58 protein-coding genes are annotated in these 55,311 nt (G+C 61.2%); 30 read left to right on the forward strand and 28 right to left on the reverse strand.

Going from position 1 to position 55,311, the window contains the following annotated elements; genetic code table 11:
• Both ACYVOC_RS18535 and ACYVOC_RS18540 read right to left on the reverse strand, forming a co-directional pair.
• Positions 1–920 (reverse strand): DMT family transporter (locus tag ACYVOC_RS18535; RefSeq protein WP_461162739.1); only part of this gene is annotated, 920 nt, incomplete at its 3' end.
• Entirely contained in the window at positions 917–1,516 is a 600-nt protein-coding gene (locus ACYVOC_RS18540) for a LysE family translocator (RefSeq protein ID WP_461162740.1), read from the reverse strand. The genes ACYVOC_RS18535 and ACYVOC_RS18540, both read right to left, overlap by 4 nt.
• A 136-nt stretch (positions 1,517–1,652) precedes the next feature.
• Between ACYVOC_RS18540 and ACYVOC_RS18545 the strand changes: the two genes are divergently transcribed.
• Positions 1,653–3,116, forward strand: a complete 1,464-nt coding sequence (locus ACYVOC_RS18545) for an aminotransferase-like domain-containing protein (RefSeq protein ID WP_461162741.1) — start codon at positions 1,653–1,655, stop codon at positions 3,114–3,116.
• A 159-nt stretch (positions 3,117–3,275) separates the two neighbouring features.
• Here the strand turns inward: ACYVOC_RS18545 and ACYVOC_RS18550 are convergent, their stop codons facing one another.
• From ACYVOC_RS18550 to flgB, 12 genes are all read right to left on the reverse strand, one after another.
• The gene (locus ACYVOC_RS18550) at positions 3,276–4,517 is read right to left on the reverse strand and encodes an HDOD domain-containing protein (protein ID WP_461162742.1); all 1,242 of its coding nucleotides are present in this window, start codon (positions 4,515–4,517) and stop codon (positions 3,276–3,278) included.
• Positions 4,518–4,519: 2 nt separating this feature from the next.
• The gene (flgL, locus tag ACYVOC_RS18555; protein WP_461162743.1) at positions 4,520–5,773 is read right to left on the reverse strand and encodes a flagellar hook-associated protein FlgL; all 1,254 of its coding nucleotides are present in this window, start codon (positions 5,771–5,773) and stop codon (positions 4,520–4,522) included.
• A gap of 14 nt (positions 5,774–5,787) precedes the next feature.
• Positions 5,788–7,740, reverse strand: coding sequence for a flagellar hook-associated protein FlgK (gene flgK, locus ACYVOC_RS18560; protein ID WP_461162744.1), 1,953 nt, complete (start codon positions 7,738–7,740; stop codon positions 5,788–5,790).
• A gap of 16 nt (positions 7,741–7,756) precedes the next feature.
• Positions 7,757–8,647, reverse strand: coding sequence for a flagellar assembly peptidoglycan hydrolase FlgJ (gene flgJ, locus ACYVOC_RS18565; protein WP_461162745.1), 891 nt, complete (start codon positions 8,645–8,647; stop codon positions 7,757–7,759).
• Positions 8,648–8,700: 53 nt separating this feature from the next.
• A complete protein-coding gene (locus tag ACYVOC_RS18570; protein WP_116004927.1) occupies positions 8,701–9,843 on the reverse strand; it encodes a flagellar basal body P-ring protein FlgI in 1,143 nt (380 codons plus the stop codon).
• Between the two features lie 188 nt (positions 9,844–10,031).
• Complete coding sequence (locus ACYVOC_RS18575) at positions 10,032–10,736, reverse strand: flagellar basal body L-ring protein FlgH (protein ID WP_461162746.1); 705 nt, start codon at positions 10,734–10,736, stop codon at positions 10,032–10,034.
• 24 nt (positions 10,737–10,760) lie between these two features.
• Positions 10,761–11,543, reverse strand: coding sequence for a flagellar basal-body rod protein FlgG (flgG, locus tag ACYVOC_RS18580; protein ID WP_116004925.1), 783 nt, complete (start codon positions 11,541–11,543; stop codon positions 10,761–10,763).
• Positions 11,544–11,628: 85 nt separating this feature from the next.
• Positions 11,629–12,369 carry a flagellar basal-body rod protein FlgF gene (flgF, locus tag ACYVOC_RS18585; protein ID WP_116004924.1) on the reverse strand — a complete coding sequence of 247 codons (741 nt, stop codon included), beginning with the start codon at positions 12,367–12,369 and terminating at the stop codon, positions 11,629–11,631.
• 28 nt (positions 12,370–12,397) lie between these two features.
• Entirely contained in the window at positions 12,398–13,681 is a 1,284-nt protein-coding gene (gene flgE, locus ACYVOC_RS18590) for a flagellar hook protein FlgE (RefSeq protein WP_116004923.1), read from the reverse strand.
• Between the two features lie 32 nt (positions 13,682–13,713).
• Positions 13,714–14,373: a flagellar hook assembly protein FlgD gene (locus tag ACYVOC_RS18595; protein ID WP_461162747.1), complete on the reverse strand. Its 660-nt coding sequence runs from the start codon at positions 14,371–14,373 to the stop codon at positions 13,714–13,716.
• Between the two features lie 18 nt (positions 14,374–14,391).
• Positions 14,392–14,796, reverse strand: coding sequence for a flagellar basal body rod protein FlgC (gene flgC, locus ACYVOC_RS18600; protein WP_116004921.1), 405 nt, complete (start codon positions 14,794–14,796; stop codon positions 14,392–14,394).
• Between the two features lie 25 nt (positions 14,797–14,821).
• Complete coding sequence (flgB, locus tag ACYVOC_RS18605; RefSeq protein WP_461162748.1) at positions 14,822–15,253, reverse strand: flagellar basal body rod protein FlgB; 432 nt, start codon at positions 15,251–15,253, stop codon at positions 14,822–14,824.
• Positions 15,254–15,459: 206 nt separating this feature from the next.
• On the opposite strand from flgB, the gene flgA reads away from it, so the two are divergent.
• From flgA to ACYVOC_RS18620, 3 genes are all read left to right on the forward strand, one after another.
• On the forward strand, positions 15,460–16,170 hold the full coding sequence (flgA, locus tag ACYVOC_RS18610) for a flagellar basal body P-ring formation chaperone FlgA (RefSeq protein ID WP_461162749.1): 711 nt from the start codon (positions 15,460–15,462) through the stop codon (positions 16,168–16,170).
• Positions 16,171–16,262: 92 nt separating this feature from the next.
• Positions 16,263–16,589 (forward strand): flagellar biosynthesis anti-sigma factor FlgM, encoded by a 327-nt coding sequence (gene flgM, locus ACYVOC_RS18615; RefSeq protein ID WP_116004918.1) that lies wholly within the window; start codon positions 16,263–16,265, stop codon positions 16,587–16,589.
• A 71-nt stretch (positions 16,590–16,660) separates the two neighbouring features.
• A complete protein-coding gene (locus ACYVOC_RS18620) occupies positions 16,661–17,017 on the forward strand; it encodes a hypothetical protein (protein WP_116004917.1) in 357 nt (118 codons plus the stop codon).
• A gap of 40 nt (positions 17,018–17,057) precedes the next feature.
• Here ACYVOC_RS18620 and ACYVOC_RS18625 read toward each other — a convergent pair whose 3' ends face one another.
• The 9 genes from ACYVOC_RS18625 to motA all read right to left on the reverse strand — a co-directional run bounded on the left by ACYVOC_RS18625 (position 17,058) and on the right by motA (position 26,323).
• The gene (locus ACYVOC_RS18625) at positions 17,058–17,777 is read right to left on the reverse strand and encodes an RNA polymerase sigma factor FliA (protein WP_461162750.1); all 720 of its coding nucleotides are present in this window, start codon (positions 17,775–17,777) and stop codon (positions 17,058–17,060) included.
• Position 17,778: 1 nt separating this feature from the next.
• Positions 17,779–18,582, reverse strand: a complete 804-nt coding sequence (locus ACYVOC_RS18630; RefSeq protein WP_461162751.1) for a hypothetical protein — start codon at positions 18,580–18,582, stop codon at positions 17,779–17,781.
• Entirely contained in the window at positions 18,575–20,056 is a 1,482-nt protein-coding gene (gene flhF / locus ACYVOC_RS18635) for a flagellar biosynthesis protein FlhF (RefSeq protein WP_461162752.1), read from the reverse strand. The genes ACYVOC_RS18630 and flhF overlap by 8 nt, the downstream gene beginning before the upstream one ends.
• Complete coding sequence (gene flhA / locus ACYVOC_RS18640) at positions 20,053–22,134, reverse strand: flagellar biosynthesis protein FlhA (protein WP_116004914.1); 2,082 nt, start codon at positions 22,132–22,134, stop codon at positions 20,053–20,055. Before flhA ends, flhF begins: the two co-directional genes overlap by 4 nt.
• On the reverse strand, positions 22,131–23,282 hold the full coding sequence (locus ACYVOC_RS18645; protein WP_461162753.1) for an EscU/YscU/HrcU family type III secretion system export apparatus switch protein: 1,152 nt from the start codon (positions 23,280–23,282) through the stop codon (positions 22,131–22,133). The genes flhA and ACYVOC_RS18645 overlap by 4 nt, the downstream gene beginning before the upstream one ends.
• A gap of 135 nt (positions 23,283–23,417) precedes the next feature.
• The gene (locus ACYVOC_RS18650; RefSeq protein WP_461162754.1) at positions 23,418–24,053 is read right to left on the reverse strand and encodes a protein phosphatase CheZ; all 636 of its coding nucleotides are present in this window, start codon (positions 24,051–24,053) and stop codon (positions 23,418–23,420) included.
• Positions 24,054–24,058: 5 nt separating this feature from the next.
• Positions 24,059–24,445 carry a chemotaxis response regulator CheY gene (cheY, locus tag ACYVOC_RS18655; RefSeq protein ID WP_116004911.1) on the reverse strand — a complete coding sequence of 129 codons (387 nt, stop codon included), beginning with the start codon at positions 24,443–24,445 and terminating at the stop codon, positions 24,059–24,061.
• Between the two features lie 66 nt (positions 24,446–24,511).
• Positions 24,512–25,450 (reverse strand): flagellar motor protein MotB, encoded by a 939-nt coding sequence (motB, locus tag ACYVOC_RS18660; protein ID WP_116004910.1) that lies wholly within the window; start codon positions 25,448–25,450, stop codon positions 24,512–24,514.
• 12 nt (positions 25,451–25,462) lie between these two features.
• Entirely contained in the window at positions 25,463–26,323 is an 861-nt protein-coding gene (gene motA, locus ACYVOC_RS18665; protein WP_116004909.1) for a flagellar motor stator protein MotA, read from the reverse strand.
• Between the two features lie 236 nt (positions 26,324–26,559).
• Between motA and rfbF the strand changes: the two genes are divergently transcribed.
• The 8 genes from rfbF to ACYVOC_RS18705 are packed head-to-tail and all read left to right on the forward strand — an operon-like array spanning position 26,560 to position 33,031.
• Positions 26,560–27,330 carry a glucose-1-phosphate cytidylyltransferase gene (gene rfbF / locus ACYVOC_RS18670; protein ID WP_461162755.1) on the forward strand — a complete coding sequence of 257 codons (771 nt, stop codon included), beginning with the start codon at positions 26,560–26,562 and terminating at the stop codon, positions 27,328–27,330.
• A gap of 2 nt (positions 27,331–27,332) precedes the next feature.
• Complete coding sequence (gene rfbG, locus ACYVOC_RS18675) at positions 27,333–28,391, forward strand: CDP-glucose 4,6-dehydratase (RefSeq protein ID WP_461162783.1); 1,059 nt, start codon at positions 27,333–27,335, stop codon at positions 28,389–28,391.
• A complete protein-coding gene (locus tag ACYVOC_RS18680) occupies positions 28,388–28,948 on the forward strand; it encodes a dTDP-4-dehydrorhamnose 3,5-epimerase family protein (RefSeq protein ID WP_461162756.1) in 561 nt (186 codons plus the stop codon). Before rfbG ends, ACYVOC_RS18680 begins: the two co-directional genes overlap by 4 nt.
• Positions 28,945–30,186 carry a class I SAM-dependent methyltransferase gene (locus ACYVOC_RS18685; RefSeq protein ID WP_461162757.1) on the forward strand — a complete coding sequence of 414 codons (1,242 nt, stop codon included), beginning with the start codon at positions 28,945–28,947 and terminating at the stop codon, positions 30,184–30,186. The genes ACYVOC_RS18680 and ACYVOC_RS18685 overlap by 4 nt, the downstream gene beginning before the upstream one ends.
• Positions 30,187–30,675 (forward strand): acyltransferase, encoded by a 489-nt coding sequence (locus ACYVOC_RS18690; protein WP_461162758.1) that lies wholly within the window; start codon positions 30,187–30,189, stop codon positions 30,673–30,675.
• A 5-nt stretch (positions 30,676–30,680) separates the two neighbouring features.
• On the forward strand, positions 30,681–31,493 hold the full coding sequence (locus tag ACYVOC_RS18695; protein WP_461162759.1) for an NAD-dependent epimerase/dehydratase family protein: 813 nt from the start codon (positions 30,681–30,683) through the stop codon (positions 31,491–31,493).
• The gene (locus ACYVOC_RS18700; protein ID WP_461162760.1) at positions 31,490–32,236 is read left to right on the forward strand and encodes a class I SAM-dependent methyltransferase; all 747 of its coding nucleotides are present in this window, start codon (positions 31,490–31,492) and stop codon (positions 32,234–32,236) included. The genes ACYVOC_RS18695 and ACYVOC_RS18700 overlap by 4 nt, the downstream gene beginning before the upstream one ends.
• Positions 32,237–32,251: 15 nt before the next feature.
• Complete coding sequence (locus tag ACYVOC_RS18705) at positions 32,252–33,031, forward strand: cephalosporin hydroxylase family protein (RefSeq protein ID WP_461162761.1); 780 nt, start codon at positions 32,252–32,254, stop codon at positions 33,029–33,031.
• Between the two features lie 127 nt (positions 33,032–33,158).
• Here ACYVOC_RS18705 and ACYVOC_RS18710 read toward each other — a convergent pair whose 3' ends face one another.
• Both ACYVOC_RS18710 and ACYVOC_RS18715 read right to left on the reverse strand, forming a co-directional pair.
• The gene (locus tag ACYVOC_RS18710; protein WP_461162762.1) at positions 33,159–35,360 is read right to left on the reverse strand and encodes an O-linked N-acetylglucosamine transferase, SPINDLY family protein; all 2,202 of its coding nucleotides are present in this window, start codon (positions 35,358–35,360) and stop codon (positions 33,159–33,161) included.
• Positions 35,361–35,424: 64 nt separating this feature from the next.
• Positions 35,425–36,927 (reverse strand): flagellin N-terminal helical domain-containing protein, encoded by a 1,503-nt coding sequence (locus ACYVOC_RS18715; RefSeq protein WP_461162763.1) that lies wholly within the window; start codon positions 36,925–36,927, stop codon positions 35,425–35,427.
• A gap of 321 nt (positions 36,928–37,248) precedes the next feature.
• On the opposite strand from ACYVOC_RS18715, the gene ACYVOC_RS18720 reads away from it, so the two are divergent.
• The 4 genes from ACYVOC_RS18720 to ACYVOC_RS18735 all read left to right on the forward strand — a co-directional run bounded on the left by ACYVOC_RS18720 (position 37,249) and on the right by ACYVOC_RS18735 (position 41,183).
• Positions 37,249–38,760: a flagellin N-terminal helical domain-containing protein gene (locus ACYVOC_RS18720; protein ID WP_461162764.1), complete on the forward strand. Its 1,512-nt coding sequence runs from the start codon at positions 37,249–37,251 to the stop codon at positions 38,758–38,760.
• 195 nt (positions 38,761–38,955) lie between these two features.
• Positions 38,956–40,365 (forward strand): flagellar filament capping protein FliD, encoded by a 1,410-nt coding sequence (gene fliD / locus ACYVOC_RS18725; RefSeq protein ID WP_461162765.1) that lies wholly within the window; start codon positions 38,956–38,958, stop codon positions 40,363–40,365.
• 68 nt (positions 40,366–40,433) lie between these two features.
• Positions 40,434–40,883, forward strand: coding sequence for a flagellar export chaperone FliS (gene fliS, locus ACYVOC_RS18730; RefSeq protein ID WP_461162766.1), 450 nt, complete (start codon positions 40,434–40,436; stop codon positions 40,881–40,883).
• Positions 40,884–40,886: 3 nt separating this feature from the next.
• On the forward strand, positions 40,887–41,183 hold the full coding sequence (locus ACYVOC_RS18735) for a flagellar protein FliT (protein WP_461162767.1): 297 nt from the start codon (positions 40,887–40,889) through the stop codon (positions 41,181–41,183).
• A gap of 164 nt (positions 41,184–41,347) precedes the next feature.
• Here the strand turns inward: ACYVOC_RS18735 and fliE are convergent, their stop codons facing one another.
• Positions 41,348–41,659: a flagellar hook-basal body complex protein FliE gene (gene fliE, locus ACYVOC_RS18740; RefSeq protein ID WP_461162768.1), complete on the reverse strand. Its 312-nt coding sequence runs from the start codon at positions 41,657–41,659 to the stop codon at positions 41,348–41,350.
• Between the two features lie 174 nt (positions 41,660–41,833).
• Here fliE and fliF point away from each other — a divergent pair, with 174 nt between their 5' ends.
• The 13 genes from fliF (at position 41,834) to fliR (ending at position 52,932) form a co-directional block, all read left to right on the forward strand.
• The gene (gene fliF / locus ACYVOC_RS18745; protein WP_461162769.1) at positions 41,834–43,513 is read left to right on the forward strand and encodes a flagellar basal-body MS-ring/collar protein FliF; all 1,680 of its coding nucleotides are present in this window, start codon (positions 41,834–41,836) and stop codon (positions 43,511–43,513) included.
• 27 nt (positions 43,514–43,540) lie between these two features.
• Positions 43,541–44,536 carry a flagellar motor switch protein FliG gene (fliG, locus tag ACYVOC_RS18750; protein ID WP_116004896.1) on the forward strand — a complete coding sequence of 332 codons (996 nt, stop codon included), beginning with the start codon at positions 43,541–43,543 and terminating at the stop codon, positions 44,534–44,536.
• Complete coding sequence (locus ACYVOC_RS18755; protein ID WP_461162770.1) at positions 44,517–45,251, forward strand: FliH/SctL family protein; 735 nt, start codon at positions 44,517–44,519, stop codon at positions 45,249–45,251. The genes fliG and ACYVOC_RS18755 overlap by 20 nt, the downstream gene beginning before the upstream one ends.
• On the forward strand, positions 45,235–46,638 hold the full coding sequence (gene fliI / locus ACYVOC_RS18760) for a flagellar protein export ATPase FliI (RefSeq protein ID WP_461162771.1): 1,404 nt from the start codon (positions 45,235–45,237) through the stop codon (positions 46,636–46,638). The genes ACYVOC_RS18755 and fliI overlap by 17 nt, the downstream gene beginning before the upstream one ends.
• Positions 46,639–46,659: 21 nt before the next feature.
• Positions 46,660–47,109, forward strand: a complete 450-nt coding sequence (fliJ, locus tag ACYVOC_RS18765; RefSeq protein WP_461162772.1) for a flagellar export protein FliJ — start codon at positions 46,660–46,662, stop codon at positions 47,107–47,109.
• 20 nt (positions 47,110–47,129) lie between these two features.
• Positions 47,130–48,491: a flagellar hook-length control protein FliK gene (locus ACYVOC_RS18770; protein WP_461162773.1), complete on the forward strand. Its 1,362-nt coding sequence runs from the start codon at positions 47,130–47,132 to the stop codon at positions 48,489–48,491.
• Positions 48,492–48,669: 178 nt separating this feature from the next.
• Positions 48,670–49,251 carry a flagellar basal body-associated FliL family protein gene (locus ACYVOC_RS18775; protein ID WP_461162774.1) on the forward strand — a complete coding sequence of 194 codons (582 nt, stop codon included), beginning with the start codon at positions 48,670–48,672 and terminating at the stop codon, positions 49,249–49,251.
• A gap of 18 nt (positions 49,252–49,269) precedes the next feature.
• On the forward strand, positions 49,270–50,274 hold the full coding sequence (gene fliM / locus ACYVOC_RS18780; RefSeq protein WP_116004891.1) for a flagellar motor switch protein FliM: 1,005 nt from the start codon (positions 49,270–49,272) through the stop codon (positions 50,272–50,274).
• A complete protein-coding gene (gene fliN, locus ACYVOC_RS18785) occupies positions 50,264–50,716 on the forward strand; it encodes a flagellar motor switch protein FliN (RefSeq protein WP_116004890.1) in 453 nt (150 codons plus the stop codon). Before fliM ends, fliN begins: the two co-directional genes overlap by 11 nt.
• A 7-nt stretch (positions 50,717–50,723) precedes the next feature.
• The gene (locus ACYVOC_RS18790) at positions 50,724–51,083 is read left to right on the forward strand and encodes a FliO/MopB family protein (RefSeq protein WP_461162775.1); all 360 of its coding nucleotides are present in this window, start codon (positions 50,724–50,726) and stop codon (positions 51,081–51,083) included.
• Positions 51,080–51,865 (forward strand): flagellar type III secretion system pore protein FliP, encoded by a 786-nt coding sequence (gene fliP / locus ACYVOC_RS18795; protein ID WP_461162776.1) that lies wholly within the window; start codon positions 51,080–51,082, stop codon positions 51,863–51,865. Before ACYVOC_RS18790 ends, fliP begins: the two co-directional genes overlap by 4 nt.
• A gap of 10 nt (positions 51,866–51,875) precedes the next feature.
• Positions 51,876–52,145, forward strand: a complete 270-nt coding sequence (fliQ, locus tag ACYVOC_RS18800) for a flagellar biosynthesis protein FliQ (RefSeq protein ID WP_116004888.1) — start codon at positions 51,876–51,878, stop codon at positions 52,143–52,145.
• A gap of 16 nt (positions 52,146–52,161) precedes the next feature.
• Positions 52,162–52,932 carry a flagellar biosynthetic protein FliR gene (gene fliR, locus ACYVOC_RS18805; RefSeq protein WP_116004887.1) on the forward strand — a complete coding sequence of 257 codons (771 nt, stop codon included), beginning with the start codon at positions 52,162–52,164 and terminating at the stop codon, positions 52,930–52,932.
• Between the two features lie 6 nt (positions 52,933–52,938).
• Here the strand turns inward: fliR and ACYVOC_RS18810 are convergent, their stop codons facing one another.
• Together ACYVOC_RS18810 and ACYVOC_RS18815 are read right to left on the reverse strand one after the other, a co-directional pair.
• A complete protein-coding gene (locus ACYVOC_RS18810) occupies positions 52,939–53,568 on the reverse strand; it encodes a response regulator (protein WP_116004886.1) in 630 nt (209 codons plus the stop codon).
• The gene (locus ACYVOC_RS18815; RefSeq protein ID WP_461162777.1) at positions 53,565–54,683 is read right to left on the reverse strand and encodes a hybrid sensor histidine kinase/response regulator; all 1,119 of its coding nucleotides are present in this window, start codon (positions 54,681–54,683) and stop codon (positions 53,565–53,567) included. The genes ACYVOC_RS18810 and ACYVOC_RS18815 overlap by 4 nt, the downstream gene beginning before the upstream one ends.
• Positions 54,684–54,852: 169 nt before the next feature.
• Here ACYVOC_RS18815 and ACYVOC_RS18820 point away from each other — a divergent pair, with 169 nt between their 5' ends.
• Positions 54,853–55,299, forward strand: coding sequence for a hypothetical protein (locus tag ACYVOC_RS18820; protein WP_116004884.1), 447 nt, complete (start codon positions 54,853–54,855; stop codon positions 55,297–55,299).
• Positions 55,300–55,311 lie beyond the last annotated feature (12 nt).

A 55,311-nucleotide genomic window follows, 5' to 3' on the forward strand; every position in this document is an offset into this window, starting at 1 on the left:
ATGCGCCGACCTGCCAAAACGGTGACCATGACCGCCAAGCCAAAGCCCAGGCTGACGGCGTCGAGCCGCTCGCCCAACAAGGGCACGGCAAACAGCATGCCCAGAAACGGCTGCACCAGTTGTACCTGGCTGACGCGCACCGTGCCGCCCAGCGCCAGACCCCTGTACCAGGCAAAAAAACCCAGCCACATTGAAAAAACGGACACATAGCCAAATGCAGCCCAGGCCACAACCGGCACCGCCACCTGTGGCCAGGACAGCGCCGCCAGTGGCACCGTGACCGGCAGCGATAGCACCAAGGCCCAGCAGATCACGGCGTCGGCGCGCATGTGGTGCGACAGGCGTGCGCCATAGCCATAGCCCACCGCCGCACACAGCATGGCGCCCAGCAAGAGCAGATCGGCCGGGTGCAGCGCCAGGCCCGCGCTGCCCGAACGCAGCAGCGCAAACGCCACCACCAGTGCCGTGCCCAGCAGCGCGCAGGCCCAGAAGGCGGGCGACGGGCGCTGGCGGTGCAGCAACGCCCCCACGGCCGCCGTAGCCAGGGGCAGAACGCCCACGATCACACTGGCATGCACGGCGCCTACATGGCGCATGGCAATGGAGGTCAGCAGCGGAAAGCCAAACACCACACCCAGCGCCGTCAGTACCAGGGGCCACCAGTCTGCGCGCTGGGGCCAGGGCGCACGCTGCGCCCACAGCAGCATGGCCGAGAGCGCCCCTGCCACGGCCGCGCGGCCCATGGCGATGAACAGGCCCGACATCAAGGGCGCCTCGGGCGTGCCCACGGCCAGCCGTGTCATGGGCAGCGTCAGGGCAAAAATTACCACGCCCAAGAGGCCCAGTGCCAGGCCCCGGGTTTCGGCGGTATGGCGGGCCGACGTGGTTGCGTGTGGTGTGGCGGATGGGCGGGTGCTCATGCGGTGGTCATCCAGGCGGCGGTGAGCACCAGCACCAAGGCCATGCAGCGGTTGAACCACAGCAGGCGATTTCCCTGCGCCAGCCACTGGCGCAGCAGAGCGCCGGTAGCGGCATAGATGAGGTTGCTGGTGAAGGCAAAAAACACCATCACTGGCAGCACGATGGCCAGGCGCGGCAAAGCGTCTTCGCGCCCGGCGATCCACCCAGCCACGATGGTCAGGGCCAGCAGCCAGGCCTTGATGTTGACGAACTGCAGTGCCGTGCCCTGCCAGAAGCCCACGCTCAACTGCGCCGTGCTGGCTTCGGTCAGGCGGGCGCTTTGCGCCAGTTTCCAGGCCAGCCACAGCAGGTATCCAATGCCCAGGCCCTTGATGGCCAGGCGCAGCAGCGGCACTGCCACCACCATGGCGCCCAGCCCGCCGGCGCAGAGCAGCAGCAACGCCGACCAGCCCACGGGTACGGCGCAGACAAAGCGCATGGCCTGGGGAAGCCCCCGGTTGGCCGCCAGCGCGGTCGAGAGTGTGGTGTTGGGGCCGGGCGTGAAGCTCATGGCTGTGGCCAGAACCAGCAGGGCGGTGAATTCGGCAAAGGGCATGGAGAAAGGAGAGGAAAAGAGCCGTGCGATGCAGCCCACTGTAGAGAAATTACCATTACAGTGCCAGTACAGATTTTTTGACAAACAAGCAAACTGTGCTGGTGTTCGCATTGGCACAGCTGCACTGATTCCTCCCATGCTGACCCGCACTGCCCACCGCACTCTGACCGAACAACTGGCCGACCGCTTTGCCGAGCGCATCCGTTCGCGCCTGTTGCCCGCCGGGGCACGCCTGCCGTCGGTGCGCGATTGTGCGCGCCAGCAGGGCGTAAGCCCCTACACCGTGGTTGCGGCCTACGACCAATTGCTGGCGCAAGGGCTGGTAGAGGCACGGCGCCAGCGGGGTTTCTATGTGCGTGATTTAGTGCAAAATGTGCCTGTAGCGCCCATTGGTAAAGCGCAAACAGCTATTGAAAATGTAGCAAATAAAGGGCAGCTGCTGCGCGAGGCAACGGGGGCCTTGCCCTCGGGCGCGCACATCAACGCCACGGCGCTGATCCGGGGCATGTTCCACCAAGGGGCCAACCTGCCGCAGCCGGGCTCGGGGGTGTTTCCCGGTGTCTGGCTGGAAGAGGCCCGCTTCATGCTGGCAGCGGTGCGCAAGGTGACGGCGGGCAGGGCGCTGCAGGAGGGCACCTTCAGCTATGGCGAGCCCCTGGGTGACGCCGGTTTGCGCCAGGCGCTGGCACGCCGCCTGAGTGACCTGAATGTACCGGCACGCCCGGCCCAGATCATGACCACCGTGGGCGCCACGCATGCGCTGGACATCGTGAGCCGCACGCTGCTCAAGGCGGGCGACCCGGTGATGGTCGAAGAGCCGGGCTGGTCGGTGGAGTTTGCACGGCTTGCTGCCCTGGGCATGCGGGTGCTGCCGGTGCCGCGCCGGGCCGAAGGGCCCGACCTGGAAGTGATGGCGCGCTACTGCGAGGTGCACGCGCCCCGGCTGTTTGTGAGCGTGAGCGTGCTGCACAACCCCACGGGCTACAGCCTGGCGCCAGGGTGCGCGCACCAGTTGCTGCAACTGGCGCAACGGCACAACTTCCACATCGTCGAGGACGACACCTACAGCCACATTGCGCCCGACCATGCCACCCGTCTCAGTGCGCTGGACGGTCTGCGCCGCACCATCTATGTCAGCGGTTTCGCCAAGGTCCTGGCGCCCAGCTGGCGTGTGGGTTACCTGGCGGCGCCGGCGGATCTGACCGAGCGCCTGCTCGATACCAAGCTGCTGTCGACCTTGACCACGCCGTCCATCCTGGAAAAAGCGCTGGCGCTGTGCATCGAGCAAGGGCAACTGCGCCGCCATGCCGAACGCATGCGCCTGCGGCTTGCCCAGGCCCGCGCGCGCAGCGTGCAACTGGCGCTGGACGCGGGCTGCCGCTTCGTGACAGAGCCTGCGGGTCTGTTTGGCTGGGTGGATACCGGGGTGGACACCGATGCGTTGGCGCAGCGCATGCTGGACGAGGGCTACCTGCTTGCGCCCGGCTCGCTGTTCCATGCCAGCCGCCAGCCGGGCACGCTGATGCGCATCAACTTCACCACGACGCAGGAGGCGGTCTTCTGGCGGGTGTTTGAGCGCGTGCGCGCGCAGTTGAAGTGATTCATCCTTCCTCTTGTTCATCGCTGCGCGATGCGCAAGGGAGACGCCACCAGCGCCCCCTGTGCATCGAGGGATTGGCGGCCCTGGCGCAATGGTTGCTGGTTGTGGGCTGCACCAGTGTCAGAGACTTCTGGCGCATGGCAGGCCGCCTGCCTGGGTTCAGTGGCCGGGGCGGATGACTTCCAGGCCGGAGAGCACGCGCAGCAGGGCACGGTTGACCTCTTCGAGGTCCATCTCGTGGGTTTCGCACAGCTGGCGAATGGCGCTGGCATCCTCGGTTTCGAGGGCGCAGGCCATCTCCAGGCTGGCGGCGTAGGGGCCGGTGTGCATCACGATGGCATCGTAGATGCGCTCGGACAGCGGAATGCGGTGCAGGATTGTGCCCAGAGGTTCGCGCATCAGCTCATCGAGCTGCGAGAAAAGGCCGCACAGATACACCTCGCGGCGCAGGTCGTTTTGCACGCCCGATTGGAGCAGGTGCTCGGTGAGCCGTGCACGCAGCACGCTGGCCTCGCGCACCGGGCGCAGGCTGGCTTCGGTGTTGGCGTGCGGAAGTTGATCCGAAAGCCAGCGCTTGATCGAGCTGTAGCCCATCATCACCAGCCCACGGCGCAGCGAATCGATGCCGGTGCGCAGGCCCAGCGAGGCCGAGTTGGTATAGACCATGAAGCGGTAGGCCAGCAGCGGGTCTTCGTTCAGGATGTCTTCGAAGACCTCCAGCGACTGCTCGGCCTCGATGGCCTTGAGCAGTTTGAGGATGATCGCGTGCGCTGGCTGCATCTGCTGGTGGCGCAGGCTGTAGAGCACATCTTCCGTGGGCCAGCCCGCCAGTGCCATGGCTTTGCGCTCGTCCAGGCAATGCTCCATCAGTGCGCGGCTGGCGACGTTTTCGTACATCTGGCCGCCAATCACCGGGCTGGAGCCTTGTGGCACCGCGGGCGGCATGCCCGGGCGGGGGGGCGGTGGTGCGGCCTGCAGCGCGGCCACGGCATCCTCGGGGCGCAGGCTGAGCAGGCTGTTGTCAAAACAGCGGGCGATGTCAGGCTCGGGCAGGCTGCCCAGCTCGCCCCGCCACACCATGCGCAGGCCACGCTGGTGCGCCGCTTGCACGCCGGCATGGATGGCGGACTCGGCCAGCCAGGGGCCAGGCACGCTGATCCAGGGGGCGTTGCGCGGGGCATGCTCCAGCATGTCGCTCAGCAACTGGCGCGTCTGGGGGGTTATGAGCAGCGGGGGGGAGCTGGCGCTCCACATTTCCTGCAAGGAGTGCAATAGGTGGGCGGTATCGACCTGGGCCGTGCCTTCGCTGCGCACAAACAACTGGATGCCCACCAGGGCCCGCTCCCGTCCCCAGAGCGGGCGATAGCCAAGAATCAGACTACCCAGGACGGATTGAACCATGGTCAAGAAATGAAATTGAACAGCGATAACTTCTGAACCATGGAGTAGGACTTGAGGGCAGCTTCGTAGCCCACCTGCTGGTTCTGGAAGTCCGAGATGCCCTTGATCATATCCAGGTCCTCGGCCCGAGAACGGTCGGCTTCGAGCTGAATGCTGCGTGTTTCCTGGTTGCCGGTGATGCGGTCGGCGCGGTTGAGCAACTCACCCGCATTGCCGCGCACGGTCTGCAGGCGCTCCAACCCGCGGTCGATGTTTGCCAGCGCCTGGCCCACGGCCTGCGCCGCGCCCTGGCTGTCGGCGGCGTTGCTGACTTCGCGGATGGCGGTGTCCACCACGCTGAAGATGCTGGCGCTGGGTTCGAGCGTCGCGGTGTCGCCGTTGGCCGGTGTGCCCTTGAAATCGACGCTCAGGCCCGGTATCCCCGTGACGGTGATGGTGACCGGCTTGTCGGAGGGGAAGTCGGGCACCGTCACCGGCGGCTGGGCGATGCCCGTGGTGGTGTTGGTGATGGTGTAGGTGGCCGTGGTGGTGCCCGTGGTGGCACCGGGGCCGACCGCGCTAAAGGAGATGGTGTAGTTGTTGCCCGTGACCAGGGACGGGTCGGTAGTGATCACCGCGTTGGTGCCGAACTGGCGGGTGTTCGGAATGGTGCTCATGGCCGCGTGGTACACGCCGTCGCGTTGCGGGCGGAACATGAAAGCAGCGTCGCCGTCGAGCGTCAGGGGGATCGAGACGTCGTTGCTGGCCGTCTGCCCGGGCAGGCCCTCGAAAGTGTAGTCGGGCGCCGGCGTTTGCGGGCCCAAAAACGGCGCCAGTGCGCTGCCCAGCCCGTTGAAGAGGGGCAAGCCGTTGGTGTCCTTGCGGTTGGCCACACTCAGTAGTTGCTCGCGCAGGCTCAGGATCTGGTTGGCAATCGTGCGGCGGTCGGCCGGTGTGTTGGCACCGTTGCCCGCATTGACCACGAGCTGGCGAATATCCTGCACCAGGGTAATGGCGTCGCCCAGCGAGCTTTCGGCTTGAGCCATGGCATTGCGCTGCACTTCAAGGGCGCGCTGCTCGGTCTGGATGCGGGTGATGCGGGTGAGCGAGCGTTCGGCTTGCGCGGCGGCCACCGGGTCATCGCTGGCGCGCACCACACGCTTGCCCGCGGTGAGGTTTTCCTGCAGCCCCACCAGGCTCGACTGGCGTTCGCCCAGGTTGCGCAGGGCGTTGTCGTACATGTTGGCGGTGCCAACCCGGGTCAGTGCGTTGCTCATGTTGAACTCCGGTCTTAGCGGCCCATTGTCTGGATCAGGCTGTCAAAGATACTCTGGGCGATCTGGATCATTTTGGCCGAGGCTTGGTAGGCCTGCTGATACTGGATCAGGCGCGCCGCTTCTTCATCCAGATTCACCCCGGAGACCGCTGTGCGGTCCTTCTCCAGTTGTGCCGCGATGCCTTCGGACACCTTGGCGGCGAACTGGGCGCTCTGGGTGCGGGTGCCGATCTGCGCCATGGCGCTGGCATAACCATCGGCCATGGTGGATTCGTCGAACATTTTGACATCGCGCAGGTCCAGCATGGCGCCTGCGTTGCCTGCATTGCGCTTGTACTGGTCGCCATAGGCGGGGGCCAGGGCGTTGTCGATGGTGACGGTATCCCCGGCGGCTGGTGTGCCGTTGAGGGTGATGGACCAGCCTGTGGGGGGCGTGGCGCTGTCGTAGGTGATGGGCTGGCCCGAGATGTAGCCGTAGCTGGTGGCCCCGGTGTCCGAGCGCGTGTAGGTGTTGGGCCCGGTGAAGGTGAGCGTGATGGGTGCCGTGGCGCCCGGCGGGTTGGAGCGAGCCGTCAGCTCAGCCATCTGCAGCTTGCCGCTGTTGTTGGGGCCCATCATCACGTTGACCGGGTTGGCTGCGGCCAGGTCGCGCGGTGAGTACACCATGGCCTTGAGATCGGTGGCCGCACTTTGTAGCGGATTGACCAGGAACTGGTCATTGGCGGCCGGGGCGCCGGTGAGGGTGAGCGACAGCCCCTGGGTGGCAAAAAAATCGTTTACCGTGGCAAAACCTGGCGGGGGCAGGGCGGGGCCAAACTGGAAAATCTTGCCATCAGACTCGCGCTGCACCGTGCCCGCGCCGGGCGCGCTGTAGTTGATGCGGTAGTTGGAAGCCGCCAACAGCGTGGGGTCTGAAACCGCCAGACCGATGGTGGCCCCGGAGGTGTTTTTCAGGCCGGGCCGGGCATCAGGCAGGTTCACGGGGGTGAACAGGTTGCTCCCTGCCTGGCCGTCGAGCGTCACGCCCAGCTTGTGCTGGGCGTTCATGGTTTCGCTGATCGCCACGGCCATGCGGCCCAGCAGGTTGCGGCCTTCGGTCAGGTCGCTGTTGTGAAAGCGCAGCAGGCCAGCGACTTCGCCGCCGCCCAGCATATCTTCATTGAGCTCGATGGGTGCGCTGCCCGGGTTGTTGAAAAACAGCTTGACCTTGCCGCTGCCCGCGAACTCCGAGGAATCTCCGATCGACAGGGGCGTTGCCGTATTGCCCAGCACCAGCGGTTGGCTACCTGCCACGAAAATGCCCACAGAGCCATCGTCGGCAGGGATCTGCGAGGTCTGCACGTAGTTGTTCAGGTTGCGAATCAGCGTGTCGCGCTGGTCCAGTAGGTCATTGGGACTTTGGCCGTTGCCCTTTGCGCGGGCAATTTCTTCGTTGATGGCCGCGATGCCTTTGGCCAGTTTGTTGATTTCCTGCACCGCGCCGGTCAGTTCGTAGCGCACCGTGCTCTGAATTTCATCGAGCCGGGCGGAGGCTGCGCGCATGCGTCCGGCGGTTTCGTCGATGCGCGTAAGCACTAGGCTGCGCGCCGCCAGGTCGGTGGGAGCGGTCACAACGTCTGAAAAGGCGTTGACCATGTCGTTGATGGCCGCGCCCAGGCCCGTGGCGCCGCCACTGAAAACGTCCTGCAGTTCGTTGAGGCGGATGGCACGCGCCGTGTCGGCCGAAGACACCGCACCAGCCGACGCCGCTTGCCGTGTCAGCAGTTCGCTGTGGTTGCGCAAAATGGTGGCGACGTTCACGCCCTTGCCGATGTAGCCACCGCCGGTGAACTGGCCCTGCACAGTCTCCAGCACAACGTTCTGGCGCGAATAACCAGGCGTGCTGACATTGGCGATGTTGTGGCCTGCGGTTTGCAGCGCAGTTTGGTTGGCCAACAAGGCCCGGGATCCGACGTTGAGCAGGCTCATGGTGTTTCTCCCGGGGTCATGCCATGGCGCGCAGCGCGCTCTGGATGGCGCCGCTCAGTTTGCGGGCGTAGGCGGGGTCGGTGGCGTAGCCGGCCTTCTGCAGTTCCATGGCATAGGCGGTGGCCGAATCGGTCTGGGCCCGGGCTTTTTCGTAGCGCGGGTTGTTGTTGATCAGCTTGGCGTAGTCCCGGAACGAATCCTCATACGAGTCGTAGGCGCGAAATTTAGCGACCACTTTGCGGGGAGTGCCATCGATGTATTCGGTGGTCGTCACTTCGGCCACCTTGCCGGTCCAGCCCTTGCCCGCCTTGATGCCGAACAGGTTGAATGAGCTGGAACCATCGGCATTTTTGATCTCGCTTTTGCCCCAGCCGGTTTCGTGCCCGGCCTGGCCGAGCATGAAGCTGGCCGGAATGCCGCTGTCCTGGGCCACGCGCTCGGCCGTGGCACCCAGGTGCTGCACAAAATCATCGCGACCCTTGGGGGCTGGCCCACTGGCGGGCGCTGCAGGGGCGGTGGCCGGGGTGCGCAGGCTGGGGGCAGCGAGGCTGAGCGTGGAAGGGGGCGAGGATTGCAACGCACCGCCGCCCATCAGCATCGAGAGCTGGCGTGCAATGGCCTCGGACAGGCCGCCCGGCTGGCCAGACATCTGCACAGAAAGCTGCTGGTCCAGCAGGTCGGTGCTCAGGTCGCCCTGGGCGCTGTCGAGCAAGCCTGACTTCATGGTGGCCTCGCGCATGCTCTTGATCATCTCGCGCATGAAAAGCGATTCGAACTGTTTGGCCGCCTCGCGCGTGGCTTGCGGACTATCGCCTGCGGAAAACTTCAGGCGGTCGAGTGACCGTACGTCTGCCGCAAGCGCATTGGAGGTGTTGAGGCTGTTGGAGGAAGGAAGGGAAAGGGCCATGGCTTAGCACTCCTTGGGCGGTGCTTCTGCAGGCACAGGGGGCTGTGCATGCATCAGATGACCTCCAGCTCTGCGTTGAGCGCGCCAGCGGCCTTGATGGCTTGCAGGATGGCGAGCAGGTCGCCGGGCGTGGCACCCAGCGCATTGAGCGCGCGCACCACATCGGTCAATTGGGCTGACGGAGGAACCTGGATGACGTTGCCGGGTTCCTGGTTGATCTGGATGTCGCTTTGCTGCGCAACCACCGTTTGCCCTTGCGATAACGGGTTGGGCTGGCTGATCACGGGCCGCGAGCTGATGATGATCGACAGGTTGCCATGCGCCACGGCGCAGGGCCCCAGCGTGACGGCCTGGTTCAGCACGACCGATCCGGTGCGCGCATTGATGACCACCTTGGCGGCCGGCACCATGGCCTCCAGCGGTAGTTCTTCGATCTGGGCAATGAAGCCGACCCGCTCCCCGGGTGCGGATGGTGCCTGCACCTGCACCGTGCGGCCATCGATAGCGGTGGCACGCCCCGCACCCATGCGGGTGTTGATGGCCTGGGCCACGTGCTGCGCCGTTTGGAAGTCGGAGGCGTTCAGGCCCAGGGTGATCGAATCGCCCTCGTGTAGTGGCGTCGGAACCGAGCGTTCAACCTGCGCGCCCTGCGGAATGCGGCCTGCGCTCAGGTGGTTGATCTGCACCTTGCTGCCGCCCGACGATGCGCCTGCGCCACTGACCGCGAGATTGCCTTGGGCCAGGGCGTAGATTTCGCCATCGGCGCCGCGCAGCGGGGTGGTCATGAGCATGCCGCCCTTGAGGGATTTGGAATTGCCCATGGAGGAAACGTTGACGTCAATCAGCTGGCCGGGTTGGGCGAATGCCGGCAACTGGGCCGTGACGATCACCGCTGCCACGTTCTTCAACTGCAGTTGCCCGGCGGCGCTGGGAGGCAGGCTGATACCGATGTTTTGCAGGTAGTTCTGCATGGCCTGCGTGGTGTAGGGCATTTGGGTCGTTTGGTCGCCCGTGCCGTCCAGGCCGACCACCAGGCCGTAACCCGTCAGCTGGTTGCTTCGCACGCCTTGAACAGCGGCCACTTCCTTGATGCGCAGCGCGTGGGCCGGCACCATGCCGCACAGTACTGCCGTGGCCAGCAAGACGCGCAGCAGGCGCAAAGGGCGCGGCAAAAAGGAGCAGGACGGGGCTTTCATGCCTCGATTGTGGTTCTCCGCCGCCAGAACTAAAACCCAAAAAGAAGCCGGTTCACCGGTCTATTGCCTGTGCCAAGGGCTTGTAGATGGTGCTTCTTCACGATAAGAAAAAACACATAAAAACAGCCACTAACGCTTATACAGTAAGCGGTAGCAGCTATTGTTTTTGATGTTTTGGAGTGTGTTTCTTAGAACGGCAATATCGTGAGGAAGAACCGGCCTAGCCAGCCCATCACCTGCGCTTCGCTTTGTGCGCCGCGGCCCCGAGATTCCACGCGCACGTTGGCTACCTGGGTGGAGTTGATGATGCTGCCGGGCTGCAAGGCGCGCGGGTCGATGGTGCCCGAGAAGCGCAGCACATCCACGTTCTGGTTCACGCCGATCTGCTTTTCTCCGGCCACCACCAGGTGGCCGTTGGGAAGCACATCGATGACGGTGGCCGTAATCGATCCCGAGAAGGTATTGGCGCTTTCAGTGCCGCCCTTGCCTGCAAAGGTATTGTCGGACTTGGCCCCCAGCGTGGTCTTGTCGGTGAGGGATTTGTTCACGAAGGGCAGGGCGCTGATACCGGCAGAAATTTCAGAGTTGCGATCTACGCTGGACGAGGATTTCTGGCTCGCCGTTACGTTTTCCACGATCTGGATGGTGACGTTGTCGCCCACCATGCGAGCGCGCCGGTCTTCAAAGGCGGGTCGGTAGCTGGCCTGCTGGTACAGACTGCCTGTGACCGGCGGTGGTGTGCGGGGCGCGACGGCCAGCGGCGGCGGTGTCGTGGGCAGGATATCGACCGGCGGCGTGGGCGAAAGGCTGGCGCAGCCTGGCAAGACCAGTGCGGCCACCAGGGCCAGGCAGCCTGCGCGCAGACGGGCCATGGAGGAGGAAATTGTTCTCATGGTGGTGCTCTCCCAATCCTGTGATCAGAGCTGGCTGAGCTTGGCCAGCATCTGGTCGGAGGTCTGGATGGCTTTGGAATTCATCTCGTAGGCGCGCTGGGTCTGGATCATGGTGACCAGTTCTTCCACCACATTCACGTTCGATGCTTCCAGAAAACCCTGGCGGATGTAGCCCAATCCGTTGGAGCCTGGTGTTCCCTGCTGGGGCTGGCCCGAGGCGGCCGATTCCTTGAACAGGTTCTGCCCGATGGGCTCCAGGCCCGCTGAATTGATAAAGCTGGACATCGCCAGGTTTCCCAGCGGCTGGGGTGCTGGGTTGTTGCCCACGATGGCCGATACCGCGCCTTCCGTGCTGATGCTTACGCTGGTGGCGCCCGTCGGAATCGTGATGCCGTTGGCCACGGGCAGGCCGCTGGAGGTGACCAGGCGGCCTTGGGCATCGACCTGGAAGGAGCCGTCGCGTGTGTAGCCGATGCTGCCGTCGGGCATGGTGACCTCGAAGAAGCCGTTGCCGTTGATGGCGACGTCCAGGTTGTTCTTGGTCTCCTGGAGCGAGCCTTGCGTGAAATTACGGCTGGTCGCGACCGTGCGCACACCCAGGCCCAGGTGCAGGCCGGTGGGCAGCTGGTTTTGCTCGGTGGTGTTGGAGCCGACCTGGCGCAGGTTCTGGTAAATCAGGTCTTCGAACACGGCGTTGTTGCGCTTGAAGCCGGTGGTCGATACGTTGGCCAGGTTGTGCGAGATGACGTCGAGCTGTGTCTGCTGGGCAGACATGCCGGTCTTGGCGATCCAAAGGGAGTTGATCATGGTGGATTACCTCGGTCGTATCAATGTTTCAGTGCCTGTGGGACTGGCGTGGCCAAAGTCGCTCGGGGCGCTGTCGTTTGCCTCTTCAGCCGTTCATGCCCAGCAGCTGGCTGGCGGATTTATCGTTGGTTTCGGCAGTTTGCAGCAGGCGCATCTGCTGCTCAAACTGGCGTGACGCGGCAATCATGCCGACCATGCATTCGACCGGGTTCACATTGGAGCCTTCAATGGCGCCGCTGAGCATGCGTGCGTTGGCATCGCTGGGAATCGGGTCGCCCGATGCTGCGCGGAACAGCCCGTCGTCGCCGCGTTTGAGGGGGTCTTCCAGCGTGGGAGTGGCCAGCTTGAGACGCCCGACAGCGGCTGCCGGCTGCCCCGCCGATTTGGCCGTGACGGTGCCGTCAGAACCCAGCGAAACCTCTGCGCCCGGTGGAATGTCGATGGGCGCACCACCATCGGAGAGCACGGGCAAGCCGGTGGACGTGAGCAACTGCCCTGCAGCAGAAACTTCGAAACCGCCGTTGCGGGTGTAGGCCTCGGTACCGTCGACGCCCTGTACGGCAAACCAGGCGTTGCCCACGGCCATGGCATCGAGGTTGCGCCCCGTGCGCTGTACCGGGCCAGCGGTGTCCCGGTGGCCCGAGGTGGCTTCCAGCGCGAAGACGCGCGTGGATGCCCCATCGCCCTGCAGGGGTACGGAGCGAAAGGTCGACATCTCGGCACGAAAGCCGTTGGTCGAGATGTTGGCCAGGTTGTTGGACAGCACCGCCTGCCGGTGTGCGGCAGCGTTGGCGCCGGTCATGGAGGTGTAGATGATGCGGTCCATGGTGACTCCGTTGTCTCAGGCGGGCGCGTTAGCGCAGGTTGACCAGGGTGGACATCACCTGGTCCTGGGTTTTGATGGTTTGCGCGTTGGCCTGGTAGGTGCGCTGCGCCGTCATCATGTTGACCAGCTCGGCGGTCAGATCGACGTTTGAGTCTTCCAGTGCGCCCGAGCGCAGCGCGCCAAAGTTGCCGTCCGTGGGGGTGCCGATGACCGACGCGCCGGATTCAAACGTTTCGACCCAGGCGTTGTCGCCAACGGCAAGAAGGCCTTGCGGGTTGCGGAAATTGGCCAGGGCAACCTGGCCTTCTGCGCGCGTCACGCCGTTGGAGTAACGGGCCATGACCATGCCGCTGGCTTCCACGTTGATGCCCGTCAGCGTTCCCGAGGCATAGCCGTCCTGGCTCAGGTCGGAGACAGAAAACTTGCTGCCGAACTGGGTCACGCCATCGAGGCTGATCTCCACATCAAAGGGCGGGAGATTGTTGGGGTTGGGCGGACTGGGATTGATGCCCGTCAGAGGCAGGATGAATCCTGTGGCGGGGGGCGTGGCGGCCGGGCCGGTGATGGCGCCGTTGTTGTCGAACGTGATCTGGCCAATCACAACGCCCACCACGGGTGGTGTGGCCGAGGGGTCGTCCAGCGTGTCGTACACGTCCCAGGTGTTGGCGGTGGCGGTTTTCTGGAAATAAAGGTTCACCGGCTTGGCAACGCCCTGGCTGTCGTAGACGTTGATGGAAGTGCCGTAAGTGGCGCGGGGTGTGGGGGCTACGGGCGGTACAGCGGCCGGGTCTCCAGCAGCATCCTTGGCGCGGGCGTCGAGGTTGAACTCGGCGACGATCTTGGTGGTCTGCTTTGCCGGAATGGGCGCGCCCGTGGGAAAGCTGAGTGGCGAGGGGTCGCTGGCGGTTCGCAGGCCCGTGATCGGATCAATCGGAAAGCCCATGACCTTGGCGCCATTGTTGGTCACCAGATTGCCTATCTTGTCGAGCTTGAAGTTGCCGGCCCTTGTGTAGGCGGAAGAACCGTCAGGCTGCTGCAGCTTGAAAAAACCGCTGCCGTTGATGGCCACGTCCAGCGTATTGCCGGTGATGGTGATGTTGCCCTGGCCGAACTGCTGCGCCACGGCCGACACTTCCACCCCGATGCCGGCATTGCTGCCGCCGGCAGCGCCGATGGCCGAGGCCACCATTTCCGCAAATTCGGCGCGCGATGCCTTGAACCCTACCGTGTTGGTGTTGGCGATGTTGTGGCCGATCACGTCCAGGTTCTTGCTGGCAGCGTTCAGGCCCGAGAGACCTTGTTGAAAACCCATGGTGTGCTCCTGAAAATGTGACGTGAGGGTGGTTAGAGAATGGCCTTGATGGCGTTGTAATTGGTGCTGCCACCGCGCGAGAGTTGCAGGGACAGCGTGCCGTTGTCCAGGCTGACCGCAGTCACCTGATCGACCGAGAGTGCGGTGGCATCGACAGCCGTCTTGCCGTTGGCGGCGAGCACCTTGAAATGCAGCGGGCCGGTGCCGGTGTATGTCGATGCATCCCATTCGAAGTTGTAGCGGCCTTCCTTGAGAGCGCCCAGTTCCACGGTGCCCACCAGCTTTTCATTGGCGTCGAGCACCTGCACAGACACGCTGGCGGCAGAACCTGCCAGGTCGAACGCGCCGCCGCCTACGTGGTTGGTGGTGTCCATGGCGAGGGTGTTGTCTGCGATCAGCACGTTGCGACCGACCATGGCGCTGCCCTGCATGAGTTGCTGGGCTGCGAACTGGCCTGCCAGGCCCTTGACGGTCTCGTTCAACTGCTGGATACCGGTGACGGTATTGATCTGCGCGATCTGCGATGTCATCTGGGCGTTGTCCAGCGGGTTCATCGGGTCCTGGTTGTTCAGCTGGGCTACGAGCAGCTTGAGAAAGCGGTCCTGGGCCGCCGCCGGGTCGGAGGCCGCGTCGGCTTTGGTCGTGCTCGTGCTGGTAGTTGCTGAAGTGGCGGCGGTGGCGCTGGTGATCATGGGGAGACTCCTGCAGGCTTACTGGCCCATTTGCAAAGTCTTGAGCAGCAGCGTTTTGGCTGTGTTCATGACTTCAATGTTGTTCTGGTAGGACCGCGAGGCAGAAATCATGTTCACCATTTCCTCCACCGCGTTGACATTGGAATGCGTCACATAGCCCTCGGCATCCGCGGACGGATGGCTGGGGTCGTGCACGCGGCGGCCTGGTACTTCGCTTTCCTTGACGGCGCTCACGCGCACGCCCGCAGCGTTGTCGGGCCCCATGGGTGTGGTCTGAAAAACCAGTTGCCGTGCCTTGTAAGCCTGACCGTCGGGGCCGGCCACAGCGTCCACGTTGGCCAGGTTGCTGGCCACGGTGTTCAGGCGCTGGGATTGCGCACTCACTGCGCTTCCCGAGACATTGAAGATGGAGAACATTGACATGGCAGTACCCGCTTCTCAAAGAATGTCACTGGCCTTGAATGGCGCTCAGCATGGTCTTGGCCTGGCCGTTGAGGAAGCGCAGTGTGGCTTCGTAGCGCACTGCGTTGTCCGTGAAGTTGGCACGTTCGCGATCCATGTCCACGGTGTTTTTGTCCAGAGACGGTTGTGTCTGCACGGTGTAGCCCAGCTTGTTGTCGGTGCTGCTGCTGCCGGGCAGGGTGGACGACAAGGGTATGTGGCGTGGGCTGGTGGCGCCTGTCTGGGGATTGGCTGCACCAGGCAACTGGCTGCCCGCTGCATTCGCTTCGCGCAGTGCGTCGGTGAAATGCATGTCGCGGCCGACATAGCCGGGGGTGTCAGCGTTGGCGATGTTGCTGGCAATGATGCGCTGACGCTCGCCACGCAGGATCAGTGCGTTGCTGTGGAAATTCAGCTGGTTGGTCATCTTGTCAAGCATGGGGCGCCTCACACCGTAAGTTGCAGTAACGCCAGGGCCCTGAATGGACTGCTGGCGTGGGCTGATTATGGAAACGCCACGTTTTTTCTAAAGGGGGAAGAACGGAGGAATTGGTGTGCAGTTCGGTGTTTCCCCGGGCGGTGTGCCGCCTATAGTTCAATGGCTTGTGGCTTGCTTGCGGGCACCGAATTTCCAGGAGGCCTCCCATGACATACCGATTTGCCTATTTACTGCGCGCCGTAGGGGCGGCTGTCTTGTGTGTGGCTGCGAGTGCTGCTCAAGCGCAGGTGAACCTGGAGCAGATGACCCAGCAATGGCTGGATGAGGCCCTGGCGCGCAACATGCCTGCGCAATCGCCCTTGCGCATGGAGGTGAGCGTGGGTGTGTTGGACGAGCGCCTGCGCCTGGCGCCATGTACCCGTGTGGAGCCCTACCTGCCCGCAGGTGCCCGTCTGTGGGGGCGCACCCGTTTGGGTTTGCGGTGCCAAGACGCTGCAGTGCGCTGGAATGTGTTTCTCCCCGTGACGATCAAAGCTTACGGCCCTGCCTGGGTTCTGACGGGTGATGTCACCATGGGCTCAGTGCTCACTGCGGCCGACGCGATCGAGACCGAAGTGGATTGGGCGGCGGAGAATGCCTCCATCGTTGCCGAGCCCAGCTTATGGGTTGGACAGGTCGCTGCGCGCCACCTGAAGGCAGGCCAAGCCCTGCGCCAGCCAATGTTGCGTGCGCCCCAAATCTTCCAGGCGGGTGCTCTGGTGAGGGTGGTGGCCCAAGGACGGGGCTATGCCATCAGTGCGGGAGGGCAGGCAATGACGGCCGGAGCCGCAGGCCAAACTGTGCGCATCAGAATGGATAATGGGAAGATAGTGACCGGCATTGTGAATGATGACGGGACGATAGGCGTCCAGCTTTAGGTTGTTTTTGCGATTTACCGCTAAAGTCTGCGCACGACAGGTCGAAAACATTGCTACCTGGTCCCATATTTCAAGGGGCAGCGGAGAGAGCGATGAAAATAGGACAAAAACCGGAACTGCCGGGCGCACTAGCGCAGGCAGCGCCTGCCAAGCAGCAGGCAAAAGCGGCCGCACAGGCCGCAGGAGGGTTGGCAGCAAGCGCTTCGTCCGCTGTGGCCGCCGCCGGTGTGCCGGTAACCTTTTCATCGGCAACCAAGTCGCTCGATCAAGCCAGTCGCAATCAGGGCGATTTTGACGCGGGTAAGGTCAAAGCCGTACGCTCTGCCATCGAGAGTGGCTCCTTCAAGGTGAATGCCGAAGTCGTGGCAGACAAAATGCTGGCGAATTCCCAGGAATTCTTTTCCCGCGCAAAGGGCTGATGGTCTAGCCTTCTGAGTCGCACCTGAATCGATCACTTTTTACTCGAAAGACCGTTAAAGGCGCGCACACCATGCTTCTTGTCCAGGCTTTGGAGGCCGTTGAGGAACAACTGACTCAGGCATCGGCTGCACTCAAGTCGACAGATGCATTGGCACTGGAGAAATTCAGCAGCTCGCTACGGCAGGCTGCTGTTGATTTTTCCAATGCCATGGAGCGCGTGCAAGGTGAAATGCCTGCTGAACTGGTTCCCAGAATCCGCCAGGTAAGTGCCGAGTTGGCATTGCAGAGAGACCAACTGGCCCGCGTAGCCGCCTTGGTAGAAAAACAGCTTGCGGTGGTTTTGCCCCCTGTCGACAATGCGTCGACCTACGGTAGCCCAGGTCGGGGCGGCTCTTCAGGTGCGCGTATTTACCGGTCTGCCGGGTGATTGTGCCGCCCTGCTGGTAGAGATACCGGGGCGCAAGAGATCAGTGACTGCGCATTTTTGCGCGTAATCGGGCAATCGACTGGCTGTGCAACTGGCAAACCCGTGATTCGGTCACACCCAGCACAGCCGCAATTTCCTTGAGATTCATGTCGTGTTCGTAGTACATGCCCATGATGTACTGTTCGCGCTCGGGCAATGATTGAATGGCAGTGACCAGTGAGGAGCGCAGGCGCTGGTTACGCAGCATGGCCATGGGGTCGCCTGCGGGATCTGCGGCATCGTGGTGTTCCAGGAACCCGTCGTTATCTTCGCTGTGCGACATGTCTTCCAGATACACCAGTTGGGTGCCGCGCACCTTGCTCAGCAGGCTTTGGTAGTCGACCAGTGCCATATCCAGTTCGGCAGCGATTTCAGACTCCAGCGGGCTGCGCCCCAGCTTTTGCTCCAGGCGGCGCAGGGCTTTTTCAATATCTTTTTGGCTTTTGCGCGAGCTGCGCGACATCCAGTCGCTCTCACGCAATTCATCGAGCATGGCGCCGCGGATGCGCTGTGTGGCAAAAGTTTCGAACTGCACACCTTGTGCCACCTCATAGCGTGTGAGTGCCTCAGACAATCCGATCATTCCTACCTGGATCAGATCGTCCAGCTCTACATTGGCAGGGAGCTTGGCAATCATATGGTGCGCCAATCGACGAACCAGCGGAAGGTACTGGCGAATCATCGCGTCGCGATCGAGATGGCCCTTGGCGGTGTATGTCACTTCAATGGCTTTGAACAATGGGCGAGGAAAAACCTGCCGCAGCGGCAGATGGTAGCGCAGTTCCCAAGCCCGAGGCACTGATGGTGCTCGCGTTTTCCAGCAGTTGCAAGGCCAGCCGCTGTAGATCCTGGGCGCTATTGGTTTGGATGAGTGACGTTCGTATCTTTTGGCCCAGGTGGCGTGCAGCAGTGTCGCGCAGCGAAAGCAGCGCTTGGCGGGTCAGGGCATGCTGTCCTGGTTGCTCTGGGGGAGTGACGCAGGCCACCGTGCCTGTCAGGCCCGCGTGCAATGCCAGGTGTTTGAGTTGGCGATAGCTGTCCACGGAACCTTTTTTCCCAGGGGACATGAGTAGCAGAGGGGAGACCATGGTTCCCTCAAGCAGCGGTGATGCCAGCAGCCCCACGGGGGCATGGATAACGACCAGCGCATAACGCCGGAACAGCGGGTGCAAAGCCTGTAGCGGGTGCTGATGCTGCTGAGGCGGGTTCGCCAGGCTTTGTAACCCGAGCATGGAAGGCAGCACGGCCAGCGACGAGGCATTGCGTTGGCGGGCGGGAGGCATGCTTTCGCTCCAGGGTGCATTCGCCAGCAGATCGATCAGCCCGGGGCTGTCTTCGCTTTCCCGGGCCGTGCCGTCCAGCACCACCACCGGATAGCCCAGCCGCTGTAAATGTAGGCAGACTTGCCAGAGAATCTCCAGTCCATGCGTCTCCGTTTGCGGACTGGCTACTGCGATCAGCCGCAATTCATCCTGTGGCGCATGGCTGTACAGGCTGGCACCTTGGTGAAAGCCAACGTCAAGCATCGACCAGCCCCTTCTCGTATGAACTCTCTGGAGAATGTGAGAAGAAGAAGTTCAAATCCGTAGCTTTCGGGTCGAACGCCGAGCGCACCGACGCACGCATGGATGCGCTGACCAGCTTGTGTGCATCGGCAGCTTCCCAGTCTTCTGGAACGCGCTGGCCGTTGGTCACGCCGCGCAGCATCATCTGGTGGCGGATCAATGCATCAATGGCGGGGCCCAATTTCACGGTTTCGTCCACTTTGGACAGGATGGCCTGCTGCGATCCATCGGTCTTGAAGGCGCCCAGCGTGTCGTCGAGTGTGTCGCCATGCGAGCCCGCGTTGAGCACCAACAGGCGGTTAACCTGGGGCAGGTTCAATACTTCCAGCATGTCGCGCTTGCGCGGGTCTCGTGGCGCTACACCGGTGGTGTCGATCAGCACCATTTTTTTGCCACTGAGCAGTCCGAGAAGATCTTGCAGCGCAGCACGGTCATGGGCCAGGTGGGCGACGATGCCGAGCATGCGGCCATAGCTGCGCAGCTGATCGTGCGCGCCCACGCGGTAGGTATCCAGCGTGATCAATCCCACACTGCCGGGGCCGTGGATGCGGGCACACATGGCTGCAAGCTTGGCCGTGGTGGTGGTTTTTCCCACGCCAGTGGAGCCCACCAGCGCGAAGATGCCCCCTTCTTCGTAGAGGGGGGGCATGCCTGCGTCGGTTCTGAGGTTGCGTTCCAGCACTTCCATCAGCCAACGCACTGATTCGGCGGCATCCATTTCTTCGGGCATGCGCTCCAGAATGGCGCGCGCCAGAGATGGCGAGTAGCCTGCGCGGATCATTTTGAGCATGAGGTTCGATTGAATCGGGTTTTGCCGCGCCTGACCCAGCCAGGACAGCGTATTGAAACGGTCCTCGATCAGATCTTTCATGGACTGCAGCTCATGCATGAGCCCCTGGGAATCCATGGACGGAGCCATGAGAGGCGCCACACTGTTTTCGCGCCGGGCCGTGCGTGGCGTGGTCTCTTGGGGAGGGTGGATTGGTCGCAGGGGGTTGTGCCGCACCACTGGCGCGGGAGTAGGGCGCTCACGGAGTGTTTCGGGTTCGCGTTCTGCCAGAGCTGTCGCCAAGGGGTTTGCTTCTTGCAGGGCCTCATGGCGGCGGCGTAGCATGCGTTCGCGCACATAGTCCTGGAACGAGAGCGTACTCATCGCCAACTGCTCGGTGTCCTCTTTGACCGGATTTCGAGTTTCCAGGGCTGCACGTTCCTGCAGTGAGCGCCGTGCAGGAGGCATTGCCTCGGGCCGGTGTTCGATCTGCAGGCTTTCCTTGCCTTGATCAATGTTGCCCAACGTGTCTTCGGCTGTGGCGACCACCTCGACGCCGTTGGCGGTGGGCCGGTTGGACAGGATCAGCGTGCCATCGCCAAAAGCCATGCGGGCTTTCGCCAGAGCTTCACGGGACGTGGCAGCGTGGAAGCGTTTGATGTTCATGCCGATGCTCCTTTGAGGATGGGGCCAATGCGGATGGTGTGGGTCTCAGGAATCTCGCTGTGTGCGAGCACCTGTAGGCGAGGCGCTACACGGCGCACCAGGCGGGAGATGGCGCCGCGGATCTGGTCAGGCACCAGCAGGCAGGCGGGAAGCCCCATCTCCTCCTGCTTGAGTGCCACTTCAGCGGCTTTTTGGGTCAGAATGTCGGCCACGCCAGGGTCAAGTGCAGGGCCTGCGGCATTGCCCAGGGCCTGCACCAACAGACGTTCCAGGCCAGGTTCAATGGCAATGACATTGAGTTCACGGGTGGGGCCATAGATCTGCTGCACGATGGCTGGTGACAGGGCGATGCGCACGCGCCGTGCCAGTTCTACCGGGTCGGTGATGCTGCCAGCAAACTCGGCCAGGGTTTCGATGATGGTGCGAATGTCGCGGATATGCACGGATTCCTCCAGCAGCAACTGCAGCACCTTCTGGAACGTTGCGATCGAAACCATTTTTGGAACTACTTCTTCAATGAGTCGGGGGGCCAGCTTGGCCACATGCTCCACGAGCTGCTGTGTTTCTGTGCGGCTGAGGAGCTTTGCGGCTTGAACTTGCATCAAGTGTGACAAATGCGTCGCCATCACGGTTTCCGAATCAACCACGGTAAAACCAGCCATTTGCGCCGCTTCTTTCTGGCGTTCATCAATCCAGTGCGCGGGGAGCCCAAAGGCAGGGTCAGTGGTGGGTGTACCGATCAGGGGGGTGGTGATGCCGCCAGGATTGATGGCCAGGTGCATGCCGGGGAATGCCTCGCCCTCACCCACGACCACGCCACGCAGGGTGATGCGGTAGCCGCTGGGCTTGAGTTCCAGGTTGTCGCGCACATGCACGGGGGGCGGCAGGAATCCAACCTCTTGGGCAAACTTGCGCCGTACTCCCTTGATGCGCGTGAGCAAGTCGCCCTGGCGCGTCTTGTCCACAAGCGCAATCAGGCGATAGCCCAGCTCGAGGCCCAGCAAGTCCACCGGTTGCAGGTCATCCCAGGTGGCTTCACCATCGCCCGCAGGGGCGGGTGGGGCCTCGACAGGAGGAGGCGTCTTTGCCTTCTGTAGCAGTGACCATGCCAGGTAGCCCAGCAGCGATCCGATGGCGAGAAATACCACATGCGGCATGCCGGGGATGAGGCCCAGGAAAATCAGAATTCCTGCAGTGACGCCGAGTACGCGGGGCGAGGTGAATAGCTGGTGCACGATCTGATGCCCCATATCCGTGTCCTTGCCAACGCGCGAAATCACCATGGCTGCAGCCACCGAGATCAGCAGGCCCGGAATCTGTGCTACCAGCGCGTCACCGACGGCCATCAGGATATAGGTGTCGGCAGCCTTGCTTGCCGAGAGCCCGTGCTGCAGCATGCCGATGGCAAAGCCGCCCACGATGTTGATCAGCAGGATCAGGATACCGGCGACGGCATCTCCGCGGACGAATTTCGAGGCGCCGTCCATGGAGCCGAAAAAATTGGCTTCTTCGCCCACCTCTGCGCGCCGTCTTTTGGCTTCGGCCTCATCGATCAAACCTGCATTCAGATCGGCATCCACCGCCATCTGTTTGCCGGGCATGGCATCCAGGGTGAAGCGTGCGGAGACCTCGGCGATACGCTCGGCCCCCTTGGTGATCACGATGAAGTTGATGACCACCAGGATGGCGAACACGATCAGACCCACGGCAAAGTTGCCGCCAATCAGAAAATGCCCAAAGGCCTCGATCACGGCTCCCGCAGCGCCGGGGCCGGTGTGGCCTTCCAGAAGCACCACGCGGGTGGAAGCCACGTTCAGCGACAAGCGCATCAAAGTGGTCAGCAACAGGACGGACGGGAATGCCGCAAAGTCCAGCGGCTTGAGCATGTAGGCCGCCACCATCATCACCATCAGAGCCACCGCAATGTTGATGGTGAAAAAAGTATCCAGTAACCAGGGGGGGATGGGCAGCACCATCAGTGCCAGGATGGCAACCACCAGCAAAGGAGCCGACAAACCTTGGGCTGCCGCTGCATTGGCTCCAGCCCACTGCCGGGCTGAATTCATGGAAATGTTCATGGTTGTTTGCCTTTGCGGGGGATTTTCTGCAGCGGATCGAGTTCAGGCGGGATGTAAGGATCCGGCTGGTCATCAGGCATGCGACCCTCACCGCGCAGGGCTGCCTTGAGGCGATAGACATAGGCCAGCACCTGTGCCACGGCGGTGTACAGCGTGGCCGGGATGGGCTGGTCCAGGTCGGCGTGGGCGTATAAGGCCCGTGCCAGCATGGGAGACTGGAGCACCGGTACGGCATGGGCCTTGGCGAGATCGCGAATCTTCATGGCGATCAGGTCGGTTCCCTTGGAGATGACCTGGGGTGCACTCATGGTGTCGTCGTAACGCAGCGCAACGGCATAGTGCGTAGGATTCATCACGACGAAATCCGCCTTGGGTACGGCACTGACACTGGCGCCGTCGGCGATCTCTCGCTGGCGCTGGCGCATGCGGCCCTTGATTTGCGGGTTGCCGTCCGACTCCTTGTGTTCCTGCTTGACTTCCTGGTGCGACATCTTCAGGCGGCTCTTGAAGAAGAACGCCTGTAGCGGGACGTCGACGATCGCGGCGAGGAACACCACCAGTAGCAGCAAACCGATGCCTGTGGTCAGCCAGTCGGCCGCATGGCGAATGGCGATAGGCGAGGGTTGCAGTACCAGCATGGCGACCTGGTCAATGCTGCTGCCCAGGTACTTCCAGGCGACAGCCGCGAGGATGCTCGTCATGAGCACCATCTTGGCCACGTTGGTCATTTGCTGCTTCGAAAACAGGTTGGCAGCCCCGGAAATAGGATTGAGGCGGTTGAATTGCGGCGTGATGGGCTTAAGGCTGAAAATCCAGCCCCCTGCTCCAACCGCACTGATCAAAGCCGCAGCACTGGTCATGATGGCAAAGGCCGCGCTGGCGAGAATGCCTACAAATGCCATGTCCTGCAGCCGTGTGAGCATGTAGGCGGGGGTGTGCACTGTGGTGGCGTCGAACACCAATTGCTGCCCCATGGCGCGTAGCAGTTGGTCAAACAAGGGTTGTGCAAAAACCAGCATGCCCGCCGCACCCGTGCCCAGGATGGCCAGGTGCGACAGGTCGCGTGAACGTGCTCCCTGGCCGTCCGTGCGGGCCTTTTGGAGCTTGCGCTCGGTGGCGGGTAAGTTGCGGTCTTGACTGGATTCCATGATGGCATGACGCGGGTGTCATGCCATTGTCGTGAGGGGGGCCGGAATCTAAAGCCCGATAAGCGGGCGCAGTCTGCGCTTATTCAGCCATGGTGGCGCTGCAGGCTTTGCCGCAAGAGCCACCATGGCCCGTGTTCAGAAACCCAGGCTGGCGAGCAGGTCGTCCACCTGGGACTGGTCTGTGACCACGTCGGTACTTTTCCCAGGATCGACCACCGGGCCGGACAGCGGTGCGCGGGTGGTCTCGATGGTCGGCGGCGGCACTGCATTGGGGGGCGCAGTTTGTATGACCAGTTGAACGAGCTGCTGCTCGATGGTTGCTGCCAGGGCTACCACGCGGGCAATCACCTGCCCGGTCAGATCGTGGAAATCCTGGGCCATCATAATTTCCGTGAGATGTTCATCGGAAATCTTGGTGATGTGCTCCACATCGGTCAAGAAATTCATGATCTCGCCCTTGGCCACTGCGGCCACCGGATCCTTGACCATGGACGCAATGGTCTGCCGCGACTGTTCGGCCAGAAAATCGTTTTGGGTTTTTGCCTGCTCGACGCGGGTCAGTACCTTTTCAGCGGCTTCACCCGTGAGGCGGGCAATGTAGGACAAGCGGCTTTGCGCGTCGGGCAGCTCGCCCATCGTGCCGCGCAATTGATCGGCATAGCCCAGCTCCTTCAGCGCATCATGGAGCTGGCGGGTCAATGCACCGATCTTGAGGTGAACATCGCCATCCGGCGCGGGCGGACTCTTTGAAAGGTGGTTGTCGGAATCCATGGCGCCTACAACCCTGCTTTCTTGATGATGAGAGTCACCTTTTCTTCCAGCGTCGCTTTGGTGAAGGGTTTGACGATGTAGCCTGCGGCGCCGCCCTGGGCTGCGGCAACGATGTCTTCCTTGCGTGCTTCGGCTGTCACCATGAGAACAGGCAGGTGCTTGAGCTTTTCGTCAGCCTTGATCTCGCCCAGAAGCTGGAATCCGTTCATGTTCGGCATGTTGATGTCAGTGACGACGAAATCAAACTTGCTGTTGCGCAATTTGTTCAAGGCAGCGACGCCGTCTTCAGCCTCGTCGGCCTCGGTAAACCCGCTTTCCTTGAGCAGGTTACGAACAATGCGCCGCATCGTGGAGAAGTCGTCAACGATCAGGAAGCGAAGGGCAGTGGCCACGTGGGACCCTTTCGGTCGGAAATTACAGTGTTGATTGTCAAGGATGTGAGCGAAGGTGACAAGTTGTTACCTTGCTTCGCCATCCGGGGGCATTTCGTTTTTTTCTTCCAGCAATTGTGCCGCAGGCAGGCCGGGAATGTTTTTTCCCAACAATCGTTCCTGTGCTTCGCGGGTAAGTACTGTGATGGTGATGCGTCGATTGGCGGGTGCGCGCGGGTTTTCGGTGTCGAGCAGGTCACTGGCAGCAAGCCCCACTACGCGCGCTAACTTGGCGTCGGGCATGCCGGCCGCCACCAGTTCACGGCGCGAGGCATTGGCGCGGTCGGCTGAGAGCTCCCAGTTGCTGTAGCCGCGCTCGCTGTTGCCGTAAGGGACAGCATCTGTGTGTCCCGACAGGCTGATGCTGTTTTCAACCCCGGCAAGGGCCGTGCCAATACCGCGCAGAATGTCACGCATATAGGGTTTGACCAGTGCGCTGCCGCTGTCGAACATGGGGCGGTTTTGCTCGTCCACGATCTGGATCTGCAGGCCATCGGGCGTCACATCCATCCGTATCTGTGAGCGGTATTCGTTGAGTATCGGACTGGCGGTGATGATGGCGTCAATCTTGGCCTGCAGCGCCTTGATGCGCTCTGCGTCCTGGCGCGCAATATCGGCACGCATTTGCTCTGCCGACATGCGGCGTTGTTTTTTCGTGTCGGCGTCAGAGCGGCGCACCTGTCCATGCACCTTGCTCAGGTCGTTGCCGCCACCGGGGATGACGCTGGAGCTGTTGCCCGCACCATCGCCACCCACCATAGCCACCTTCAGAGGTGCATTGAAGTAATCCGCAATACCTTGCAGTTCTCCCTTGGCGGTGGAGCCCAGCAGCCACATCAGCAGAAAAAAGGCCATCATGGCCGTCACGAAGTCGGCGTAAGCGATCTTCCAGGCACCGCCATGCACGGCATGGCCGCCTTTCTTGATGCGCTTAATGATGATGGGCTGGAGTTTCTTTTCTGCCATTGCGGCGCGTGCCTATTTTTTGCCCTTCACATGGCTCTCCAGCTCGGTGAAACTGGGGCGATCGCCTGAGAAAAGCACTTTACGGCCGAATTCAATCGCCGTGGCAGGGTTGTAGCCCTGCATGCTGGCCAGCAAGGTGGATTTGATGCACTGCAATTCTTTGGCTGCATCCTCGGTCTTTTGCTCGACCAAGCCGCCTAAAGGTTCCACTACGCCATAGGCCAGCAAAATACCCAGGAAGGTACCCACCAGAGCCGAGCCAATCATGCCGCCCAGCACCGATGGTGGCTGCCCCACGGAGCCCATGGTGTTGACCACCCCCAGCACGGCGGCAATGATGCCGAAGGCGGGCAGGGCACCGGCCAGGCGCGCCAGTGCTGCGACCGGAGCGTGGGCCTCTTGGTGGTGCGTTTCGATCTCGCTGTCCATCAATGCTTCAATTTCGTGTGAATTGAGATTGCCCGACACCATCATGCGCAAATAGTCGGTGGTGAATTCAATCACGTGGTGATCTGATCCTACGGTGGGGTATTTTTTGAAAATCTCGGACTCGTGCGGCGCCTCGACATCCTTTTCGATGGCCATCAGCCCTTCTTTGCGCGCCTTCTGCAAGATTTCATAAAGCATGGCCATAAGCTCCATGTACCGCGCTTTGGTGTACTTGGAGCTTTTGAGGGCCATAGGAATGGCTGCCATGGTGGCTTTGAGAACCTTGGGCTGGTTGTTGACCACGAAAGCGCCGAGGGCGCCCCCCAGAATGGTGACCGTCTCGAACGGTAGCGCCTTCAGGATCACGGCAATGTTGCCGCCGTGAAGGATGTACATCCCAAAGATGCAGCCGAAGGCGACGACGTAACCAATGATGACAAACATGCTTTATGAGGGTATGCGGCGGTTGAGCGGGTGTGCGCAGCGGGCCTGCACGGTTCAATTGTGCATTCCCTGGTTCCAAATGTATCGGATTACGACCAAATGAAGCTTTCAAGTAAAGCGAAAACGGCCTCTATCTTGAAGTATCAGGGCTCTCGTCAGCGCAATCCCGGCGATTGAGGGGGCATTGGGTGGGAATTCTTCTTTTTCAGCCAGTGATACTGAAATATGCTGTGCCCATGAAAGCTGTTCTGCTCGCGGGAGGGCTTGGTACCCGCATCTCCGAAGAGTCGCACCTGCGGCCCAAGCCCATGATCGAAGTGGGCGGGCGGCCCATTCTTTGGCACATCATGAAGATGTACGCCGCCCACGGCGTGAATGACTTCATCATCTGCCTGGGTTACCGTGGGTATGTCATCAAGGAGTATTTCGCCAACTACTTCCTGCATATGTCCGACGTGACCTTTGATATGGCCAGCAACCGCATGGAAGTGCACCACCGCCATGCCGAGCCCTGGCGCGTCACCCTGGTGGACACGGGCGAGAACACCATGACCGGCGGACGCCTGCGCCGGGTGCAGGAATATCTACCCGCCGGCGAGCCCTTCTGCTTTACCTATGGCGACGGCGTGGCCGACCTGGACATGGCAGCGCAGTTTGCCTTCCACCGCCAGCATGGCCGCCAGGCCACCGTCACCGCCGTGCAGCCGCCGGGGCGCTATGGCGCGCTGGTGCGCCATGGTGATGCCGTGACTGGCTTTGAAGAAAAACCGCGGGGCGACGGGGGCTGGATCAATGGCGGGTTTTTCGTTCTACAACCCGAGGTGATCGGCCATATCGCGGACGATGCCACGAGCTGGGAGATTGAGCCCATGGCCCGGCTGGCCCAGACCGACCAGTTGCGCGCCTTTGAGCACACCGGTTTCTGGCAACCCATGGACACCCTGCGTGAGAAGAACCTGCTGGAAGAACTGTGGCAGACAGGCCGCGCCCCCTGGAAATGCTGGTGAACATGTGTCCTGATCCCCACTTCTGGCGCGACAAACGCGTGTTGCTTACGGGCCACACTGGTTTCAAGGGTGTGTGGCTGGCGCTGTGGTTGCAGCGCCTGGGCGCGCATGTCACGGGCGTGGCGCTGGCGCCCGCCACCCAGCCCAACCTTTTTACGCTGGCCCAGGTGGAGCAAGGCACGGACAGCCATATTTGCGACGTGCGCAATGCCCAAGCCCTGGCCGACTGCGTACGTGCCGCCCGGCCCGAGATCGCGCTGCACTTGGCCGCGCAGGCTCTGGTGCGGCCTGGCTACGCAGCGCCGCTCGACACCTTTTCCACCAACGTCATGGGCACGGCACATCTGCTCGATGCCCTGCGCGGGCTGGCTGGCGTGCGCGTGGCCGTGGTGGTCACCACCGACAAGGTCTACCGCAACCGCGAATGGGCCTACCCCTACCGCGAGGACGACCCCCTGGGCGGGCACGACCCCTACAGCGCCAGCAAGGCCGCCACCGAGCTGGTCACGGCCAGCTACCGCGATTCCTTTCTGGCCGCGCAGGGCATCGCCGTGGCCACCGCGCGCGCGGGCAACGTGATCGGCGGCGGCGACTGGGCGCAAGATCGCCTGCTGCCCGACGCGGTGCGTGCCTGGGAAAAGGGCGCAACCTTGCACATCCGCCGCCCCCAGGCCACGCGCCCCTGGCAGCATGTGCTGGAGCCGCTGGCCGCCTACCTGCGTCTGGCCCAGCGCCTGTGGGAATCTCCCGCCTTGGCCGGTGCCTACAACTTTGGCCCGCTGCCCCACGAGGCGGCCACGGTCAAAAATGTCATTGAATTGGCCTCTACCGCCTATCCAGCAAGCGCTACCAGCTATGAAAACGAGAGCGAAGGACCGCACGAAGCCGGCTGGCTCGCGCTCGAAACCGCCCATGCCCGCCAGGTGCTGGGCGTGGCCCCGCACTGGTCGCTGAATACCGCTGTGGCCCGCACCATGAACTGGTACCGCCAGCAACACGGCGGCGCCGACGCTCGCGCGCTGTGCCTGGCCGACATCGACGCCTGGGAGGCGCGCCCATGAGCCGACTGGCCCTGGCGCCACTGCCGCTGGCTGGGCTTTTCCGTGTTCAGCGCCAGCCGCTGGTGGACGAGCGCGGCTTTTTTGCGCGCCTGTTCTGCGCCGAGGAATTAGCGGGCGCGGGCTGGACGGCGCCCATCGCCCAGATCAACCAGAGCTACACAGCCCTCCAAGGCGCCGTGCGTGGCATGCACTACCAAAAGCCGCCACACGCCGAGATGAAGCTGGTGACCTGCCTGCGCGGCGAGGTCTGGGACGTGGCCGTGGACCTGCGCCAGGGCTCTCCCACCTTTTTGCAGTGGCATGCCGAGCATTTATCCGCAGACAATGGCAACGCGCTGCTCATCCCCCCTGGTTTTGCCCACGGCTTCCAGGCGCTGACCGACCATGCCGAGCTGCTGTATTGCCACTCTGCGGCCTATGCGCCTGCCGCCGAAGTGGGCCTGAACCCGCTGGACCCGCGCCTGGCCGTGGCTTGGCCCCTGCCGGTGGGGCAAATGTCGCCCCGCGACGCAGGCCAGCCCGGGATGACCGAAGAATTCGAAGGAGTGCGCCTGTGAAGTGCCGACACTGCGGCAGCCCGCTGCAACTGCCGTTCCTGGACCTGGGCAGCGCGCCCCCGTCCAACGCCTACCTGAGCGAGGCCGCGTTGCGCGCGCCCGAAACCTGGTTCCCCCTGCGCCTCTTGGTGTGCGAAACCTGCTGGCTGGTGCAGACCGAAGACCACGCCGGGCGCGAGGCGCTGTTCACCGACGACTACGCGTATTTCAGTTCGTTCTCCTCGTCGTGGCTGGCCCATGCCCAGGCCTATGTCGAGGCGATGCGTGAGCGCCTGGGCCTCACCGCCGCCAGCCGCGTGGTCGAGGTCGCGTCCAACGACGGCTACCTGCTGCAGTATGTGCAGGCGGCTGGCATTCCATGCTATGGCGTGGAGCCCACGGCCAGCACGGCAGCGGCGGCCCGCGCCAAGGGCATAGCGGTGGTGGATCGCTTCTTTGGCGTGGCGCTGGCCGACGAGCTGGCCGCTGCCGACCGCCAGGCCGACCTGATTGCCGCCAACAATGTGCTGGCCCATGTGCCCGACATCAACGGCTTTGTGGGCGGCTTCACGCGACTGCTCAAGCCCCATGGCGTGGCCACCTTCGAGTTCCCGCACCTGCTGCGCATGGTGCAGGGGTGCCAGTTCGACACGGCCTACCACGAGCACTATTCCTATCTGTCGCTCACGGCGGTGCAGCGCATTTTTGCGGCCAATGGCCTCGTGGTGATTGACGTGCAAGAGCTGCCCACGCATGGCGGCAGCCTGCGCGTGTTTGCCGCCCGCGCCGACGCTCCCGGCCACCGTCAGGCCACGACCGAAGGCGCCGCCCGCGTGCAGCAACTGCTGGCCACCGAGGCAGCGGCGGGCATGCTGGGCGCAGGTTTCTATAGCGATTTCCAGGCCCAGGCCATACGGGTCAAGCGCGAGCTGCTCACCTTTTTATTGCAGTGCCAGGCCGCAGGCATCACCGTGGGCGCCTACGGCGCGGCGGCCAAAGGCAACACGGTGCTCAACTTTGCGGGCGTGCGGCCCGACCTGCTGCCCTATGTGGTGGACAAGAACCCGGCCAAGCAAGGGCAATACCTGCCCGGCAGCCACATCCCGGTGGTGAGCGAGGCGCACCTGCGCGCCCACAAGCCGCAGCGCATCCTGATCCTGCCCTGGAACCTGCGCAGCGAGGTGGCTGACCAACTCGACTACACGCGCAGCTGGGGCGCCCAGATGGTGGTGGCCGTGCCCCGGTTGGAGGTGTTCTAGGTGATCGAGCTGCACCCCACCGTCAAGGTCTCGCACCTGGCCGACATCGAAGACTCGGTACGCGGCACGCGCATCGTGGTGGGCGCGCATTCGGTGATCGACAGCTTCGTCAAGGTCAAGCCTGCGGGCGGCAGCGGCGACCTGGTGGTGGGCGAACATGTGGTCATCAACGCGGGCTGCGTGCTCTACACCGGCAACGGCATCCACATCGGTAATTACGTGGCGATTGCCGCTAACTGCACCTTTGCGCCGGTCAACCATGCCTATGCCGACCGCAGCCGCTTGATCCGCGAGCAGGGCTTTCTGCCCAGCAAGGGCGGCATCGTGATCGAGGACGACGTGTGGATCGGCGCAAACTGCGTGCTGCTTGATGGCGCCGTGCTGCGGCGCGGCTGCGTAGTGGGGGCGGGCTCCATCGTGCGGGGTGAGCTTCAAGCGTACACAGTGTATGCCGGGCAGCCGCTGGCGGCTGTAGGGGAGCGCCGGTGACGGATGTGCACTTCACCGTGCTGGGCGCTTCGGGTTATGTCGGTAGTCACTTGGTCGCGTATTTGCGTTCCTGCGGATACGCGGTCTGGGCCCCGGCCAAGGGGGATACCGAGATATTCGCCCGACCTTTGGGTCGGGTTTTCTACTGCGTTGGTCTCACGGCAGACTTTCGAACGCGACCGTTTGAAACCGTAGAGGCCCACATCGGCTTTCTGGCTGATGTATTGCAACGGGCACAATTCGACGCACTGCTCTACCTATCGTCCACCCGTGTGTACATGGGTGGGATCAGCACCCACGAGGATGCGCCTTTGACAGTGCGTCCCGCAGATCCCTCGTATTTGTACAACCTGAGCAAACTTGCGGGGGAGAGCCTATGCCATGCCTGTAATAAACAGGGTGTGCGTGTGGTGCGTCTTTCGAATGTGGTTGGATCGGGCATGGAATCCCAAAGTGGTAATTTCATTGCATCGTTGCTGAGCGAAGCACGCACCGGAAAAATATTGCTGCGCAGTGATCTGGAGAGTGCAAAGGACTATATCCATATAGACGATGTGGTGAAAGGTCTGCTGCTTGTTTCTCTGAATGGTTCTGCTGGTATTTATAATCTGGCAAGCGGCGAAAATACAACCCATAAGCATTGGATGGCCTGGATGAGGCAATACCAGGGCTGCTCTTTTTCGGTTGAATTGAATGCGCCGTTACAATATTTTCCAGTGATCGATGTGGGTCGGCTGCAGAAAGATATAGGTTTTTATGCGCGTACTGTGTTGAATTCCGGTGAAATATCGATAAAAAAGCAACGAGAGAATATATGACAAATCATTTGACATCGCAGTTTTTTGGTCTGAAAGATCCTGCTGGATTCATTCAGGGGGTGCAGCAGGCTGTGGATAGCATGGCTCTCCAGGATGGCATTTATACTGGTGATAATCTTTTTACCTATAACAGAAATCTTGGGTTTCTGGACGACAAGCCCTTCATGGACGCATTTTTGAACCATGCAACAACAGCGGTTGAACAGGCCGTTTTGTGGCGAATGTCCACCGTTCTTTGGGGTTTTCGAAATGGCTTGAAACTAGAGGGTGACTTTGTGGAGTGTGCCTGTTATAAAGGTACAACGGCAAGAATTATCTGTGATGCCGTTGATTTTTCAAAATATATCGATCGACATTATTATCTGTATGATTTGTTTGATCATGATCCTTCTTTGCCACACCATGCAATGCCAGAGCACAGCAAGGAGCTGTATGCTTCGGTGAAAAAAAGATTTGATTCATTTGCGAATGTGACGGTCACTCAGGGCAAGGTGCCTGATATTCTTTCGGCGATTTCCCCGAAGAAAATCGCTTTTATGCATCTGGATATGAATAATGCCGATGCGGAAATTGGTGCGTTGGAGGGGCTGTTTGATCGCATGGTGCCTGGAGCCGTGCTGATTCTGGATGACTATGGGTGGCTCGGGTATCGTGCGCAGAAACTTGCGGAGGATCCCTGGTTTGAAAAGCGTGGCTATCGTGTGCTAGAACTGCCTACGGGACAGGGATTGCTCATTAAATAGTGAACGGAGACTGATATGAACCCTGTCGATCAATTCCAGCAAGAGCGTCTTTCACGCGTACATGCTTATGGTTCAGACATTGCCTTCCAGGCCCTGTCCCGTGACTGGCTTCGTGAGTCCATGCGGCGGCAGTACGTCTACAACTTCGACTGGATGGGCCGACCTATCATCCAGTACCCGCAGGACATGGTGGCCATGCAGGAGCTGGTGTGGCGCGTGCGGCCGGACCTCATCATCGAGACCGGCATTGCACATGGCGGCTCGCTGGTGCTCAGCGCCTCGCTGCTGGCCCTGCTCGACATGAGTGACGCCATCGAGGCGGGCACCACGCTCGACCCGCGCGTCTCGCGCCGCAAAGTGCTCGGTGTGGACATCGACATCCGCGCCCACAACCGCGCCGCCATTGAATCCCACCCCATGGCCAGCCGCATCGCCATGATCCAGGGCTCCGCCGTTGCATCAGATGTAGTGCAGCAGGTGCACGACTTTGCCCAGGGCTACCAGCGGGTGTTGGTATGCCTCGATTCCATGCACACGCACGACCATGTGCTGGGCGAGCTCGACGCCTACGCACCGCTGGTCACCCCTGGCAGCTATTGTGTGGTGTTCGACACCTTCGTGGAAGACATGCCGCCCAGGTTCTTTGCCGACCGCCCCTGGGACGTGGGCAACAACCCCAAGACCGCCGTGCACCAGTGGCTGGCCGGGCACGCCGAGTTCGAGGTCGATACCGAAATGGAACGGTGCCTGCAAGTGACGGTCGCGCCGCATGGGTTTTTGCGGCGCAAGGAGTGATGGGCCAGCCCTGGCCATAAAAAATAGATAAAAATAGTTTCTAGCGCTTGGCGGTTAAGCACTGGCAGCTATTTAATTTATAGCGACTGTGTGGACAGGGCGCATCTGCTGCCGTGGCGCCCTGGCGTCAGGTGGTTGCATCGGAGCCCAGGCCCATCGCCTGCGTGGCATGTTGCAGATAAGTCACTGCAAATTCCGTGTGGCCATGGGCGTGCTCTACCTCGGCCAGGCAGGCCAGGGCTAGCGGATCGTGGGGTGCAGCGCTGAGCACGGTTTCTGCCAGTTCGGTTACGGCGATCCAGTGGCTGTCCGTGATCTGCATCCCCACAGCGTCTTTGAGTGAAGGAGGCGGGGCGGTCTTGGCTTTTTCCACCAGGTTCTGCAAGCGCTGGTGGGCTTGCTGCAGGCCGACCCGTTGGCCAGGCTCCAGGCCCACACCCGGCACGGGGGGGTGGCTCCATTCTTCGGGCAACTGGGGCAGCCAGTCCTGGATCGCCTGTGTCTGGGCTTCGGGTGCGTTGGGGTGCTGCATGCGGGCAGCCCATTGCAGCCACATGGCACGCAGCCCTTCTCCCATGCTGTGGTTGAAAAGATCCTCGCGCATCAGCGCAGAAGACTCCATGGCATCGCGCAGACCCAGGCGCAAGGTGTTGAGGGCCTGTACATCGGCCGCCAGACCCTGGGCGATGCGCACATAGTCCTCTGGTGTCTCGGCCAGCCATTCGGCGCGGTCCAGGCAGTGGAGGATGCCTGTGCCCATGCGGCTCTTGAAGCTTGCGCCGACCATGGAGACGATGGGCACGCCCATCCAGAGCACGTCAAAGGTGGTGGTGCCCCCGGTGAGCGGAAACGGGTCGAGTGCGATGTCGATGAGGTGGTAGGTGAGGTATTGGTTTGTGCGATCCAGCCCCACCAGTTCAAGGCGATCCGTGTCTATCCCCAGCGACTGGCAGCGTGCGCGGTAGCTTTTGGCAAATTCCTCGTTGCCAAGGTTTTTGCCTTCGATCAGCAGGTGCGACCCTGGCACCGTGCGCAGCACTTCGCCCCAAAGCGCCAGCACTTCGTCGGTGATTTTTCCCAGGTTGTTGCACGATCCAAACGTGATGTGCCCCGTGGCCAGCGCCGGAGTGGGGCGCACCGCATAGGCGGGTTGGTAGCGCCAAAGCGGGTTGCGCAGCATGGGCCGGTAGCAGCAAAAAAAGGTCGGCAGTCGGTAGAGTTGCTCTGAGTACTGGTCTTGCGCGTCGGCGGGGTCGGTCACCTCGTCGGTGAACCGGTAATCCATGGCGGTCAGCCCCGTGGTGGCCGGATAGCCCAGCCAGGACACCTGGATAGGCGCAGGTTTGCTGGCCAGGGCCAGCAAAGCGTTGTGGCCTGTGTGGCCTGCCAGGTCGATAACGATGTCGATGTCCTGCGCCCGAATGGCAGCCGCCTGTTGGGCGGGCGTGCACTGGGTGAGGTGGATGAAATGGTCGACATGGCGCTGTACGCGCTCAGTCACGGTATCGCCGCGTGGGTATAGGAAAAACGCGAACACTTCAAATTGCCTGCGGTCGAGCTGGGCCAGCAGGCCCTCGACAAAATACATTACCGCGTGGTCGCGCAGATCGGGGGATACAAAGCCGATTTTCAGGCGCCGCCACGGGGAACGGTCGCGTTCTGTAAAGGCAGGCCAGTGCTTGCGCTGGGGCGCCTCGAACACGGCGGCGAACTGGCAGGCCGTCTGGTGCAGGTCGTGGGCGTCACGCTGTGGATCGGCCAGCATGAACAGCAATTTGTTGGTGTAGTTGCCGACGTTGTGCGGCTGCAGCGCGATGGCGGTGTCGCAGTCTTGCACGGCTTCGCGCACTTGACCCAGTTCGCGCCGCTGGATGGCGCTTTGCATCAGCGCGGCCACGCGCTCTTCATCGTTGCGGGCCAGGGCCGCAGCCTTCTGGCTAGCGCGAAATCCTTCGTCGTGCCGGTTCAGAAAATAACAGCACTGTGACAGTTTGATCCAGCACACGACCTGCGCAGGCCGCAGTTCGCATACCTTTTGCAGTAGCGGCAAGGCGTCGCTGTAAAGGGCCTGCTCTACGTAAAGGTTGCCAAAATTGATCAGCAGCTCCGGGTCATCGGGCCATTGTGCAAGCGCCTGACGGAACACCTTGACCGCGTCTTCGGTCTGGCGCTGTTGTGTCAGTGCATAGCCCAGTAGCCGGTGCGCCGCCAGGTTGCGGCTGTTTTTGCGCAGGGCCTGTCTACAAAGCCGGTTCAGAAGAGGCCAGTCGGATGCGGACAGGGCGGCCTGCAGGCGGGCTGATTCCTGGTCGGTCTTGGACGTGTTCACGGTGGCGGTATCTTGAGAAGTGAGTCTGTTTTAGTCAACCGCCGCCGCCCTGGCGTGCTGATGCTTATTTCAGCAGTGCCAGAACGCCTTGCGGTATCTGGTTGGCCTGCGCCACCATGGCGGTACCGGCCTGCTGCAGGATCTGGGCGCGCGAGAGATTGGCGGTTTCTGCGGCAAAGTCTGCGTCCAGGATACGCGAGCGCGAAGCCGTAAGGTTTTCAGAGGTGATGTTCAGGCTGGCGATCGATGTTTCAAAGCGCGACTGCAAAGCGCCGAGCTTGGCGCGTTCGCCACTGATGAAGCTCAGTGCCGAGTCCACGGTCTTGAGTGCGTCGGTTGCCTTGTTGAAGGATGTCACATCCAGATCTGACACCTTGCGCAACGTGGAAGCCGTCACGCCCGTGGCGCCCAGGGCGGTGGTTGTGGTGGCATTGGCACTATAGGACTTGTCGGAATCAAGGGTGATGTAGCCACCGGTTACCACGGCATCCGCCTCTGTACCATTGGCCAGCGCCTGTGCGGTGCCCACCGTGGCGGGCGCACCAGCAGCGTCACGAGACATTTTTTGAACAGTGGCGACGCCACCGTTTGTTGCCCCACCGTCGCCCACCAGAATATTGTTGCCCGTATTGTTGCTCAGGATCACGCCGGTGCCCGTGCTGTTGAGCTGGGCAATGATGCCCGTCTTGGATGATTTTTCGTTGATGGCGGAAACTGCGCTTGACAGGCCATCGGCGCCAGAAATCGCACTGATCGAGAACGAAACTGTTTCGTTGGTGCTGTTGTCCGAACGCAGGGTCAGGCTGTAAGCGCCGGCCGTGCCAAAGGTCACTTGTGCCTCAGTGCGGGCCGTGGCGGTCACGCCCGTGCTTTGCGTCTGCAGGTTGATAGCGTCGGCCGTGATTTTGGCCGTATCGTTATCCACGACCGTGATGTTCTTGCTGCCCAGCGAGCCGTTGATGGCCAGCGTGCCGCCCACCACACCATTGGTGCCGAAAGCCGTGGCCTGCGTGCTGGCGGCCTGGGCTGTTGCACCTGAGCCGACCACCTGGTTGTTGCCGTACTGGTTGGTGCGTAGGTTGGCCGTGGCGGCCACAATGGTCTGGTTGGCGTTGGCACCCACCTGGAACTGCTGCGTACCGAAGGTGCCGTCGAGCAGCTTGGCGCCGTTGAATTCGGTGGTTTGCGAGATGCGGTCGAGCTCGGAGACGAGCTGCGTCACTTCCTGCTGCAGCGCCTGGCGGTCGCCCGGGCTGTTGGAGGCATTGGCCGACTGCACCGCCAGTTCACGCACCCGCTGTAGGATGTCGCCCGCAGCCTTCATGGCCCCTTCCGCCACCTGGGCCAGGGAAATTCCGTCATTGGCATTGCGCGCTGCCTGGTTCAAACCGCGGATCTGGCTGGTGAAGCGTTCGGAAATGGCCAAACCAGCGGCATCGTCTTTGGCGCTGTTGATGCGCAGACCAGAGGAAAGGCGCTGAATCGAGGTGTTGAGCGAGGCCTGGCTCATGCCCAGATTGCGCTGTGCGGTGAGTGAACTGACGTTGGTGTTGATCGTGGCGGCCATGGAGGGGCTCCTTGAGGCTGAAAATAAACATCTGCGCCGGTTGGAAAAACACCGTCCGGCAGACACGACGGGAACGATGGGCTCATTGTGGGCAAGGTCTTATGCCTGCAGTGGGTGGATAAGCGCTGGAAAAACCGAACTACTTGCAAGTTCATGCCTAAAGTTTTCCGCGCACCGTCCGAAAACAATTGCAACGGGAGGTAAACGCCCGCCGTTCACCAGAAGGCCATGGAGGCGCTGTGAACTGTTTGGCCAGGTGGATTCGCCTGGCGACCCTTGGCGGCAACGCCATATTCAGTCAGTTCTTTATTGGAGATCGTCATGGCAGCTACCATCAATACCAACGTCGCATCGCTTACTGCCCAGCGCAATCTGGGCATGAGCCAAACTTCGCTCAATACCTCGATTCAGCGCCTTTCCTCTGGTCTGCGCATCAACAGCGCCAAAGACGATGCCGCTGGTTTGGCCATTTCCGAACGCTTCACCAGCCAGATCCGCGGTTTGAACCAGGCCGTGCGCAACGCGGGTGATGGCATCTCGTTGGCACAAACGGCAGAAGGCGCGCTCAAGGCGTCCGGCGACATCCTGCAACGGGTGCGTGAACTGGCGGTGCAGTCGGCCAACGCCTCCAACAGCGCAGGCGACCGCCAGGCGCTGCAGCAGGAAGTCTCGCAACTCGTCTCCGAGCTCGACCGCATCTCGCAAACCACCGAATTCAACGGCGCCAAGCTGCTCGACGGCACCTTCGGTACGCAGCAGTTCCAGGTGGGTGCCAACGCCAACCAGACCATTGTGGCCGCTACAGGCAACCTGCGCACCAACCAGTACGGCAACAACCAAGTCGTGGGTTCTGGTGCAGCAGCCCAGGCCGCCAGTTCGCAGGCTACTGCTTTCAATACCAATGGCGTGGTGGGTGGCACGCTGGCCATCAACGGCTCGCTGGGCAGCAAAAATATTACAGTGACAGCCAACGACTCGGCCAAGATCACGGCCGATGCCATCAACCTGCAGACGCAAAGCACGGGCGTGACCGCCACGGCGCGCAGCGAAGCACAGGTGACCTTTGGCACAGCCGGTGCTTACAGCCTGACCCTGCGTTCGGACAACAGCACCAACGAAACGGTTTCGTTCTCGATCAGTGCGACCACCGGTGCCGATGGCCTGTCGAACGCGGTGTCTGCGATCAATGAAAAATCGTCCAAAACGGGTATTGTGGCGCAGCTCAACAGTGCGGGTACAGGCATCGTCCTGAGCAATACCTCGGGCAACAACATCCTGGTGGGCGATGGTGGTGCGGTCAATGCAGGGGTGACCACAGTGCAAAAGCTGGCACGTGATACGACGGGTGCCGTCATCACGGCGGGTGGTACGCAGGCGCTGGACAACACAACAGCCGCCAGTTCTAATGATGCCGTGGTCACGGGCGGCTACATCACTCTGGATTCCGATAAGTCCTACAGTACCAACGCCACCACCACGACCGCATTGGGCGCTACGGGCGTGACGGCTTCCACGCTGCGCAAGGTGTCAGACCTTGATGTAACTTCCTTCAACAATGCGACTGATGCGCTCAAGACCGTGGACTCGGCCCTGGGCTTTATCAACGGTGAGCGAGCCAAGCTGGGTGCTCTGCAGTCGCGTTTCGAAACGTCGATCAACAACCTGCAAGTGACGTCGGAGAATCTGTCTTCCTCGCGCAGCCGTATTCTGGACGCCGACTTTGCTGCAGAAACCGCCAACCTGTCCCGCGCCCAGATTCTGCAGCAGGCCGGTACCGCCATGGTGGCGCAGGCCAACCAGCTGCCGCAGGGTGTTCTGGCTCTGCTGCGCTGATCAATCGGTGCAATGCGAGGCGCAGTGCGCCTCGCTCGGAAGCCAGGCGGCGGCAGTCACACTGCCGCCGCCCTTTGGCTTTCTGGCCTGCATTCGCCAGGGCCGCAGGAACTGGCGGGTTTACGGGTGTGAATACAGCGGTTCACGCGGCGCGTTTGGCGACATAATTTCCGCTGCATTTGAAAGGGGTTTGGTATGGCAACGATTTCATCGCCCGGTATCGGCAGTGGTCTGGACGTCAAGTCGATCGTCAAGCAGCTCGTTGACATTGAAAGGCAGCCACTGGACAAGCTCAAGCTCCAGGCCGCCACGGTGCAGACCAAGATTTCGGCTTTTGGCCAGATCAAATCCCTGGTGTCCACCCTGGCGGATGCCGTCGGCAAGCTGACCAGCGTGACCGGCTGGAATGCTGTGTCCGCCACGTCGTCCAACAATGCTGCCGTTTCGGCCAGCGCGGTGGGGGGTACCCTGCCCACCACTTTCAGCGTGGAGGTGCAGGGTTTGGCCAAGGCGCAGGCCACGGCTTCGGCCAGTCTGCTCCCGGTGGGCGGAGCCTTGGGGGCGGGCACCTTGCGGCTGGAGCTAGGACAGTGGAGCGTATCCCCAGCTTCTTTCACGCCGGGTGCCGGTATGCCGGTGGACATCGACATTACGGCCACAGACACGGTGATGGATGTGGCCAGCAAGATCAACGGGGCCAATGCCGGCGTGACGGCCACGGTGCTCAGTGATGCGTCGGGTCAGCGCTTGCTGCTGCGCAGCAAGAACACCGGTGAAGAAGCCGGGTTTCGCCTGAGCGTGACCGACACCGATGGCGTGAATGACGATGTTAGCGGGCTCTCGCGCCTGGTCGCGGGCAGCACGGTCACCCAGGCGGGGCTGAATGCGCGCGCCACAGTCAATGGTCTGCCCGTGACATCGGCCACCAATACCTTTGCCAATACCGTGTCGGGGGTGACCTTCAAGGCGGAGGCGGAAACTACGGCGGCGGTGGATATCACCGTGGCCAAGGACAATAGCGCGTTGACCAAGAATATTGATGACTTTGTGGCTGCGTACAACGCCATCAACGAGCTGCTCAGCGATGCCACCAAGTATGACGGTACGACGAAGAAGGCCGGGCTGTTTCAGGGGGATTCGACAGCCATTGGCCTGCAAAATGCCTTGCGCAGCGCTGTGCAGTCCATTTCCACGGCTTCTTCGGCCTTCCAGCGGCTCGCTGATGTGGGGATTACGCAGCAACTTGGCGGTAATCTGGCTGTCGATTCGTCCAAGTTGGCCAAGGCGCTAGAAAAACCCGATGAAGTCAAGAACATGTTCCGCAGCACCGAGTCGGGTTCGGCCCAGGGGATTGCGGTCAAGATCAAGGCGTTGACGACCAGCCTGTTGTCCACCGATGGTTTCTTCAAGGCCAAGGATGCCACCCTGCAGCTCAGCCTGGACCGCAACGCCAAGGATCAAGGCCGTGTCGCCGAGCGTGCGCAGGCCGTTGAGGTGCAGTTGAACCGGCGCTATAGCGCGCTCGATACCCAGCTCGCTAGCCTCAATGCGCTCAATGCTTACATTGGTCAGCAGGTGACGGCCTGGAACAAGTCGAAGGAATGAGGGAAGGGCGCTACAGTTTTGTTCTGAAGCGCCGATAAATCACTTATCTCTCTGCAAGGAAGCCCAGCATGTTCAGCGCCCACTCTCCCCGCGCAGCCAATGCGTACCAGCGCATCAATGTTGAAACCAGCATGCACACCATCGACCAGCACCAGCTCGTCAGTCTGTTGTTGCAGGGCACTATCAGTGCCATTGCCACAGCACGCGGCGCACTGGCACGGGGCGATGTTTTGCTCAAGTGCAATTCGGTCGCCAAGGCAATTCGCATTATTGATGAGGGGTTGAACACTGCGCTCGATCGCGATGAGGGCGGTGAACTGGCTGTCAATCTTGGCAATCTGTATGACTACTGCATGCGTCGTTTGATTTTGGCCAATGCGCGCAATGACGATGCCATGTTGCTCGAAGTGCAGCGCCTGATCGAGCCCGTAGCCCAGGGGTGGAGTGAAATCCGCAAGCCGACGGGCAGTACCGACGAGGTGGCCAATTCGGCGCGCGCTGCGCTGCAGGAGGCTTGACCCATGTCCACCCTGATCGATTATTACAAAGCCATCGAAGACAGCAGCTGCAAGATGCTGGAAGCCGCCCAAGCCCGGGATTGGGATGGTGTGGTGCGCTACGAAGGGGCCTGTGCCGTGCTGATCGAAGAGCTGCGCTACAAGGCCCAAGAGCATGAGTTGCTGCCCGAGCAGCGCAAGGAAAAAACGGTGATCATGCAGCGCATCCTGCGCAACGATGCGCAGATTCGCTGCCTGGCCGAGCCGTGGCTGGCGCAGTTTGAACATATGTTTGAAGGCCAGCCGCAGATGATGCACTGAGAGTGGTGCCCAAAAACGAAGCCCCGCATAGCGGGGCTTCGTTTTTGATGCTATTGTTTTGTGAGCTTTTGGCGCTTGATTTAATTGAAATCTAGGGGTTTTTGTATTTGAATTGCTTGTCTATCAAGCGCGGGTAGCTCTTTTTTAGATAGCAGTTTTGCGGTTTACACCTGCATGTTCATGATGTCGGTATAAGCCTGCACCATGCGATTGCGCACATGCATGGTGGCCTGGAAGCCGATTTGCGCTTTCTGGATGGCCACCATGGTTTCTTCCAGGCTGACCGAGGGGTTTTCCAGCTGCACTTCCTTCTGCAGGTTGGCGGAGTTGTTTTGCGCCGCACTGACCGATTGCAGTGCGCCCTTGAGGGCGCCTGAGAAGCCTGCGTCTTTGGTTTCAATGGAAGGTGCTGCGGCACGGCGCGCCAGGCCGACGCCCGCCAGCGGGGCGGGAGAGCTTGAAATGCGAAGATCCATGGCAGTGTCCGGTGGGAATGGGGGATGGCGCAATCCTAGTGGGGGATGGGGGCGATCATCCGGGGGAATTGATGGTCAAATGCGCGGCTTATCCAGCGAACATGGTGGGGTGCGCGCCCGAATAATCGACACCACGCCAGGATCGTCGCCGGGCCTGCCATACTGGAAAGCAAGATGTCCGCAGTTGTCGAAGCTCCCTTGACCCCCCCCGCTAGCCCCACGTGGCTGCAGCGGCTGTCCGCCCTGGATCGGGCGCAGCGCATGCGGCTGGGTGTGGGTGTGGTGCTGCTGGTCGCCGCTGCCCTGGCCGCGGTGGTGCTGGGGCGCCAGCCCGACTATCGGGTGCTTTTCTCGAATTTGTCGGACAAGGATGGCGGCGCTATCGTGGCGCAGCTGTCTCAAATGAATGTGCCCTACAAGCACGCTGACGGTGGCGGTGCAATTCTGGTTCCTTCGGACCGGGTGCACGATGTGCGCCTGCGCTTGGCCTCCCAGGGGTTGCCCAAGGGATCGATTTCAGGCTTTGAGCTGATGGAAGCCAATCGCTTTGGCATGACGCAGTTCCAGGAGCGGCTCAATTTTCAGCGGGGTCTGGAAGGCGAGCTGACGCGGTCCATCCAGGCGCTGTCATCGGTACAAAGTGCGCGTGTGCACTTGGCACTGCCCAATCAAAACGGGTTTTTCCGTGAACAGCAGAAGCCCTCGGCCTCCATCCTGGTCAGTCTGTACCCCGGCCGTTTTCTCGACCGCGCACAGTTGGCAGGTATCGTGCACCTGGTGGCTTCCAGTGTTTCTGAACTGGCACCTTCGGCTGTCAGCGTGCTGGATGACACGGGTAAGTTGTTGTCGCAATCGCCCGATGGCGGCGCGAGCAACGGTGTCGATGCGCAGCAGTTGCAATATGTTCAGCAGATCGAGCAGCAGTACACCCGCCGGATCATGGATATTCTGGAGCCGGTGGTGGGCCGCGACAATGTCAAGGCGCAGGTTACGGCGGAGCTGGATTTCAGTCAGACCGAATCTACCTCGGAGCAATACCGGCCCAATCAAACGCCGGATGCTGCTGCTATCCGCAGTCAGCAGGTGCTTGAAAACAAAGAAACCGCCAGTGCACAAGTCGGCGGTGTGGCGGGGGCCGTGGCGAACCAGCCCCCTGCTCCATCGGCGGCGCCCATCAATGGCGCCAACCCGGCACCTGCGGCGGCGGGTCAGCTGGGAAGTGAAAAGGGCGTCGCCAAACGTGAATCCACCACCAACTACGAGGTGGACAAGACCGTGCGTGTGGTGCGGGGCAACAATTGGGCTGTCAAGCGCGTGAGCGCCGCCGTGGTGGTCAACTACCAGTCGGCGGAAGAAAAAGGCAAGGCCGTTACCAAAGCGCTGACCCCGGAGCAGATGGAGCAGATGACGGCGCTGGTGCGCGAGACCATCGGTTTCAATAAAGAGCGGGGCGACTCGGTCAACCTGATGAATGCGCAATTCCGCATGGATGCGCCCGCTGCCGACAATACTCCGCTGTGGAAGCAGCCTGAGACCATTGAGTTGGCACGCAGCTTTGCCTGGCCTGTGGGCATGTCCTTGTTTGCCGCGCTGGTTCTGCTGGGCCTGGTGCGCCCTGCACTCAAAACGCTCGGCAAACCGCGCGCCATTCCGATGGCCGGTGCCCAGCTCGATGCGCTGGAGGCCGAGACCATGCAGCGCCCGGCGCTGCCCGCACCGGCCAGAGATGGCGAGCCCCAGCCAGTGACGCCAGAGCAGCAGCGGCTGGAAGACGCACGTGCGTTGGTGCGCCAAAATCCGATGGCAGTGGCCAATATTGTGAAAAACTGGGTCAACGGCGATATCGGCGGGTGACCCGCAGACTGAACGGCAAGAAGCACCATGGACGATCAGGGTCTCAACGACGCCGCGATTTTTTTGATGTCTCTTGGCGAGGAGGAAGCCGCCGAGGTATTCAAGCATCTGTCACCTAAAGAAGTGCAGAAGCTGGGGGAGACCATTGCCCATATGCGCAGCGTGTCCCGCGAAAAGGTGGACGAAGTCGTCAGCAAGTTTTCTAACGCTGCGGCGGCACAAAGCCTGTTGGTGTCGGATACCGGCAACTACGTGCGTGCGGTGCTCAGGCGGGCGCTGGGCGATGACAAAGCAGGTTTGCTGATTGACCGCATTCTGCAGGGTGGCGATGTTTCGGGCATCGAAAGCCTGAAATGGATGGATCCGCTCTCTGTAGCAGAGCTGCTGCGCAATGAGCATCCACAAATCGTGGCAGCAATTCTTGTACACCTGGACCACGAGCAATCTGCCGGGGTGCTCATGCAGTTTACGGATCGCCAGCGCAGCGAAATTTTGCTGCGCGTTGCCACGCTGGAGGGCATTCAGCCCACGGCGCTCAAGGATCTCAACGAGGTGCTCTTCAAGGTGCTGGCGGGCGGCGACAAGATTCGCAAGGCGTCGCTCGGTGGCGTGAAGGCTGCGGCCGAGATCATCAACATGCTGACCTCGAACGTCGATGCGGTCGTGCTGGAGTCGATCCGCAGTCACGACCCTGACCTGGCCCAGAAGATCATGGACAAGATGTTTGTGTTCGACGACGTAGCCAAGCTCGACGACCGTGCCATCCAGACGGTGCTCAAAGAAATTGCATCGGAGACCCTCATCGTCGCGCTCAAAGGTGCGGTGCCCGAGTTGCGCGAGCGCTTCCTGTCGAACATGTCGACCCGCGCGGCCGAAGCCCTGCGCGAAGATTTGGAGTCGCGCGGACCCATGCGCCTGTCCGAGGTGGAGGCGCAACAGAAGGAAATTCTGAAGACCGTTCGGCGTTTGTCGGATGAAGGCCAGATCGTGATTGGAGGCAGTGGTGACGACGCATTCGTCTAAAAACCGTCTCTATGCCCGCTTTATTCCGAGCGAGGAAGTGGGCGATGTGACCCAGTGGCATTTTGGTGCCGTCGATGGCACCGATGCCGTTGTGGAAGTGCCCGAGGCAGAGGCCCAGGTCGAAGTGGATGTGGAATTGGAAGAGGCTGCACGGCAGGAGTTGCTGGAGCAGGCCTGCGCAGAAGCGTTTGCAAAGGGTCAGGAGCAAGGCTCCGCCCAAGCTGCGCTGCAGTGGCAACAGCGCCTGGATGACTACATCGCAGGGCAAGGCCTGGAGGCGGCCCAGCGGCTCGATGCGCTGGTGCAAACCCTGCAGGCGCGCTCGCAAGACCTGCAGCAGAACATGGCGCAGGAGGTGCTGGAGCTGTCTTGCGAGATTGCGCGCCAGGTGGTTCGGCAGGAACTGCGCTGCAACCCGCTGGTGCTCAAGCCCGTCGTACAGGAAGCGTTGGGCATGCTGGTCGCCGATGGGCGCCCTGCAACCGTGCGGCTGCATCCGCAAGACCATGCCCTGGTGGCCGACGCCTTGGCGCAGCAACTGGCAGCGACATCCGTGCAGTGGGTGGCCGATGCCGCCGTTCCACCGGGCGGCTGTGTTGCAGAGCAGGCCGGCATGGTGGTCGATGGCACGCTGGAAAAGCGTTGGCAGCGTGCTATCGCCCCCCTGGGCCTGGCGTCAGTCTGGGAGGAAAGCGCGCATGACGACGACCACTGACACGACATCGCCCTGGTCGCGCTACCTGGCCGATGCGCAGCGCAGCGTTTCGCAGCCACATGCCCTGGAGACATACGGGACACTGACGCGGCTCACAGGATTGGTGCTGGAAGCGGTGGGTATCCGCGTTCCTGTGGGATCGCAGTGCCTGGTGCAGCAGGCTGGCCATGATCCGGTGTTGGCTGAAGTGGTCGGTTTTTCGGGGGATCGTGCGTTCCTGATGCCTGCAGGCGATATCCATGGTCTCTCCAACGGGGCCAGCGTGGTGCCCACGGTGCCGTATGCACCGGTACCCCGTCTGGACGATGCAGGTGTCTGGCGTGCGCACAACCGGGTTGGTAGCTTGCGTGTGCCCATAGGCGAGGGCTTGCTGGGGCGCGTGGTCGATGCCCAGGGAATTCCTCTGGACCATGGCGGCCCCTTGCAGGATGTTGTGGCTGAGGCCATGGACCGGCGGCAAATCAATGCCATGGATCGCGACCCGGTGCGCGAACCCATGGATACGGGTGTGCGCGCCATTAATGCCCTGCTGACCGTGGGGCGTGGGCAGCGGCTGGGCCTTTTTGCCGGATCAGGCGTGGGTAAAAGCGTGTTGCTGGGCATGATGGCGCGCTACACGCAGGCCGATGTGATTGTGGTGGGTTTGATTGGTGAACGGGGCCGCGAAGTCAAAGAATTTGTCGAAGACATTCTGGGTGCCCAGGACCGTGGCCGTGCCGTAGTGGTGGCCGCACCGGCCGATGCCCCGCCGCTTTTGCGCATGCAGGGTGCCGCTTATGCCACGGCGGTGGCCGAGCATTTTCGTGACAAGGGCAAGCATGTCTTGCTGCTGATGGATTCCCTCACCCGGTATGCAATGGCCCAGCGTGAAATTGCCTTGGCCATCGGCGAGCCGCCTGCCACCAAAGGCTATCCGCCATCGTGCTTTGCCAAGTTGCCCCAGCTGGTAGAGCGCAGTGGTAATGGCCTGCATGGCGTGGGCTCCATTACCGCTTTTTATACCGTGCTGTCTGAAGGCGACGACCAGCAAGATCCCATTGCCGACGCTGCGCGGGCCATTCTGGATGGGCATATCGTGTTGTCCCGGGCGTTGGCCGAGACGGGGCATTTTCCGGCCATTGATATTGAGCAATCGGCCTCTCGGGTCATGCACAACGTGGTTTCGCGAGAGCATTTTGAGGTGGCACGACAGTTTCGTGCCATCTATTCACGCTACCAGAAGAGCCGTGATCTGGTGCAAGTGGGGGCCTATATGAGTGGCTCTGACCCCTTGCTGGATGAGGCGATCCGCCTGCAGCCCGCCATGGTCGGGTTTTTGCAGCAAGACATGTTTGAAGCCGCGACATTGCAAGAGAGTTGCAACGCCATGGCCGATGTGCTGAGTTGATGGCAAAGGGGGGTGCACGCAATGGCAACTTCCAATGCACTGTCCGTCGCTGTCGAAATGGCAGTGCGCCAGCGGGACGAGGCTCGCCGGGTTCTGCAGGATGCGTGCAGCGCCCGCCAGGCGGCTCAAGACCAGTTGAGCCAGCTCGAAGGCTACGCGCGGGAGACGCAAAACCGTTGGGGTATGCGCCCGGATGCCGTAGTGATGCCGGAAGTGATGCACCACCATTACCACTTTATGGACCGGCTGGACCATGCCGCAGGTTTGCAGACGGGCGTGGTGGGGGATCAAACTGAACGGGTGGATGTGGCGCAGCAGGCGCTGCTGGCCACAGAGCTACGGCTGGCCAGTTTGCAGAAGCTGGTGGAAAAGCGCCATAGAGAAGCCTTGCAAGCCCAGGCACGACGTGAGCAGAAACAAACCGACGAGCGCGCTGCAATGCAGTTGCGCAAAACGTTCAATGGCTCTTGAGGGGCCGGGAGCAAAGCACCATGGAACAGGCACGTATCACCACTCAACAACCCAGCCAGGGACACCAGGCTGTGCGAGGCAAACAGGCGAATCAGTCGCGCGATCCTTCGGGCCAGGCGCAAGACAGCGCCAATGGGGGGTTCCTTTCTCTGTTGGCGGCTTTGGGTGACAGCGTTTCACTGGACGGCACGATGCTCCAGGACGGCAGCCTGGTGCCGGATGAAAAGGGGGCCGTGGCGACGGACGGGGCTGGCCAGAATGGAGCTATTGCATGGCCCTGGATGTCGGCACAAGCCTTAATGCCGGTGGATGCAAATGCGGCCTCTCGCCTTCCGCTGGCGCCGTCAGCAGGGTCCCCCTTGTCATCGACCGAAGCATTACAGGACGGCGTTCTGGGAGGTGCGAGTGGTTTTCGAGCGACATCGGCGCTGGGAAGCCTCGGCAGTTTGGAGACTCTGCCGCAGAATGGTTTGGTTGCCCAGACGGCGCTGCTGGATTCTGCGGTGAAGAGCCGTGAAGGAGAACTAGAGAGCGACGGCATGGACGCGCTGCAGGCAGCGGTTGCGGGCGGAGTGCGCCGCGCACCTTCGCGTGCAAGCGGTGGTCTGGTCTCGGTGGGTGGTTTGTCCGCCATGACCGGCGCCCAGGGCGCGCAAGCGTTGAAGAGTCTGGGGGGCGCGAAAGATCCGAACGTGATGCAGGCCGTGCAAGCGGCGGCGGGGCAGAGTTCGGCTGCTGAACACCGTGGTGGTGCCGCGCAGTCCCGGGAGGGAGTGCGGTTTATGGACCAAGACCCCGCCACGTCTCTGGCGCCGCCCGCCACCTTTGTGCCGGGTTTCTCGGAAGCGGGAGGGCGTTTCACACAGCACAATGGCGATCAGAATGGCTCTGCCACACCAGGTTTTGGTGCCCCTGGGGCCAACGCAGAATCCCAGGGGGCGCCGTCGGCCGATATCGCAGTCGTCGATACAGGCATGGCAGGAGCTGAAGACGCTGTGGCAGAACAGGTGGCCTTCTGGGTGCACCAGAATATTCAGAATGCGGAAATGACCATACAGCACGATGGCCAACCCGTGGAGGTGAGTGTGTCACTGTCCGGCAATGAGGCCCGTGTGGCATTCGGCAGCGATCAGGCGGAGACACGAAGCCTGTTGGATGACAGCGTGGCCCAGTTGCGGGAGATGCTGCGCCAGGAGGGGTTGTCGCTGTCCGGGGTGACCGTGGGAGAGTCTGGCCAACGGCAGGCTTCCGAAGAGTCGGGTCGCAACAATCAGCAGGGCGGGCCCAGGCAGACAGTGGTTGAAGTGTCTGCCGCGCCACAGACGCAGCTGAGCCCCAAAGCGGGGTACCAGACCGATCGTTCGATCGATATCTTCGTTTGATCAGGCATTTGCCTTGCGCGCGAGTGGCAAGCGTTGCGCAACCCACGGGAATGCCATGGTTTTGCTCTTTTATTCTGGCTATTATGGGCCGGTGTGCGCCCAATAATGGGCCATGTGCAAAGGTCGGGCGTTCATGCCGGGCCTGTGCTGACCGTATCCGACGCTAGGAAATTTCAACGTGTCCTCCAATGTCTCCGCAGACGACTCTGCAAAGAAACCTGGCAAAAGCAAGAAGCTGATCGTCATCATTGCCGTGGTCGTGCTGCTGCTGGCCGTTGTGGGTGGTGGAGCCGCATGGTTTTTGTCGAAGCGCAATGCTGCAGATGAGGATGGAGAAGCTGTCTCCGCGAAATCACATGAGCCCGTCGTGGCGCCCACTTTCCTGCCAATCGACACCTTGGTGGTCAACCTCGCCGATAACGGTGGTGAACGGTTTGTGCAGCTGGGAATTACCCTGGAACTGGCCGATGGTAAAACCGCAGATCTCGTCAAACAGCATATGCCCAGCGTTCGCAATGGCATCATCATGCTGGCTTCGCAGCGCACTTCCGATGAGCTGCTGGCCCGCGAGGGCAAGGAAAAGTTGGCGACGGATATTTTGCGCGAGGTGTCGCAGACTTTGGGCATTGATGCGCCTGTGTCAAAGAAGGGTGCGAAGCAAAACGATGATGATGGCGCGGAGGACGTGCAGTCACGAAGCCGCAAGGCCGCTCCCAATCCCGTTCGGCGTGTGCTTTTTTCCGGTTTTATCGTTCAGTAGGCGTCCAAAGGCATTGCCATGAGCGAATCATTTTTATCCCAGGAAGAAGTCGATGCCCTTTTGGAGGGTGTGACGGGGGAGAGCCAGAAGACGGAAGAAGAAGTCTTCGATAAAGGCGAGATACGCAACTACGATATCTCCAGCCAGGAGCGTATCGTTCGTGGCCGCATGCCGACGATGGAAATCGTCAATGAACGGTTTGCGCGCAATTTCCGTATCGGCTTGTTCAATTTTATTCGCCGCAGCCCCGAAATTTCGGTGGGTACCGTTGCGGTGCAGCGCTATAGCGCGTTCTTGCGGGAACTGGCGGTACCAACCAATTTCAATATTGTGGCGATCAGGCCGCTGCGCGGTAGCGGCCTGATCGTGTGCGAGCCGTCACTGGTTTTTGGCATCATCGATACCCTTTTTGGCGGCGTGGGGAAATTCCAGACCCGGATCGAGGGACGCGACTTTTCCCCCACAGAGCAACGCATCATCAATCGACTGGTCGATGTGATCTGCTCCGAATACAAGAAGGCATGGCAAGGTATCTATCCCCTTGAGCTGCACTACCAGCGCTCGGAGATGCAACCCCAGTTTGCCAATATTGCTACACCCAGTGAAATCGTGGTTTCCACAGCTTTTCAGCTTGAAATTGGGGACCTCTCGGGTGCGATTCATATCTGTATGCCCTATGCCACGCTGGAGCCGATCCGCGATGTGCTTTATTCCTCCACCCAAGGGGATTCGATTGAGGTGGATCGTCGCTGGGTACGTGTGCTGACGCGAGAAATCCAGTCGGCAGAGGTCGTTCTTGTGGCAGAGCTGGCCCGTGCCGATGCCACGGTGGAGCAACTGCTCGCCATGAAGCCGGGTGATTTTATTGAACTGGATCGCGAGCCGCGCATACGCGCTTCGATTGGTGGGGTGCCGGTATTTGAGTGCCAGTATGGGACCCACAACTCCAAATATGCAATTCGCATTGAGGAGTGTCTGCGCAATTCAGACATGAACTGGATGGGAGAAAAAGATGTCGGCTGAAGATAATCCGGAAAACAAAGAAGGCGCGGAAGCCGCAGACGATCCCTTTGCGGGTTGGGCTGAGGCGCTGGAGGAGCAGAAAACCGCGGATGCGGCGCCTGGTGATGCGGAGCAAGGCGGGCCTTTGAGTGGTGAGCCCGCTCGCCCGTTTTCTGCTGGTGGCGTTGATGGTACGTCGCATGACATCAGCATGGTGCTGGATATTCCGGTTCAGCTGTCGGTCGAATTGGGGCGGACCAAGGTGCCCATCAAATATATTCTGCAACTGGCCCAGGGGTCGGTGGTGGAGCTTGATGCGCTTGCGGGCGAACCGATGGATGTGCTGGTCAATGGCTACCTGATCGCGCAGGGTGAAGTGGTGGTGGTGAACGATAAATTTGGTATTCGCCTGACCGACGTGGTGACCCCCTCCGAGCGTTTGCGCCGGGTCAGTCGTGGGTAACGCGGACATGTCGCAGACGCTGTGGGTCGTGGTGCTGTTCGTCGCAGCCATGGCAGCTTTGCCCTGGCTGGTGCGACGCATCCAGCAGCGGCAGGCTGGCGCAGGCTTGGCGCCGGGTGCAACGGCCAGGGTTCTGTCTGCGGTGGCCGTAGGGCCGCAGCAGCGCGTGGTGACTGTGGAGGTGGGGCCAGAGCATGCCCGCATCCAGATGGTGCTGGGTGTGACTGCGCAGCACATCACTTGCCTGCATGTTCTACAAAATGCGAGTGTTGTACCGCCGCGTGCTGATTTTTCTCAGGAAATGCAGAAACACCATTCTGCCCTTGCTGCTCACAGCGCCCTGGATGTAGGGAGTGCGCCCCCATGACCGCGGGAGTGCTCCAATACAGGTCTGCCGCTTTCTCTTGGACTGCCAAGCTACTGGTGCCCAGTTTTTTCTTGCTGGCCGTTCACTCGCCTGCGTTGGCGCAAGCGGCCGGTTCGTTACCGGTACTAGTGGGTTCCGGGAGTAATGGCACGAGCTTCTCCGTGCCTATTCAGACCTTGCTGTTCTTTACGGCGTTGTCTTTTTTGCCCGCCATTTTGTTGATGATGACCGGGTTCACGCGCATTGTCATCGTGCTTTCGCTGATGCGGCAGGCGATTGGCACGCAGTCGGCGCCTCCCAATCAGGTCATCATCGGTCTATCGCTTTTTCTGACCCTGTTTGTCATGGGGCCGACCCTGGACAAGGTGTACCAGGATGCCTATCTGCCGTACACCACTAATGCCATCAGTTTCGAGCAGGCGATTGAGAAGGCTGAAGCCCCTATGCGGCAATTCATGCTCAAGCAGACGCGGCAGTCCGATTTTGCGTTGTTTGCCCGGCTGGCGCGGCTGGAGGCCTCGGTGACCGCGGAGACTGCGCCTTTGCGGGTTGTGGTGCCTGCGTTTGTCACCAGCGAGCTCAAGTCGGCATTCCAGATCGGGTTCATGATCTTTATTCCCTTTCTGGTGATCGATATGGTGGTGTCCAGCATCTTGATGTCGCTGGGCATGATGATGCTGTCTCCCGTTTTGGTGGCTCTGCCGTTCAAGTTGATGCTATTCGTCCTTGCTGACGGATGGAATTTGCTCATCGGGTCCCTGGCCGCCAGTTTTGTGACGTGAAGGAGCCGCCATGACATCACAAATGGTTTTGACCATTGGGAGTGAGGCGTTAACGCTTTTGTTGATGATTGCTATGCCTGTTCTTGGCGTGGTGATGGCGGTGGGCTTGCTGGTCAGCATCTTTCAGGCAGTGACGCAAATCCATGAGGCGACGCTGGCCTTCGTTCCCAAGCTGATTGCCGCCATGGTGGTCTTTGCAATCGCAGGTCCGTGGATGGTGAGCACGCTGGTGGACTACATACGGCGCACCATTGAGTCCATCCCGTCAATGATTGCTTAAGCGTTTTAGTCATACTGTGATCACGTTTTCTGAATCGCAGTTGGTCGCTTGGCTGTCGCCCATCCTGTGGCCCTTTTTACGGATTTTGGCCGTGTTTTCGGTGGCGCCTTTGTTTTCTCTGCGCGCTATCCCCATGCGCGCCAAGATTGGGCTCGCGTTTTTCGTCGCACTGTGCGCGCAGGCGGCGCTGGTAGATCAGCCCGTTATTTCCTTGAACGGTCCTGAAGCATTCGGCGCGGTTGCACAACAGGTTGCCGTAGGCTTGGCCATTGGCTTTGCGGTCCGGTTGGTGTTTGCTTCCGTCGAGCTTGCGGGGGAAGTCATTGGCTTGCAGATGGGTTTGAACTTTGCTTCCTTTTTCGATCCAGCCAGCAATGCCCAGGTCAGTGCTGTGGCGCGGTTTTTTGGAAACATGGCCATGCTCTTGTTTGTGGTGATCAACGGCCATTTGATGGTGTTGATGGCCGTGGTCAAGAGCTTCGACCGTTTTCCTGTTGATGGAAACGCCTTGCATGGGCTGGCCCAGATGCGGCTGTATGAAATGGGGGGGGCATTATTTTCCAGCGCGCTGTGGATTGCCCTACCCATGGTCGCCTTGTTGCTGTTCGTCAACTTGACGCTGGGCATCATTTCACGAGTGGCACCGCAAATGAATATCTATGCGGTGGGTTTCCCTGTCACGCTGACGGTGGGGCTGTTGGGCATTGCTGCCACGCTACCAATGCTGGAACAGCCGGTATTGACGCTCATGCAGCAGGCCATCGACCTATTTGCTGCGCAGCGCTAAAGTGTTTTAAACGAGCTGATTGCGGATGGCGTAAACCGTCAATTCCGCATTGTTGTTCAGCTTGAGCTTTTCTAGCACCCGGGCACGGTAGACGCTGACGGTTTTAGGGCTCAGCATCAACTCATCAGCGATCTCGGATAGACGCTTGCCCGAGGCGATTTTGAGAAGCGTCTGGAGTTCCCGCTCCGAAAGCGCTGCATGGGGGACTTCCTGCTCGGGTTGAGAAACACTGTCGGCCAGCATTTGGGCCACTTCTGGCGTGAGGTATTTGCGGCCCTGTGAGATGGTGCGGACCGCATCGATGAGGGCGACCGGATCGCTAGCCTTGCTGGCATAACCTTGGGCCCCTGCACGCAGACAGCGCACTGCATATTGGTCCTCCGGGTTCATAGAGACCACCAGTACCTTGATCGATGAATCCGTCTCGCGCAGACTTGCCAAGACTTCAAGGCCATTACGGCCAGGCATGTTCAGGTCCAGAAGCAACACATCACATTCAGCCGTGCGTAGCACTTCGCGTAATTCGGGGTAGCTTCCTGCTTCTCCAGTAATTGCAATGTCGGGCGCCTCGGTCAATGTGTCCCGGATGCCTCGCCGTACCACAGCGTGGTCATCGCACAGTACCACCCTAATCATGGTGTGTTGTCCTTTTCAGGCGGCGGGCATAGAGGCACCGATAGGATGATCGAAGTGCCCTGTCCGCTAAGGCTACTGATGTCTAGCCAGCCATCGACTGTTTTGGCACGCTCGCGCAGACCCGTCAGGCCGAAGGACTTGGGTTTTGTGAGTGCGCCGTCTTCCAGCCCACGTCCGTCGTCACTGATCTCCAGCGTAAAAACGCCCCCGGTGTCCGCCATGTCGATGTGAATGGTTTGGGCTTGTGCGTATTTGGATGCGTTGGTCAGCGCTTCTTGTGCCGTGCGATAGGCTACCAGTTGAACCTCCGGAGGAAGATGGATCACCGTGGCATTAGAGCGTACCTGTGTTGCTACGCCGCTACGCCGCTCAAACCCACTGGCCAACCACTGTACGGCGGCCACCAGTCCCTGGTCCAGAACAGGCGGGCGCAGATTCATCATGATGCGTTGGCTTGCCCCCAGCGCATGCTGCAGCATGTTCGTAGCGGCTTGCGCATGCTCACAGACCTCGGTTTGCTGAGCGTGGCGGCCAATCCAGGCAAGATCAAACAATATGGCGGTCAGTGACCCACCAATGTCGTCATGAATTTCCCGTGAAATGGCTGCGCGCTCTTGCTCGATGGAGCTTTGTAGGTGTTCGGTCAGTTCAGCCAGGTGTTGTTGCGAGTGGGCCAGTTCTTGCACTGCCTGCTCTCGCGCAATGCGTGCTTCGTGTACTTCGCGTGCACGCTCAATCACATGGGGAAGCCGGGCGATTTCGTCCTTCAGAACATAGTCTGCAATCCCCAGGCGCATGGCATCTACTGCGGCGGCTTCACCAATGGCCCCGGACAGAAGAATGAAGGGTGGATGCCCCGGTTGCCCGGAAATCAGTGCCCAGGCATCCAATGCCGTAAAGCCCGGCAAGTTGTAGTCCGCCAAAACCACATCAAAGGATTCTTGGCCGAGGCTGTCCCGAAATCCCTCCAGCGTGTCCACCCGGTGCAGGGTATGCCCCAAACCGGCGCGGCGTAAAGTCAAGCGGGCCAGTTCGTGATCCGCAGTCGAGTCCTCAAGATGCAGGATGCGCAATGGCAGGCTATTGGAGTGGGGTGCCATGGGAGCGGCTATCATAGGATACAAATTGGAACAATCAAGGGGTGCTTGTCCTGTAGGTCGGTCTCTTGTTCTGCGGTTGAATGACGCAAAGCTCAGGGAGTGTGCGAGATGTTTATTGTTCTTGAGCGTACGACGTTATCTGGGATTCGTGTATCTTGTCGCTATCTGCGTCAGGGGAGAAGCGATGCAATCAATGCAAACAGGATCTGATGGGCCCGGGGTTCGTCTGCCGGTGATGGTGGCTGCAGAATTGCAGGATTCATTGCTGGTCGTGATGCATGATTTGCACCGCCTGGAGGGCTTGCTCAGCCACGCCACGGACAATCTGCTTGAGCGGTTCGGGGAGGCCAACGAGTCTTTGACGGACTCCGTCGTTGGCGACTCCCCCGAGTTGGCCGCAGCGCGAACAGCGTTGCGCAGCGCCGTGACAGAGCTGCAGTTCCAGGACATGGCATCGCAGCTGATCTGGCATACCACCAAGGTACTGCAAAGCTGTGCTTTTCGGCTTGCCGCGGAATCCATGGGCTCCGAGGACGGCGAAGAAGCAGCGCCTTTTGCGGAAATGGCCCCTGATCGCCCCAATCCAGTGACGCAAAGTGAGATGGATGCCGGATCCATCGACCTGTTCTAGTGCGGTCAGAAT

Source organism: Simplicispira piscis, from assembly GCF_054783455.1.

What these genes read in the sequence shown, in the direction of transcription:
- ACYVOC_RS18540 (WP_461162740.1), bottom strand. Translation starts at nt 1,516, where the DNA reads ATGCCCTTTGCCGAATTCACCGCCCTGCTGGTTCTGGCCACAGCCATG.
- ACYVOC_RS18545 (WP_461162741.1), top strand. Translation starts at nt 1,653, where the DNA reads ATGCTGACCCGCACTGCCCACCGCACTCTGACCGAACAACTGGCCGAC.
- ACYVOC_RS18550 (WP_461162742.1), bottom strand. Translation starts at nt 4,517, where the DNA reads ATGGTTCAATCCGTCCTGGGTAGTCTGATTCTTGGCTATCGCCCGCTC.
- flgL (WP_461162743.1), bottom strand. Translation starts at nt 5,773, where the DNA reads ATGAGCAACGCACTGACCCGGGTTGGCACCGCCAACATGTACGACAAC.
- flgK (WP_461162744.1), bottom strand. Translation starts at nt 7,740, where the DNA reads ATGAGCCTGCTCAACGTCGGATCCCGGGCCTTGTTGGCCAACCAAACT.
- flgJ (WP_461162745.1), bottom strand. Translation starts at nt 8,647, where the DNA reads ATGGCCCTTTCCCTTCCTTCCTCCAACAGCCTCAACACCTCCAATGCG.
- ACYVOC_RS18570 (WP_116004927.1), bottom strand. Translation starts at nt 9,843, where the DNA reads ATGAAAGCCCCGTCCTGCTCCTTTTTGCCGCGCCCTTTGCGCCTGCTG.
- ACYVOC_RS18575 (WP_461162746.1), bottom strand. Translation starts at nt 10,736, where the DNA reads ATGAGAACAATTTCCTCCTCCATGGCCCGTCTGCGCGCAGGCTGCCTG.
- flgG (WP_116004925.1), bottom strand. Translation starts at nt 11,543, where the DNA reads ATGATCAACTCCCTTTGGATCGCCAAGACCGGCATGTCTGCCCAGCAG.
- flgF (WP_116004924.1), bottom strand. Translation starts at nt 12,369, where the DNA reads ATGGACCGCATCATCTACACCTCCATGACCGGCGCCAACGCTGCCGCA.
- flgE (WP_116004923.1), bottom strand. Translation starts at nt 13,681, where the DNA reads ATGGGTTTTCAACAAGGTCTCTCGGGCCTGAACGCTGCCAGCAAGAAC.
- ACYVOC_RS18595 (WP_461162747.1), bottom strand. Translation starts at nt 14,373, where the DNA reads ATGATCACCAGCGCCACCGCCGCCACTTCAGCAACTACCAGCACGAGC.
- flgC (WP_116004921.1), bottom strand. Translation starts at nt 14,796, where the DNA reads ATGTCAATGTTCTCCATCTTCAATGTCTCGGGAAGCGCAGTGAGTGCG.
- flgB (WP_461162748.1), bottom strand. Translation starts at nt 15,253, where the DNA reads ATGCTTGACAAGATGACCAACCAGCTGAATTTCCACAGCAACGCACTG.
- flgA (WP_461162749.1), top strand. Translation starts at nt 15,460, where the DNA reads ATGACATACCGATTTGCCTATTTACTGCGCGCCGTAGGGGCGGCTGTC.
- flgM (WP_116004918.1), top strand. Translation starts at nt 16,263, where the DNA reads ATGAAAATAGGACAAAAACCGGAACTGCCGGGCGCACTAGCGCAGGCA.
- ACYVOC_RS18620 (WP_116004917.1), top strand. Translation starts at nt 16,661, where the DNA reads ATGCTTCTTGTCCAGGCTTTGGAGGCCGTTGAGGAACAACTGACTCAG.
- ACYVOC_RS18630 (WP_461162751.1), bottom strand. Translation starts at nt 18,582, where the DNA reads ATGCTTGACGTTGGCTTTCACCAAGGTGCCAGCCTGTACAGCCATGCG.
- flhF (WP_461162752.1), bottom strand. Translation starts at nt 20,056, where the DNA reads ATGAACATCAAACGCTTCCACGCTGCCACGTCCCGTGAAGCTCTGGCG.
- flhA (WP_116004914.1), bottom strand. Translation starts at nt 22,134, where the DNA reads ATGAACATTTCCATGAATTCAGCCCGGCAGTGGGCTGGAGCCAATGCA.
- ACYVOC_RS18645 (WP_461162753.1), bottom strand. Translation starts at nt 23,282, where the DNA reads ATGGAATCCAGTCAAGACCGCAACTTACCCGCCACCGAGCGCAAGCTC.
- ACYVOC_RS18650 (WP_461162754.1), bottom strand. Translation starts at nt 24,053, where the DNA reads ATGGATTCCGACAACCACCTTTCAAAGAGTCCGCCCGCGCCGGATGGC.
- motB (WP_116004910.1), bottom strand. Translation starts at nt 25,450, where the DNA reads ATGGCAGAAAAGAAACTCCAGCCCATCATCATTAAGCGCATCAAGAAA.
- motA (WP_116004909.1), bottom strand. Translation starts at nt 26,323, where the DNA reads ATGTTTGTCATCATTGGTTACGTCGTCGCCTTCGGCTGCATCTTTGGG.
- rfbF (WP_461162755.1), top strand. Translation starts at nt 26,560, where the DNA reads ATGAAAGCTGTTCTGCTCGCGGGAGGGCTTGGTACCCGCATCTCCGAA.
- rfbG (WP_461162783.1), top strand. Translation starts at nt 27,333, where the DNA reads ATGTGTCCTGATCCCCACTTCTGGCGCGACAAACGCGTGTTGCTTACG.
- ACYVOC_RS18680 (WP_461162756.1), top strand. Translation starts at nt 28,388, where the DNA reads ATGAGCCGACTGGCCCTGGCGCCACTGCCGCTGGCTGGGCTTTTCCGT.
- ACYVOC_RS18700 (WP_461162760.1), top strand. Translation starts at nt 31,490, where the DNA reads ATGACAAATCATTTGACATCGCAGTTTTTTGGTCTGAAAGATCCTGCT.
- ACYVOC_RS18705 (WP_461162761.1), top strand. Translation starts at nt 32,252, where the DNA reads ATGAACCCTGTCGATCAATTCCAGCAAGAGCGTCTTTCACGCGTACAT.
- ACYVOC_RS18715 (WP_461162763.1), bottom strand. Translation starts at nt 36,927, where the DNA reads ATGGCCGCCACGATCAACACCAACGTCAGTTCACTCACCGCACAGCGC.
- ACYVOC_RS18720 (WP_461162764.1), top strand. Translation starts at nt 37,249, where the DNA reads ATGGCAGCTACCATCAATACCAACGTCGCATCGCTTACTGCCCAGCGC.
- fliD (WP_461162765.1), top strand. Translation starts at nt 38,956, where the DNA reads ATGGCAACGATTTCATCGCCCGGTATCGGCAGTGGTCTGGACGTCAAG.
- fliS (WP_461162766.1), top strand. Translation starts at nt 40,434, where the DNA reads ATGTTCAGCGCCCACTCTCCCCGCGCAGCCAATGCGTACCAGCGCATC.
- ACYVOC_RS18735 (WP_461162767.1), top strand. Translation starts at nt 40,887, where the DNA reads ATGTCCACCCTGATCGATTATTACAAAGCCATCGAAGACAGCAGCTGC.
- fliE (WP_461162768.1), bottom strand. Translation starts at nt 41,659, where the DNA reads ATGGATCTTCGCATTTCAAGCTCTCCCGCCCCGCTGGCGGGCGTCGGC.
- fliF (WP_461162769.1), top strand. Translation starts at nt 41,834, where the DNA reads ATGTCCGCAGTTGTCGAAGCTCCCTTGACCCCCCCCGCTAGCCCCACG.
- fliG (WP_116004896.1), top strand. Translation starts at nt 43,541, where the DNA reads ATGGACGATCAGGGTCTCAACGACGCCGCGATTTTTTTGATGTCTCTT.
- fliI (WP_461162771.1), top strand. Translation starts at nt 45,235, where the DNA reads ATGACGACGACCACTGACACGACATCGCCCTGGTCGCGCTACCTGGCC.
- fliJ (WP_461162772.1), top strand. Translation starts at nt 46,660, where the DNA reads ATGGCAACTTCCAATGCACTGTCCGTCGCTGTCGAAATGGCAGTGCGC.
- ACYVOC_RS18770 (WP_461162773.1), top strand. Translation starts at nt 47,130, where the DNA reads ATGGAACAGGCACGTATCACCACTCAACAACCCAGCCAGGGACACCAG.
- fliM (WP_116004891.1), top strand. Translation starts at nt 49,270, where the DNA reads ATGAGCGAATCATTTTTATCCCAGGAAGAAGTCGATGCCCTTTTGGAG.
- fliN (WP_116004890.1), top strand. Translation starts at nt 50,264, where the DNA reads ATGTCGGCTGAAGATAATCCGGAAAACAAAGAAGGCGCGGAAGCCGCA.
- ACYVOC_RS18790 (WP_461162775.1), top strand. Translation starts at nt 50,724, where the DNA reads ATGTCGCAGACGCTGTGGGTCGTGGTGCTGTTCGTCGCAGCCATGGCA.
- fliP (WP_461162776.1), top strand. Translation starts at nt 51,080, where the DNA reads ATGACCGCGGGAGTGCTCCAATACAGGTCTGCCGCTTTCTCTTGGACT.
- fliQ (WP_116004888.1), top strand. Translation starts at nt 51,876, where the DNA reads ATGACATCACAAATGGTTTTGACCATTGGGAGTGAGGCGTTAACGCTT.
- ACYVOC_RS18810 (WP_116004886.1), bottom strand. Translation starts at nt 53,568, where the DNA reads ATGATTAGGGTGGTACTGTGCGATGACCACGCTGTGGTACGGCGAGGC.
- ACYVOC_RS18815 (WP_461162777.1), bottom strand. Translation starts at nt 54,683, where the DNA reads ATGATAGCCGCTCCCATGGCACCCCACTCCAATAGCCTGCCATTGCGC.
- ACYVOC_RS18820 (WP_116004884.1), top strand. Translation starts at nt 54,853, where the DNA reads ATGCAATCAATGCAAACAGGATCTGATGGGCCCGGGGTTCGTCTGCCG.